General features: G+C 33.3%; 47 protein-coding genes. 36 read left to right on the top strand and 11 right to left on the bottom strand.

The window, feature by feature from the left end; all coding sequences use genetic code 11:
- Positions 1-144: 144 nt before the first annotated feature.
- Entirely contained in the window at positions 145-597 is a 453-nt protein-coding gene (locus GKG00_RS08460) for a small multi-drug export protein (RefSeq protein WP_002840630.1), read from the bottom strand.
- A gap of 8 nt (positions 598-605) precedes the next feature.
- Positions 606-1,256, bottom strand: a complete 651-nt coding sequence (locus GKG00_RS08455; protein WP_154255041.1) for an HAD family phosphatase — start codon at positions 1,254-1,256, stop codon at positions 606-608.
- A gap of 161 nt (positions 1,257-1,417) precedes the next feature.
- Here GKG00_RS08455 and GKG00_RS08450 point away from each other — a divergent pair, with 161 nt between their 5' ends.
- The 22 genes from GKG00_RS08450 to GKG00_RS08345 all read left to right on the top strand — a co-directional run bounded on the left by GKG00_RS08450 (position 1,418) and on the right by GKG00_RS08345 (position 21,088).
- On the top strand, positions 1,418-2,650 hold the full coding sequence (locus GKG00_RS08450; protein ID WP_154255040.1) for an aminopeptidase: 1,233 nt from the start codon (positions 1,418-1,420) through the stop codon (positions 2,648-2,650).
- The gene (pepF, locus tag GKG00_RS08445) at positions 2,650-4,446 is read left to right on the top strand and encodes an oligoendopeptidase F (protein WP_154255039.1); all 1,797 of its coding nucleotides are present in this window, start codon (positions 2,650-2,652) and stop codon (positions 4,444-4,446) included. Before GKG00_RS08450 ends, pepF begins: the two co-directional genes overlap by 1 nt.
- Positions 4,447-4,498: 52 nt before the next feature.
- Entirely contained in the window at positions 4,499-5,383 is an 885-nt protein-coding gene (locus GKG00_RS08440) for an ABC transporter ATP-binding protein (protein ID WP_154255038.1), read from the top strand.
- On the top strand, positions 5,376-6,128 hold the full coding sequence (locus GKG00_RS08435) for an antibiotic ABC transporter permease (RefSeq protein ID WP_154255037.1): 753 nt from the start codon (positions 5,376-5,378) through the stop codon (positions 6,126-6,128). The genes GKG00_RS08440 and GKG00_RS08435 overlap by 8 nt, the downstream gene beginning before the upstream one ends.
- A complete protein-coding gene (locus GKG00_RS08430; protein ID WP_154255036.1) occupies positions 6,118-6,789 on the top strand; it encodes an antibiotic ABC transporter permease in 672 nt (223 codons plus the stop codon). The genes GKG00_RS08435 and GKG00_RS08430 overlap by 11 nt, the downstream gene beginning before the upstream one ends.
- Entirely contained in the window at positions 6,789-8,090 is a 1,302-nt protein-coding gene (locus tag GKG00_RS08425) for an MFS transporter (RefSeq protein ID WP_154255035.1), read from the top strand. The genes GKG00_RS08430 and GKG00_RS08425 overlap by 1 nt, the downstream gene beginning before the upstream one ends.
- A gap of 10 nt (positions 8,091-8,100) precedes the next feature.
- A complete protein-coding gene (locus tag GKG00_RS08420; protein ID WP_227930593.1) occupies positions 8,101-8,553 on the top strand; it encodes a M3 family metallopeptidase in 453 nt (150 codons plus the stop codon).
- 45 nt (positions 8,554-8,598) lie between these two features.
- Complete coding sequence (locus GKG00_RS09010; RefSeq protein WP_094205012.1) at positions 8,599-8,988, top strand: hypothetical protein; 390 nt, start codon at positions 8,599-8,601, stop codon at positions 8,986-8,988.
- 89 nt (positions 8,989-9,077) lie between these two features.
- Positions 9,078-10,820, top strand: a complete 1,743-nt coding sequence (locus tag GKG00_RS08410; RefSeq protein ID WP_172976501.1) for an ABC transporter ATP-binding protein/permease — start codon at positions 9,078-9,080, stop codon at positions 10,818-10,820.
- Positions 10,807-12,465, top strand: coding sequence for a thiol reductant ABC exporter subunit CydC (gene cydC, locus GKG00_RS08405; RefSeq protein WP_094224104.1), 1,659 nt, complete (start codon positions 10,807-10,809; stop codon positions 12,463-12,465). The genes GKG00_RS08410 and cydC overlap by 14 nt, the downstream gene beginning before the upstream one ends.
- A 5-nt stretch (positions 12,466-12,470) precedes the next feature.
- Positions 12,471-12,788, top strand: coding sequence for a nitrous oxide-stimulated promoter family protein (locus tag GKG00_RS08400; protein ID WP_154255034.1), 318 nt, complete (start codon positions 12,471-12,473; stop codon positions 12,786-12,788).
- A gap of 8 nt (positions 12,789-12,796) precedes the next feature.
- Positions 12,797-13,180 carry a YbaN family protein gene (locus tag GKG00_RS08395; protein ID WP_154255033.1) on the top strand — a complete coding sequence of 128 codons (384 nt, stop codon included), beginning with the start codon at positions 12,797-12,799 and terminating at the stop codon, positions 13,178-13,180.
- A gap of 111 nt (positions 13,181-13,291) precedes the next feature.
- On the top strand, positions 13,292-13,651 hold the full coding sequence (locus tag GKG00_RS08390) for a desulfoferrodoxin family protein (RefSeq protein ID WP_154255032.1): 360 nt from the start codon (positions 13,292-13,294) through the stop codon (positions 13,649-13,651).
- Positions 13,652-13,803: 152 nt separating this feature from the next.
- A complete protein-coding gene (locus GKG00_RS08385; protein WP_154255031.1) occupies positions 13,804-15,516 on the top strand; it encodes a DUF2207 domain-containing protein in 1,713 nt (570 codons plus the stop codon).
- 17 nt (positions 15,517-15,533) lie between these two features.
- Complete coding sequence (locus tag GKG00_RS08380) at positions 15,534-16,082, top strand: LemA family protein (protein ID WP_154255030.1); 549 nt, start codon at positions 15,534-15,536, stop codon at positions 16,080-16,082.
- Between the two features lie 123 nt (positions 16,083-16,205).
- The gene (locus GKG00_RS08375) at positions 16,206-17,114 is read left to right on the top strand and encodes a radical SAM protein (protein WP_154255029.1); all 909 of its coding nucleotides are present in this window, start codon (positions 16,206-16,208) and stop codon (positions 17,112-17,114) included.
- Positions 17,114-17,842, top strand: a complete 729-nt coding sequence (locus tag GKG00_RS08370) for a biotin--[acetyl-CoA-carboxylase] ligase (RefSeq protein ID WP_154255028.1) — start codon at positions 17,114-17,116, stop codon at positions 17,840-17,842. The genes GKG00_RS08375 and GKG00_RS08370 overlap by 1 nt, the downstream gene beginning before the upstream one ends.
- 55 nt (positions 17,843-17,897) lie before the next feature.
- On the top strand, positions 17,898-18,299 hold the full coding sequence (locus tag GKG00_RS08365; RefSeq protein WP_154255027.1) for a metalloregulator ArsR/SmtB family transcription factor: 402 nt from the start codon (positions 17,898-17,900) through the stop codon (positions 18,297-18,299).
- Positions 18,300-18,343: 44 nt separating this feature from the next.
- A complete protein-coding gene (locus GKG00_RS08360; protein ID WP_035112013.1) occupies positions 18,344-18,559 on the top strand; it encodes a heavy-metal-associated domain-containing protein in 216 nt (71 codons plus the stop codon).
- Positions 18,559-20,370, top strand: coding sequence for a heavy metal translocating P-type ATPase (locus tag GKG00_RS08355; RefSeq protein ID WP_154255026.1), 1,812 nt, complete (start codon positions 18,559-18,561; stop codon positions 20,368-20,370). The genes GKG00_RS08360 and GKG00_RS08355 overlap by 1 nt, the downstream gene beginning before the upstream one ends.
- Before the next feature lie 46 nt (positions 20,371-20,416).
- Positions 20,417-20,728 (top strand): hypothetical protein, encoded by a 312-nt coding sequence (locus GKG00_RS08350; protein WP_060790944.1) that lies wholly within the window; start codon positions 20,417-20,419, stop codon positions 20,726-20,728.
- 81 nt (positions 20,729-20,809) lie between these two features.
- Positions 20,810-21,088, top strand: a complete 279-nt coding sequence (locus GKG00_RS08345) for a type II toxin-antitoxin system RelB/DinJ family antitoxin (RefSeq protein WP_102164665.1) — start codon at positions 20,810-20,812, stop codon at positions 21,086-21,088.
- Positions 21,089-21,163: 75 nt separating this feature from the next.
- Here the strand turns inward: GKG00_RS08345 and GKG00_RS08340 are convergent, their stop codons facing one another.
- The 3 genes from GKG00_RS08340 to GKG00_RS08330 all read right to left on the bottom strand — a co-directional run bounded on the left by GKG00_RS08340 (position 21,164) and on the right by GKG00_RS08330 (position 22,369).
- A complete protein-coding gene (locus GKG00_RS08340) occupies positions 21,164-21,430 on the bottom strand; it encodes a type II toxin-antitoxin system mRNA interferase toxin, RelE/StbE family (RefSeq protein WP_154255025.1) in 267 nt (88 codons plus the stop codon).
- Entirely contained in the window at positions 21,430-21,687 is a 258-nt protein-coding gene (locus tag GKG00_RS08335) for an AbrB/MazE/SpoVT family DNA-binding domain-containing protein (RefSeq protein WP_094203134.1), read from the bottom strand. Before GKG00_RS08335 ends, GKG00_RS08340 begins: the two co-directional genes overlap by 1 nt.
- Before the next feature lie 106 nt (positions 21,688-21,793).
- Positions 21,794-22,369 (bottom strand): ECF transporter S component, encoded by a 576-nt coding sequence (locus GKG00_RS08330; protein WP_094225289.1) that lies wholly within the window; start codon positions 22,367-22,369, stop codon positions 21,794-21,796.
- Positions 22,370-22,557: 188 nt separating this feature from the next.
- Between GKG00_RS08330 and GKG00_RS08325 the strand changes: the two genes are divergently transcribed.
- A complete protein-coding gene (locus GKG00_RS08325; RefSeq protein WP_154255024.1) occupies positions 22,558-26,310 on the top strand; it encodes a cell wall-binding repeat-containing protein in 3,753 nt (1,250 codons plus the stop codon).
- Positions 26,311-26,354: 44 nt separating this feature from the next.
- On the opposite strand, the gene GKG00_RS08320 is transcribed toward GKG00_RS08325, so the two are convergent.
- Complete coding sequence (locus tag GKG00_RS08320; RefSeq protein ID WP_227930590.1) at positions 26,355-26,531, bottom strand: hypothetical protein; 177 nt, start codon at positions 26,529-26,531, stop codon at positions 26,355-26,357.
- 201 nt (positions 26,532-26,732) lie between these two features.
- On the opposite strand from GKG00_RS08320, the gene GKG00_RS08315 reads away from it, so the two are divergent.
- Positions 26,733-27,764 (top strand): PDDEXK nuclease domain-containing protein, encoded by a 1,032-nt coding sequence (locus GKG00_RS08315; RefSeq protein WP_154255023.1) that lies wholly within the window; start codon positions 26,733-26,735, stop codon positions 27,762-27,764.
- Between the two features lie 131 nt (positions 27,765-27,895).
- On the opposite strand, the gene thiH is transcribed toward GKG00_RS08315, so the two are convergent.
- Genes thiH through thiS form a run of 4 tightly spaced genes read right to left on the bottom strand, consistent with a single transcriptional unit; the run spans position 27,896 to position 30,607 of the window.
- Positions 27,896-29,050: a 2-iminoacetate synthase ThiH gene (gene thiH / locus GKG00_RS08310; RefSeq protein WP_154255022.1), complete on the bottom strand. Its 1,155-nt coding sequence runs from the start codon at positions 29,048-29,050 to the stop codon at positions 27,896-27,898.
- Positions 29,051-29,057: 7 nt separating this feature from the next.
- Complete coding sequence (locus tag GKG00_RS08305) at positions 29,058-29,822, bottom strand: thiazole synthase (protein ID WP_002835870.1); 765 nt, start codon at positions 29,820-29,822, stop codon at positions 29,058-29,060.
- Positions 29,812-30,408: a sulfur carrier protein ThiS adenylyltransferase ThiF gene (gene thiF, locus GKG00_RS08300; protein WP_154255021.1), complete on the bottom strand. Its 597-nt coding sequence runs from the start codon at positions 30,406-30,408 to the stop codon at positions 29,812-29,814. The genes GKG00_RS08305 and thiF overlap by 11 nt, the downstream gene beginning before the upstream one ends.
- A 1-nt stretch (position 30,409) precedes the next feature.
- Complete coding sequence (gene thiS, locus GKG00_RS08295) at positions 30,410-30,607, bottom strand: sulfur carrier protein ThiS (RefSeq protein ID WP_002835868.1); 198 nt, start codon at positions 30,605-30,607, stop codon at positions 30,410-30,412.
- A 233-nt stretch (positions 30,608-30,840) separates the two neighbouring features.
- Between thiS and GKG00_RS08290 the strand changes: the two genes are divergently transcribed.
- The 8 genes from GKG00_RS08290 to GKG00_RS08255 all read left to right on the top strand — a co-directional run bounded on the left by GKG00_RS08290 (position 30,841) and on the right by GKG00_RS08255 (position 37,423).
- On the top strand, positions 30,841-31,452 hold the full coding sequence (locus GKG00_RS08290) for a glutathione S-transferase family protein (RefSeq protein ID WP_154255020.1): 612 nt from the start codon (positions 30,841-30,843) through the stop codon (positions 31,450-31,452).
- 96 nt (positions 31,453-31,548) lie between these two features.
- Positions 31,549-32,250 (top strand): DUF5714 domain-containing protein, encoded by a 702-nt coding sequence (locus tag GKG00_RS08285; protein WP_154255019.1) that lies wholly within the window; start codon positions 31,549-31,551, stop codon positions 32,248-32,250.
- Between the two features lie 16 nt (positions 32,251-32,266).
- Complete coding sequence (locus GKG00_RS08280) at positions 32,267-33,787, top strand: YifB family Mg chelatase-like AAA ATPase (protein ID WP_154255018.1); 1,521 nt, start codon at positions 32,267-32,269, stop codon at positions 33,785-33,787.
- 339 nt (positions 33,788-34,126) lie between these two features.
- Entirely contained in the window at positions 34,127-35,197 is a 1,071-nt protein-coding gene (locus GKG00_RS08275) for a hypothetical protein (RefSeq protein WP_154255017.1), read from the top strand.
- 240 nt (positions 35,198-35,437) lie between these two features.
- Complete coding sequence (locus GKG00_RS08270) at positions 35,438-35,581, top strand: hypothetical protein (RefSeq protein ID WP_154255016.1); 144 nt, start codon at positions 35,438-35,440, stop codon at positions 35,579-35,581.
- A gap of 300 nt (positions 35,582-35,881) precedes the next feature.
- Positions 35,882-36,253, top strand: coding sequence for a hypothetical protein (locus GKG00_RS08265; protein WP_241673675.1), 372 nt, complete (start codon positions 35,882-35,884; stop codon positions 36,251-36,253).
- Between the two features lie 156 nt (positions 36,254-36,409).
- A complete protein-coding gene (locus tag GKG00_RS08260) occupies positions 36,410-36,808 on the top strand; it encodes an HIRAN domain-containing protein (protein WP_154255015.1) in 399 nt (132 codons plus the stop codon).
- A 9-nt stretch (positions 36,809-36,817) separates the two neighbouring features.
- Positions 36,818-37,423 (top strand): hypothetical protein, encoded by a 606-nt coding sequence (locus GKG00_RS08255; protein WP_154255014.1) that lies wholly within the window; start codon positions 36,818-36,820, stop codon positions 37,421-37,423.
- A gap of 51 nt (positions 37,424-37,474) precedes the next feature.
- Here GKG00_RS08255 and GKG00_RS08250 read toward each other — a convergent pair whose 3' ends face one another.
- Complete coding sequence (locus tag GKG00_RS08250) at positions 37,475-38,440, bottom strand: 3-hydroxyacyl-CoA dehydrogenase family protein (RefSeq protein ID WP_154255013.1); 966 nt, start codon at positions 38,438-38,440, stop codon at positions 37,475-37,477.
- Between the two features lie 278 nt (positions 38,441-38,718).
- Here GKG00_RS08250 and GKG00_RS08245 point away from each other — a divergent pair, with 278 nt between their 5' ends.
- From GKG00_RS08245 to GKG00_RS08230, 4 genes are all read left to right on the top strand, one after another.
- Positions 38,719-40,626, top strand: a complete 1,908-nt coding sequence (locus GKG00_RS08245) for a site-specific DNA-methyltransferase (RefSeq protein ID WP_154255012.1) — start codon at positions 38,719-38,721, stop codon at positions 40,624-40,626.
- Complete coding sequence (locus GKG00_RS08240) at positions 40,626-43,241, top strand: DEAD/DEAH box helicase family protein (RefSeq protein ID WP_154255011.1); 2,616 nt, start codon at positions 40,626-40,628, stop codon at positions 43,239-43,241. Before GKG00_RS08245 ends, GKG00_RS08240 begins: the two co-directional genes overlap by 1 nt.
- Positions 43,242-43,310: 69 nt before the next feature.
- Positions 43,311-44,489, top strand: a complete 1,179-nt coding sequence (locus GKG00_RS08235) for an ATP-binding protein (protein ID WP_154255010.1) — start codon at positions 43,311-43,313, stop codon at positions 44,487-44,489.
- A 124-nt stretch (positions 44,490-44,613) separates the two neighbouring features.
- Positions 44,614-44,729, top strand: a 116-nt coding sequence (locus GKG00_RS08230; protein WP_154255009.1) for a GTP-binding protein, incomplete at its 3' end; no start/stop codon positions are given.

Below are 44,729 nucleotides of genomic sequence, written 5' to 3'. Positions count from 1 at the left end.
TTTGATTCCACCTGATTCACCTGATAAGTATTCTAGTACTAATTTTATTTTAAATTCTTTTGTATATTTTGGCATACAAAAACCCCTCCATCCGTATTCCGGATTTTGGGGTTCAGGTCAGCGAAGGTCTTTTTTGTTTGCCAATTATTTAATTACATTTAACACTCCCATTGTTGAAAGCATCACGATAGTTCCTGCTGTGATGACTCCAAGTGTTATGGGAAGCATACTTTTTTTAGGACTCAATCCCAAGAATGACGCCACTAATGCTCCAGTCCAAGCGCCTGTTCCTGGAAGCGGAATCGCCACCAAAATGTAGAGTCCCAGTCTTCCGTATTTGTCGATTGTCTTGCTTTTTTCTTGTGCTTTTTTGTTAATCCAATCCACAAATGGTTTGAAAGTGTCGATTGTATCCAACCATTGTAGGACTTTTTGTGTCAACAAAATCAAAAATGGTATCGGCAATATGTTGCCAATCACAGACAAGAAGAACGCTAATGCAGGATTGATGTTATTTGCAAGTGCGTAAATCATTGACCCTCTGATTTCCAAAACAGGAAGCATGGACAATATGAACATATAAATTATTTTATTCATACAATCTCCTATTTAAACAAATCGTAGTCCAAATCATCGTATGATTCGATGTATTGGTCCACTTTTTCATCAATTATATCATATTCATTAACAGTGGATTCGTCAGTTATTCCCACGATTTTAAATCCCATTTTGTCGACCGTATCGATGCAGTACAACGCATCTTCAAATACAATCGTGTCATCCACATTAGAGCCCAATTTTTCAAGAGCATTATTCCAATATTCGTCTTCGTATTTGTGGTAACCTACGGATTTACAAGTTTGCACGAATTCAAAATAATCAAGGATTCCTTGTTTTTCAAGAGCAGGAATTGCCAATTGGTCTTCTGTGGCTGTTGCAACACACATTTTAATTCCCATTGATTTTAGTTTTTCTAGCATATCCAAAACGCCCGGTTTCAAATCAAATTCATTCATATATCCGTTTCTAATTGTGTAATATATAAAGTTCAAACCGTCATCTGTGGTTTTTTTGATGTCAAAAGTTTCGTGAATGTAGTCTATGGATGTCAAAAGTGTTTTGGTTTTGATTGTCCTTATAAAATCATCGTCAGGTTTTATTCCCAAATTTTCAATGTAATCTAAAATAACTCTGTTCCATTTGTACATGGAGTTAATCAAAGTTCCATCCATATCAAAAATTGCGTATTTAATCATAAATTCATCCTTTCATTTATATTTAGATTTTAGTATATGGGGTATGTAAAGTCAATCAAAATCCAGTGTTTTTACGTATTTTACAAATATTTTATTTTTATAAAATTGAAAAATTATTGGGAAAACCATATAATATTATTAGTGATATGAGGAGGAATAATATGGAAAATTTTGACAAAAAACTAAACAATTACGCAAGACTAATTATCGAAAAAGGAATCAATGCAAACGATAGACCACTTGTGATTCGTTGTGCAGTTGAAAGAGCTGATTTTGCAAGACTTTTGGTAAAATACGCTTATGAAAAAGGCTGCAGCGAAGTTATTATGGAATGGAATGACGATGCAATCAATAGAATGTACTACGAAAACGCATCAGAAGAAGCTTTGAAGGACTTTCCAGATTTTATCGTTGAAAAATCCAAATACTATTTTGAGAAAAAGGCAGGGGTAATATCTGTATCTTGCCAAGATCCTGAAAATTTGAAGGGAGTGGACCCTGACAGAGTTCAAATGAGATCCAAGGTTTCTGCTGAAAAGATGAAGCCAATTCAAAAATACACAATGAATGACATCAACAGCTGGTGTGTTGTAGCAGCTCCAAGTGTTGGATGGGCGAAGAGAGTGTTCCCAGAACTTTCAGAAGAAGAAGCTGTAGAAAAATTATGGGATCAAATCTTCAAGGCAACTCGTTCTGATACAGAAGATCCAATCAAAGCGTGGGATGAACATTTGGACACAATGAACAAACACGCAGAGTTTATGAACAAGCACCAATTCGTGAAGCTTCACTACACAAACTCATTGGGAACTGATTTGACAATCGAACTTCCAAAAGGACACGTGTGGATAGCTGCACAATCCACAGATAATTACGGAAATGATTTCGTGCCAAACATTCCAACAGAAGAAGTGTTCACAGCTCCTCACAAAGACAAGGTAAACGGCGTTGTGTACAGCACTAAGCCTTTGAATTACGGTGGCAACACTATCGACAAGATGAGATTTGAATTTAAAGATGGAAAAGTTGTGGACTTCGATGCAGAAATTGGCAAGGAAACTTTGAAGAATATGTTCGATACTGACGAAAATGGAAAATACTTGGGAGAAGTTGCACTTGTTCCTTACGAATCACCAATTTCCAAATCAAACGTCACATTCATCAAAACATTGTTCGACGAAAACGCATCTTGTCACCTTGCATTCGGCCAAGCTTATCCAACTTGTGTAGAAGGCGGAGTTGACATGAATGAAGACGAATTGAAGGAAAATGGAATCAACGATTCATTGATTCACGTGGATTTCATGGTTGGTTCAGAAGATATGAGAATCGTTGGAACTACAGCTGATGGCAAAGAAGTAGAAGTATTTAAGGAAGGAAACTGGGCAATCTAATGGATATACTAAAATATTGCAAAAGAGAAGAAGCAGACCCACAATACATGTGGGATTTGTCTGCATTATATAAAACAGAAGAAGAATTCGAAAAAGCAGTGAAGACAATTGATTTGATGGCAGATGATTTCAAGAAAAATTACGAAAACAAACTCAAATCACAAGACTTAATCAAAAACGCAATGGACGATTACAGAGATATCGTGGCTAATATCGACCGCATCGCACACTACGCATCACTTGATGTGGAAGCAGACGGCCACAACGAAAAATCCCAAAAAAGAGCCATGGGGACATTCACAAAAATCGCAGACATCGAAAACAAAATGAGCTTTTTTGAAACAGAACTCGTACAGGTTGACGAACAAACACTTGAAGAAGTGAAAAACGACACCAATAACACAAGATACATCGACGATTTGTTGAAGAAAAAAGAACACATCTTGTCCAAAGAAGTGGAAAATGCTATAAGCAAATTCTCACAAACATTCAGCTCATTCTACGAAATCTACAACACAACTAAAATTCACGACATCACATTCCCTGATTTCGAAGTAAATGGCAAAAAATACGAAATGACTTACAATTTGTTCGAAGGAGTTTACGACAACGACCCCGACACAGATTTGAGAAGAAAATCATACGAAGTGTTCTACAACGAACTTGCAAAATACAAAAACACAACAGCGATGATTTATCTGTCACATTGCCAAGCAGAAAAGGCAGAAAGTGAACTAAGAGGATACGATTCAGTGATAGATTTCTTATTAGACAGACAAAACATTTCTCGTGAATTGTACGACAGACAACTAGATGTAATCATGCAAGAACTTCCTAAACACATGAGAAAATACGCCCAAATCATCAAGAAAGAATACAATTTGGACAAAGTTACATTCATGGACTTGAAGCTAGATGTGGAAAACTCATTCTCCAAAAACATTTCAGTAGAAGATGCAAGGAATTTGGTCAAAGACGGACTTTCAATCCTAGGTGAAGACTATTCCAAAATGCTAGATCGTGCATTTGACGAAAAATGGATTGATTTCGTAAACACATTCGGAAAATCAACAGGAGCATTCTGCGCATCACCATTCTTGGCACACCCTTATGTGTTGATATCTTGGACTGGCAAACTAACAGAAGCCATCGTATTGTCACACGAATTGGGACATGCAGGACAATCCTACATCTCACAAAAAACACAAAACGTGTTGGACAACGACCCATCAATGTACTTCGTGGAATCACCATCCACAACAAACGAACTCATCATGAGCAGATACTTGTTGGAAAAAGCAACAACTGACCAAGAAAGAAGATATTTGTCTGGACAAATAATCTCCAGAACCTACTTCCACAACTTCGTCACACACTTCATCGAAGGATACTACCAAAGAGAAGTGTACAAGCTAATCGATGCGAAAGAAGGATTCACAGCAGATGATTTGTCAAGAATCTTCAAAGAAACACTACAAAAATTCTGGGGAGAAGATGTCGAAATCAACGAAGGATCAGAATTAACATGGATGAGACAACCTCACTACTACATGGGATTGTATCCATACACTTATTCCGCAGGACTTACAATCGGAACACAAGTATCCAAAATGATTGTCGAAGAAGGAAAACCAGCAGCAGACAGATGGCTTAAAGCATTGGCGCTAGGCTCCACACAAGATTCCGTCGGAATCGCAAAAGCCGCAGGAGTAGACATCACAACAGATAAACCACTCAAAGACACCATCGAATACATCGGTAAAGTAATCGATGACATCGAAAAATACGACAAATAATATATAATTGGCATCGGTATCGGTGCCATTTTACATAGATAAGAGGCAACAAATGTATATACAATTTAATAATATTAAAAAATCGTTCGACGGAAATACTGTACTTGACGTTGAGAATTTACAAATAGAAAAGGGCGAAATAGTTTCAATTATCGGAAAAAATGGATCCGGTAAAAGCACACTAATTAAAATTTTGTGTGGATTATTGTACCAAGATCAAGGAGAATGTATGGTTGATAATATATCCAACAAAAACTCTAAAATCAGAGAACACACCAAACTTGTGCTCGAAAGTGGTGGAGGATATTACGATTATTTAACAGCCACTGAAAACATCATGTATTTTCTCGGACTAAACCACGTTAATTACAATGAAGATGAAGTGCATAATTTGATGGAAAAACTAGATTTTACAGAGTTCAAAGACAAAAAAGTATCAGAATTATCCCAAGGAAATCGTCAAAAACTTTCACTCATAGTTACACTTCTAACCAATCCCGACATAATTTGCTTGGATGAACCTACCAACGGATTGGACATCAATAGCATGAATATTCTGTTGAATTTTCTACACAAAATAGCAGTTGAAGACCAAAAGACAGTCATCTTCACAAGTCACGATCTATCATTTATGAAAAACATCAACTCCAGATTAATACTAATAAATGAAGGGAAAATCGTATTGGATAAACCATCAAAAGAGTTGTTTGATTCGAAAGACTTACAAAAAGACATCATTGAAATAGAAAACACCAACAGAAATCTACTAGATAATTTGAAGAAAACGAAATACGAATTTACCGACAATTCAATTATATTGTCGGTTTACGATGAAGATGAGAAGGAATTTCTACTGAAAAACTGTGACATCATAAGTATGAGAAAAGAATCTTTAAATGCAGAAGATGTGTACTTCAGGGTGATTTCAAATGTTTAGTAAATTGTTATTGGAATTTAACAGAGATTTCTCAGAAATCAAAAAATACAAATTCAACGTCATATTTGCAAACATCGCAGTGCTTTTGATGGCACTTTTCATCATAGATGGGCTGTTTGTAAAAGAAAAAGAAATCGTGTTTTTGATGATGATATTGTGGTATTATGCGACTTATGCGATTGAATCACCAACATTTTTGATACAAAACGAAATAACAGACAGAACACTGATATCAATTGTCCAATCAAAAACAGGGATACTATCTGTAGTTTTGTACAGAAATTTAGTGGAATGTTTGATGAATACGATAAAAGTAATAGTGATATTCACACTGATATTTGTATCAGTAGACTTTGATTATTCGAAATTCAACCACATTCCTATAATAATTTTAGTGATGGTTGTGTCTGTGTTCATACTTTATCAATTAGGCACTTTCTTATCAAGCTTCACATTATTATATAAAAGACTTGGAAGTTTTGTGGCATTGGCTGAAACATATATGTTGTTTTTCGGAGATATTACAGTAAAAGTCAACAACAAAGCACTTGTACTTATTAATAAAATGATATTCCCATTTAACAACGCTCGTGAAATCTTCACACAATTACAACTGAATAATGTGAGATATGATTTGATAATACAGCTTTTGATACAAGCTGTTGTATTGTCCGTTTTGGTCAAAATTTCATACGACAAAAACATTCAAACAAGCATGAAAAGAGGTAATTTGTATGGGATATAAATACGGAGAATTACGAAAATACATCGACGAAAACAAAAACTATAAGATAGAATTTTTCTCAAAGCTAATATCGGATATTATCATGCTTGCAGGCGTTTCATTTATGCTAAAATCGACAGACAATTGGAACAATGAATCGTTCACGTATTTTTTGATATGGTATTTGTTACAGACAGTGTTGTTTGAACTCGTTAAATCCATAGAATTTGAAATCAAAAGCAACGGTATGATTAATATGATTGCATCCAGAACAAGCATAACGATGATTTATTTCAAAAGAAGCATCGTTTGGTTAGTAAAAGCTGTGATTTTATTTTCGATTGTAATATTTTTATCGGGAAATGGATTGAATGGGATAATACAATTCAAACCAAATCTGATTGTAGCTATAATATTCTCTTTAATTTTCATGTATGGCGTGTTCTTCTTGTTCATGGCACTCACATTTATTTACGAACGTGTAGCATCATTTACAGGATTTATCACGACAGCTTTTTTGATATTTGGCTACAAACTCACAATAACACAAGAAATCAGAAAAATAATTGTGGGAAATCAAGCAGATATGAAGAAAATTGTGCTGAATTTGATCCTTTTATATGCAGTGTCCTATCATTTTATGAAAAAAGCAAGAACGAAATTACAGTATAGGGGATTCTAATGAACGAAAAATTTAAAAAGTTTATGGTAGTTTGGTTTGGACAATTTGTGTCGATGCTTGGGTCGGGGATATCATCATTTGGATTATCATTGTGGATTTTCATGATGACGAAAAGCGCTACGACTTTTGCGATGACATTTTTAGTTCAAATTTTACCGGGTATTATATTTGCGCCATTTGCAGGATCAATGGCAGACAGAAAACAACGAAAACATATTATAGTGTTAACCGATTCACTTGATGCAGTACTTAAAGTTATACTTATGATTTTACTTGCGACGGGAAGTATGAAAGTGTGGATGGTGTATCCATTGACTTTCTTGTCGCAAACTTTGGGTACATTTCAAAATCCAGCATTCAATGCGACGATTCCACTTTTGGTTGAGAAGAAGGACATTCCAAGAGCGAATGGTTTTATGCAACTTATCAGGGCTATTCAAAATATGCTTGCACCGTTGATTGCAGGTGCGTTATTTCCATTTATAGGATTGACGGGATTGTTTGCAATTGATTTTGTAACTTTCTTCGTCGCTATTTTGACGATTTTACCTCAAAAAATCGAGCAAGAAATCGAAGAAGTTAAGGAATCTAACTTCACTAAGACAATTGTTAGTGATTTGAAAATAGCTTTTGAAGTGTTAAAACAAAAGCAAGGATTTATACAAATAATAGTCGTGTTTTCAATATTGAATTTTGTGGCAAATATAGCTATGGTTTTGGTTGGTCCGTTGGTAATGAGTAATTATGACACAAAAATTTACGGGCTTGTGAATTCTGTGTCTGGAATTGCAATGGTGTTAGGTGGAGTAATTTCTGGCGCAATTCCAAGTGAGAAAAACAAAGTAAGATCGATTTTCCTAAGCTTAATAATTTGTTCAATTGGATTGATAGTAATGGGAATAAATTACAGCTGGATTGTTATTGCTGTGGGATTTTTCTTATTTATGATTCCTACTCCTTATGCTAATGGAACTTTCGGTTCACTGATGCAATTGAAAATAGAGACTAAAATGCTTGGAAGAGTGGGTTCACTGGTGGATTGCTTGATGAAAATCATCACACCTATAGCGATTATTTTGGCGGGATTTTTGGCAGATAATGTGTTCAATCCACTTTTAGTAAAGGGCGGAAAATTATCTGACACTTTTATCGGGAAAATCATTGGAGTTGGAAATGGCAGAGGAATTGGGCTGTTATTTGTAATTTGTGGAACAATTTTATTAATCATTTGTGTGTCTATACTTTTGAATAAAAACATTAACCGACTTGAAGAACTAAACCCAGATGTAATTAATGATTAGTTTAGTGTAATTGGGGTATAAATACACAGAAACAGTTCAATCTGGAGATTGGAAAGCTGAAAAACACGTTCCAGTTATTCATATCGATAAAAAAGAAGGATTCACAGCAGATGATTTGTCAAGAATTTTCAAAGAAACACTTCAAAAATTCTGGGGAGAAGACGTTGAAATCAACGAAGGATCAGAATTGACATGGATGAGACAACCTCACTACTACATGGGATTGTATCCATACACTTACTCCGCAGGACTTACAATCGGAACACAAGTATCCAAAATGATTGTAGAAGAAGGAAAACCAGCAGCGGACAGATGGCTTAAAGCATTGGCATTAGGCTCCACAGAAGATTCTGTCGGAATCGCAAAAGCTGCAGGAGTAGACATCACAACAGATAAACCACTCAAAGACACCATCGAATACATCGGTAAAGTAATCGACGACATCGAAAAATACGACAAATAATAAGAATGGCATCGGTATCGGTGCCATTTTACATAGGAGCATCTAATGTATATACAATTTAATAATATTAAAAAATCATTCAACGCTAAGACAGTGCTTGACGTTGAGAATTTGCAAATAGAAAAGGGCGAAATAGTTTCAATTATAGGAAAAAACGGATTTGGAGGAATTCAAATATTCAAATCAAACATACTACTGTCAATATTTTTATCGTTTGTATTTATGTATGGAATATTCCTGTTATTTATGGACTTAGCATTAATTTATGAAAGAATAAGTACATTTACTGGATTTATTACTACTGCTTTTTTGATATTTGGATATAAACTAACCATTGTACAAGAAGTTAAAAATATAATAGTAGAAGGACCTTTTGACTTGAAAAAAGTGGTATTTAATGCTATATTTGATAGTGTTAGTGATAATGGTTTTTAATATTATTTGTAATCGTGAATAAATTTATTAGTTTAAATGAAATTTTATTTTAAATGTAAATTTAAATTATATAGTGAGGAGAAATTTATATGATGATTGATAAAAGACTTATTAAAATAGTCGAGAAAAGCAAAAAATACGTTACATTAAATGTTTTGAGTCAATGGATATCATTGGTAGCAAATATTGTAATGATGTTTGCAATTACGAAAGTTTTAGGTAAACTTTACGATAAAACTTTAGATAAAAAAGATATTATTTATCTTTTAGTAGTGGTTCTATTTTGTTTGTTAACTAGAATGATTTGTTATTTTCTATCATCGAGAATGAGTTATTTATCTTCAAAAGAGGTTAAGATTACTTTTAGAAAAAAGATTTATAGGAAGTTACTTTCATTGGGAAGTTCTTATCGTGATGATGTTAATACTTCTGAGATAGTTCAGGTAGCGGTAGAGGGAGTTGATCAGTTAGAAACTTATTTTGGTTCGTATTTGCCACAATTTTTTTATTCTATGTTAGCACCTGTAACTCTTTTTTGTGTTTTGGCTCCGATAAATTTTTCTTCTGCGATAATATTGTTACTTTGTGTTCCGCTTATTCCAATTTCTATAGCAGTAGTAATGACTTGGGCTAAGAAGTTATTATCAAAATATTGGGGACAATATACTGCTTTAGGCGATACTTTTTTAGAAAATTTACAAGGATTGACTACTCTGAAAATTTATCAGTCAGATGAATTTAAGCACGAAAAGATGAATGAAGAGTCGGAAAAATTTCGTAAAATTACTATGAAAGTATTGGCTATGCAACTAAATTCCATAACGATAATGGATGTAATTGCTTATGGTGGAGCTGCTATTGGTTCTATCCTAGCTGTGTATAATTTTAAGACTGGAAATATTGATTTGTCGGGTTGTATACTTATTATTTTATTATCAGCAGAATTTTTCTTGCCTATGAGACTTTTAGGTTCGTTTTTTCATATTGCAATGAATGGAATGGCAGCAAGTGGCAAAATTTTTAAACTCTTAGATATTACTGAATCTGAAGATGGCGAGTATGAATTTAAAATGGGAGATATTGAAATCAGAGATGTTAATTTTTCTTATGAGGAAGATAAGGAAGTATTACATAGAGTAAATATGAAGTTGGAACACGGAAAATTCACAGCTATTGTAGGCGAGTCAGGTTGTGGGAAATCGACAACTGCAGCGATTTTAATGAAAAAAAACAAAAATTATTATGGATCTATAAAAATATCTGGAATCGAACTTTCTAAAATTACTGAAAAAAGTATTATGGAAAATATAACGTATATTGGACATAATAGCTATTTATTTAAAGGTACTGTAAGGGAAAATCTTTTAATAGCAAAGCCAAATTCCACAGATGATGAACTTTCAAGCGTTTTAAAAAGAGCTAAATTATTTGATTTTCTTCAAAATGAGAATGGTTTGGATACATTGGTTAGCGAAAAAGGAGGAAATTTATCAGGAGGTCAATGTCAAAGATTGGCATTAGCGAGAGCTTTACTTCATAATACTCCGGTGTATATATTTGACGAAGCTACATCAAATATCGATTTAGAGAGCGAAGAGGCTATTATGAATGAAATTCATAATTTAGCAAAGTATAAGACTGTAATTATGATTTCTCACAGGCTTGTCAATGTCAAAAATTCAGATGTTATTTACGTCATGGATAAAGGTCGTGTAATAGAAAGTGGCAGTCATGAATTATTGTTAGATAAGGGTTGTGTTTATGCTAGTTTGTGGGAAACTCAGCAAGAATTAGAATGTTATAACAAGGAGGAGAACCATGAAACAACGTAATGGATTTATTGTTATGAAAAAATTAATAGGATTGGTGAGACCGCTGACTGGATATATGATTTTGGCAATTATAATGGGATTATTGGGAAACTTATGTGCGACATTTATCACGGTGTTAGGAGGAGTTGCCCTATTAGATGTGCTAGGACAATCTGTGAAATTAACTTATATGACTGCTTTTGTTATGTTGGTGGTATTTGCGTTGATAAGAGGATTTTTAAGATATGCAGAGCAATCTTTTAATCACTACATTGCTTTTAAATTATTGGCTTTGATACGAAGTAAAATATTTTTTGCTTTGAGAAAGCTATGTCCCGCAAAATTAGAGGGAAAAGACAGGGGGAATTTAATTTCTTTAATTACTTCTGATGTAGAACTTTTGGAAGTTTTCTACGCACATACTATATCTCCTATTGCAATAGCAGTTTTATTTTCGGTAGTTATGGTGTTGTTTATAGGAAGTTTTCATCCAATATATGGATTTATTTCTGCAATTGCCTATATAACTGTGGGGATTATTTTACCAATACTAATGAACAGATTAGGTGGTGAAAATGCAGTTAATTTTCGTAATAAATCTGGAGAATTGTCGAGCTTTGTATTGGATAGCATGAGAGGTTTAGATGAAACTATTCAGTATGGAGATGGTGAAAATCGTTTAAATCAAATAGATAAAAAATCACAATTGCTATCTGACATAGAAAAAAATATGAAGAAAAATATGGGAATTAATGCAGCAGTTACAAATGGAGTAATCATTTTATTTGATATTTCCATTTTAATTTGTGCAATTTTATTGTATGAAAAAGGAGTTGTAAATTTTTCGGGAGTATTATTGCCGTTAATCGCGTTGATGAGTTCTTTTGGACCGGTTATATCATTGGCAAATTTGGGAAGCACATTACAAAACACGTTGGCAGCAGGAAATAGAGTTTTAGATATTTTAGAGGAGGAACCTCTTGTAAAAGATATTCAAGGAAAATCAGAAATAAAATTTCAAGGAGCTTATGCGAATAACGTTAGCTTTGCATACGAAAATGAAAAAATATTAAAGAACTTTTCAATGGATATACCTAAAAATAAAATTATAGGGATTGTAGGAAGAAGTGGTAGCGGGAAATCAACTATATTAAAATTATTTATGCGATTTTGGGACGTTCAAGAGGGAGAACTAAAGATTTCTGACAAAAAAATCTCTGAGATTAACACAAAAAATCTCAGAAATATGGAAAGTTTTGTAACTCAAGAGACCCACTTATTCCACGATAGTATAAAAAATAATTTAAAAATAGCAAAATTAGATGCAACCGATGAAGAGATAGAAAATGCTTGTAAAAAGGCGTCTATTCACGATTTTATTATGACGTTACCTAAAGGATATAATACATCGGTTGGAGAATTAGGAGATACACTTTCAGGAGGAGAACGTCAAAGGTTGGGACTTGCTAGGGCGTTTTTGCACGACGCACCTTTTATGTTACTAGATGAACCTACATCAAATTTAGATAGCCTTAATGAAGCTGTCATTTTAAAATCTCTTTATCAACAACAAGATGGTAAAACGGTAGTATTGGTCTCTCATCGTCTGTCTACAATGAGAATTGTGGATAAAGTATATTCAGTAGAAAATGGTAGAGTGAGTTAATCAAAATGGATATAGACAAAAAAAGAAAAAAAGAAATAAAAATGATAAGCAATATGATTGACTTATATTGTAAGAAGAACCAGAAATCAAAAGAGGACTTGAGTGATTATGAAGAATTAAAAAATTATGCTATTAAAAAGATAAATTCTTGTCCATTTATGGAAACAAAGACATTTTGCTCTAATTGTAATGTTCATTGTTATAAACCGGATATGCGTAAAAAAATCTGCGAAGTTATGAGGTTTTCTGGGCCACGAATGATTTTTTATCATCCAATTATGACTATTCATCATATAATTTTAAGCAAAAAAAGAAAGAAGTAGAGGTGAATATGAAATTTAAAAAGACAATTTTTATAATTTTAGGTTTAATTAGCTTGGGATTAGGGGCAATAGGAGCGATATTGCCGATGTTACCGACAGTTCCTTTTTTAATGTTATCTGCAATTTGTTTTAGTAAAAGTTCTGAAAAATTAGATAGATGGTTCAAAAGAACTAAACTCTACAAAAATAACTTGGAAACATTTGCGAATGGGGAAGGAATGACTTTGAAAGTTAAAATACGTATTATGCTAACGGTAACTATACTAATGGCGATTGGATTTTTCACAATGTTTCGCAAAAAACTATACATACCTTGTATAATATTAGCTTGTGTGTGGTTATTCCATATACTTTATTTTTGCTTCGGAGTTAAAAGATATTCTAAATCATAAGTTTTATACAAATACAATTAATATCACTTTATAAATGCCAAAGCTCCTTGATTAATAAAAAAATATTGGGGTATAAATAATCTGTAAGAAATTTTATAGGGGGTAATATTAATGGCTAAATTAACAGAAACAGTTCAATCTGGAGATTGGAAAGCTGAAAAACACGTTCCAGTTATTCATATTGATAAAAAAGACGACGGATTTAAAGTATGCGCAATCGTAGGTGAAGAAATCGAACACCCAAACACATTCGAACACCACATTGCATGGATTAAAGTATTCTTCCAACCAGAAGGAGAAAAATTCCCAGTAGAAGTAGCTTCTTACCAAGCAAGTGCTCACGGCGAAGGCGAAGTGTTCACTAAACCACACGTTGACGCTTATGTAAAATCTAGCAAACCAGGTAAAGTATTTGCATTAAGTTATTGCAATATCCATGGTTTATGGGAAAGTGCTGAAGAAGTAAAATAGATTGATATAATGAGGACTCTTTGATGAGTCCTTTTTTTCGTGTGGAATGTTGCTTGTGATATGATTTATTGATTATTAAATAAATTTTACATATTATTTTATACAACTTTTGAATATTTGGGTAATAATATAATAATAAGTGGAGGTGTTAGATGAAGAGATTAAGGTTAAGGGGAATTTTAATAATTGCGTTTCTTATAATGCTTGTGACTTCTAAAGTTTCTCTTGCTGATTCTATAGAATCTATCGATACTAATGCTGTTATAGAAAAGGATGGCTCCATTTCTATTACGCAGGTGTGGAAGGCTAATCCAGATTCTGGTACGGAATTTTTTATTCCTATGCAGAATCTAAATCATATGCAGATAGAGGATTTTACGGTTTCTGATGAAAAGGGGCCGTATGAACGTATGGATCCGTGGGATGTGGATTCTAATTTCAGCAAGAAAGCTAGAAAATACGGGATAAATCAGACGTCAGATGGTATTGAATTATGCTTTGGTAAGACTGAGTTTAAGGATAAGACTTATACGATTCGTTATAAATTTAAAAATGCTGTGACATATTTTAATGATTATGATGGCTTTAATATAAGATTTGTAAATGATCAGATGGATCCTACGCCTGATAAGGTTACTTTACAGATTAGCCTATTTGATGGAAAACTAAACAAGGATAATGCTAGGGTGTGGGGATTTGGTTATGATGGCAATGTCAATTTAGAAAATGGCAAGATTGTTGCCAAAGCAAAAAAATTTGATTCATCTAACTATATGAACATTATGTTATCCTTGAATAAGGGAATTATTAGCCCAAATCATACTTCGAACAAGAGCATTGATACTATGGTTAATAAGGCTTTTGAAGGGTCTGATTATTCGTATGATGATTACAAGAACGGTGGAGTTTACGATAAAGGTGGAACGCCTACAAGCACTATTGATAAAATTTTTGGTGTATTTACTGCTGTAATGGGCGTAATTGGTGCATCTTTAGGAATATTTGCGATAGTTAATCCAAATAGGAACAAGAATATCAAAAATGTCGGCAAAGTTGACAGAAAAAACCCACAATATCACAGGGAGATTCCTTTTGAAAAGAATTTAATGGCAAATTTTTTTGCATATAATGGAAAAGAAAATATGGTTCAAAATATATTGTCCACAACGCTTTTGGTGTGGTTAAGAGATGGCAATATTGATTTTACAACTTCACATGAAAAGTCAGCCATATTACGCAGAGATATCGAAAAATATAATATAGAGATTCTCAAAGAACCTGAGTTCAATAGCGATTACGAACAATTGTTATTTTCAAGTTTACAAGAAGCATCAGGAGATGATGTGACTCTGACTGAAAAAGAATATAAGGATTTTCTGAAGGATGACGATGATTTCTTAGAGAGAATTATTAAATCTATTGAAAAAGATGGAAAGAAGTTTTTATTAGATAATGAATATATTGAGAATTCACGCGGTATGTTCAGAAAATATTCATACACTCAAAAAGGGCTTCAAGAGGCAGCGTTAATTCCTGCTTTTGAGAGATTTTTAAAAGATTTTACTCTGATTAATGAGCGTGAACCTATAGAAGTAGCGTTATGGGATGAGGTTTTAATAGGAGCGACGTTGTTTGGAAAAGGCGAAGAGACTTTGAGACAGTTCAAAAAGTTTTATCCAGATTACACGTTCGGAAGTTTCGATAGAGATATTTACACAAGTTATTGGTATCTAAACCACTTTTCAAATAACACTTACAGTAGTGCAATTGCAAACTCACAATCAAGTGCTGGATATGGTGGTGGAGCATCAATTGGCGGCGGTGGCGGATTCTCAGGCGGCGGATCTGGCGGCGGCGGAAGATAAATTTTAAGGAGGAAATTATGGGAATACCTGTAGTAGGAATATTGATTGCATTAGTCGTTATAATTGCTGTATATTTTATTGCAACTCAAAGAAGTCTTGTAATGGCTAAGGAAAATATCGCTAATGCTTTTTCACAAATCAAAGTAAGCCAACAATCAAGATTTGACGCTTTGACAGAACTTGCAAAGGCGACAAAAAGTTATTCTGAATACGAATATAAAACTTTGATGGAAGTTATATCTAAGAGACAATCATCAAACGATGTAAAAGGAATTGAAAATAATGAAGAAATCCTAAGAAATCTGTCTGGAAGAATTAATGCATTAGCAGAAAACTATCCTGATTTAAAGGCTTCAGAAACTTACAAGGAAACAATGCAAAGTATAAATAAATACGAAAACACAGTAAGAACATCAAGAATGGTATTTAATGACACTGTTACTATTTATAACAGAAAAGTTAAACAATTCCCAAGTTCTTTGGTGGCTTCAGTGTTAGGATATAAAGCTGAGGATTATCTGGAAATGGACGATTCCAAATCAGATATGCCTAACTTGGAGTATTAGTTGAAAATTTGCCGGGCACTTAGTGTCCGGTTTTTTATTTGGTAAAATTAGATACACACAAATTCATATTGCAAACACATCTTGTGTTATAATACTTGTAAAATATCAAACAAAGGTGATTAAATGATTGACGGATTTTACGATAGATATATGTACACTCCGATGCCTGAAATGCATAACGAGATGATTCCCGTAACGGTGGGTTGTTCTTATGGAAAATGCATCTACTGTGATTTGAATGTTGGAAAAAGGTTCAAGGTTTTCGACATTGAAGATGTGAAAAAATATATACAAGATAGGAAAATTTTTTACGAGGACAAGAGGTTTACTCCGAAAAAGTTCACGCTTTTGGAGGGCAATGCCTTGTGTTTGAATAATGATTATTTGACGGAGATTTTGAAAGAAATCAGAAAGAATTTTCCAAATATGAAATACGTGTCGTGTTTTTCCAGAAGTGATGATATTCTCAGAAAAACTGATGAAGAATTGTTGGAGCTTAATAATCTGGGGATTGATCGTATTTGTGTGGGAATTGAGTCGGGGTCTGATTGGGTGCTTTCTTATCATAAAAAAGGTGTCACATCACAAGAACAATTGACGGCTCTTCATAGGCTCGATAATTTGGGAATAAAATATTCTGTCTACATTATGCTTGGTCTTGGCGGAAAAGCACATTCACGTGAACATATAATGAAGACTGCAGAGTTTTTGAACAAGGTGAACCCGTTTGAAATTGTGGTTGTGAATTTGGTTTTGTTCAAGAATGCAAAGCTTGTAGAAAACGTGAGAAATCACGATTTCAAAAGGGTATCCATCAGACAGCAAATCATTGAGGAGATAATGCTTGTGGAAAATTTGAACATAAGATGCGTCTACAATGGAACTCACAAGACTAAGGCAGTGGCTGTGACATCTGTAATTCCCGACAAGAAGGATGAAATTATCGCTGTTTTGAAACAAAGACTAGAAGATGATGACAAGGAAATGAATAAAAAAGAACGTAAAAAATGGGATAGATGGGATGAAGGTTAATGGATACGGAAAAAATTAAGAGACAAACTGGAATAAATAAGGTGATTTTCAAAAGGGAAGTTACTTCGACTAACGACGAAATTCTGAATGAAAAGCAAGACGATACGTTGATGATTGCATTTTTTCAATCGAAAGGTAAGGGAAGATATGGAAGAAAGTTTTTCTCGCCAGAAAATGGGTTGTATTTCTCGTATTTATTGAATGAAGAAATGACATTCCAACAATCGCAATTCATCACACCAATTATGGGAATTGCTGTAAGCTATGCAATTGACGAAATTTTCGGCGTGAATACGTCGATTAAATGGGTCAATGATATTCTGCTTGAGAAAAAGAAAATCTGCGGAATACTCACAGAATGTAAAGTTGAGAAAAATGTCTGCCTTGATATCGTGGTTGGTGTCGGAATTAACGTCTACCAAACGGATTTTCCAGAAGACATCAAAAATACGGCTGGATTTATCACAGAAAAAAACGACTCAGATAAAAGAGAAGAATTGGTCATAAAAATAATGCAGAATTTCCTAGAATTTTGGAGCGAGGATAGGGATAGTTTGGTTGAAAAATATCGAAACAAAGCCACATTCATCGGTAATGAAATCAAAGTACACAAAAACGGAGATTATATTCCAGCTACTGCAATGAATATCAATGATGATTTTAGCTTGAAAGTAAAATACAACGACGGAACAATTGAAGATTTAAATATAGGAGAGATTTTTTTGTAAAATCTCTTTTTTTTATTGACAAACTAAAAATAAAATGATATTATCAAATTAACAAATGAACAAGTATTCATATGTTCATATAAAGGATGTGATAGATATAGATAAATTCAACGATGAGAAATGTGAAGTAACGCTAATTCACGAGGATAATGTAAAAAAAACTATCAATGAGCTTCCAGATGACGAATTGATCGCAGATTTGTCCGATATGTTCAAAATTTTTGGAGATCAAACAAGGGTGAAGATTTTGATGGCGTTGGAAAGCGGAGAGTTGTGCGTGTGCGACATTGCAGCTGTGATGAATATGAGTCAGTCTGCTATCAGTCACCAATTGAGGGTGTTGAAGCAAAGCAACATTGTGAAGACTAGACGTCAAGGAAAAGTTGTGTATTATTCGATTTCGGATGATCATGTGAAAGAAATCTTCGACATTGCGATAGTACACGTGCAAGAATAACGAGAAATAATTTAGAAAAATAAAAAAATAAAAAGGAGAAAGTTATGAAAAGAAGATACACATTAGAAAATTTGGGATGTGCAAATTGTGCAGCAAAAATGGAAGAGAAAATCAAGGAATTGGACGGAGTAAATTCTGTTACTGTGAATTTTATCACTACAAAAATGGTGTTGGATGTAGAAGATGACAAGTTTGATACTGTTTTGGCGCAAGCAAAAGACATTATCAAATCAATTGAGCCTTACGTTGAAGTAAAATAATGAATAAGGAAATAAAATTAACGATAGCTTCGGCGGTATTTTTTGCAATCGGATTTTTTATCAAAGAACCTCACGCAAGACTTGCGGCTTTCGCTGTTAGTTATCTGATTGTGGGAATTCCAGTAATAAAGTTAGCGTTTTTGAATTTGAAAAACGGTCAGTTATTTGACGAACATTTCTTGATGATGATTGCAACTTTGGGTGCGTTTTTCGTTGGAGAATACGCCGAAGGTGTTGCTGTTATGCTTTTTTATCAAATCGGGGAGATTTTCCAAGACAAGGCCGTTGGGAAATCTCGTGATTCTATCAAGGAATTGATGGACATTGCACCGACTTTTGCGAATTTGAAAACAGAAGATGGTTACGATAAGGTGGATCCTTACGATGTGAATGTGGGAGATATTATCGTAGTCAAACCGGGCGAGAAAGTTCCGTTGGACTGCGTGGTAGTAGATGGAAGCTCTATGGTTGACACGAAGGCGTTGACTGGAGAAAGTGTTCCAATTACTGTCGCAAAAGGCGAGGAACTATTGTCGGGATACATCGTGATGGACAAGGTTTTGAATGCGAAAGTTACGAAGGATTTTGAAAATTCTGCAGTGACGAAGATTTTGGATTTGGTTGAAAATGCATCCAGCCAAAAAAGTAAACAAGAAAAATTCATCACGAAATTTGCAAGAGTCTACACTCCTGTTGTAGTATTGGTCGCAGCAGCACTTGCGATATTGATGCCTTTGATATTGAAACAACCTTTCCAAACATGGTTGTATCGTTCGTTGACATTCCTTGTAATTTCGTGTCCTTGCGCACTTGTAATCAGTATTCCGTTGAGCTTTTTCTCAGGAATCGGTGCGAGCAGCAAGGCAGGGATTTTGGTTAAGGGAAGTAACTACATCGAAAAGCTCGCAGAAACAGATACTGTTGTGATGGATAAAACTGGAACATTGACACAAGGCGTGTTCAAAGTTGTAGAAGCAAAATCAGTTGGATTTTCAGATGAAGAAATGCTCCAATACGTTGCGAGCGCTGAAAAATCATCCAACCATCCAATCGCACAATCGATTATTGATTATTATGGGGACAAAGAATATTTGAACTTGGACTCTGCAGAAAACATCGCAGGACAAGGAATAAATGCCGTGATAAATGGCAAACAAATCCTAGCAGGAAATGCTAAGCTTTTAAAAGATGTTGAATTTGAACCGATTGACACTACAGACACTGTTGTCTACGTTGCAATTGATGGAAAATTTGCGGGATATATCAGAATCGCCGACGAAATCAAACAAGACAGCGCACAAGCAATTGTTGATATGAAAAATGTCGGCATCAAAAAAACTTACATGCTAACTGGTGATAATGATTCTGTCGCAAAGTCAGTAGCAGAAAATCTCAAAATTGACGAATACAAATCCAAGCTACTTCCACAAGATAAGGTTGAAATTGTAAAGAAATTGATAGAAAAAGGAAGAAAAGTGGCATTCGTAGGCGACGGAATCAACGATGCGCCAGTGCTTGCACTCAGTGATGTCGGAATTTCCATGGGACAAATCGGAAGCGATGCGGCAATCGAAGCGAGTGATGTCGTAATCATGACAGACGAGCTAACGAAAATCGCCCAAGCAATCAAAATCTCCAAGAAAACACTCAAAATCGCAAAACAAAATGCGTATTTTGCAATCGGTGTGAAAATAATTGTGCTAATATTATCGGCACTTGGACTTACAAACATGTGGGCTGCAATCTTCGCAGACGTCGGAGTTACAGTGCTTGCTATTTTGAATTCATTCAGAGCTATGCGAGTTAGTTGAGTAAAATCGAAATCTCATTTATACTAATCATAAAGGAGATGATAGAATGAAAATAGTAGGCTATGTGTTTTTAGGAATATTTGCGATAGCACTTATTTATGGAATTTATTCAATATCGAAAATATTGGCAATCGCCAAGATTAGAAAAAACGTCAACTCAGAAAAAGTGTGGCAAACTATCTCACAAAATAACCGCCAACCAGTAGCGTTGGATAGGATTTTGATGAGAAAAAACAACAGAAAATTTACCAAAAAAGAACAAGAAATGATATTGAAAAGAATATCTACTTGTAGAAAATGCATCCTTATAGGACTATTAGCATTGATACTAGCAATCGTGTTTATAGCGATAGGGTAATGACAACGTAATGAAATTACACGAATAAATGTTGATGTTTTATCGTAAATGGATTAGAATATATTTATAAGGAGGTCTATTATGTCAACTGTTAATTTAAATATTAGAACTGATAAAGAAATTAAAGAAAAAGCAGAAAATATTTTTCAAGAGTTGGGGCTTAATATGACAACGGCAATAAATATGTTTTTGAGAACATCAATAAGGGAAAATGGAATCCCATTCGATTTAAAAATCGATTCTGTAAACGATGAGACAAAACTTGCGATTGAAGAAGGAAGAAAAATCGCAGACGACAAAACAATCGAAGGATACGTAAGTATCGAAGAATTGAAAAAAGCTCTTGAAAATTTGAGATAATAGATCACATTCTTATATTTAAACTGTCAATAAAAACATGCGTCAGAGTAAAATCTGACGCATTTTTTAATTTAATCAAAAATCAAATAAAATATCGTGATGACCAATATCCAACAAAATAATCATCTCATTGTCTTCGTAATACCAAATAATTCGAATATCCATGTTCACGGAAGATTCCCACAAGCCATTACTACCTTGAATTTTCTTCGTTCTTAAGGATGGGTGTGTTGGATTATCAAGAAAAAATGAAAGTTTTTTCTTGGTTTGCTTTTTTTCGATATCAGATAATTTTTTGTAGTGTTTTTTAAATGATTTCGTGTAAGTTATTTTGTAGCTCATTACTTGTCCAACTCTTCAAAAAGAGAATCAATATTGTCAAAAACAGGTTGGTCGCCATTTTCAATCGAAACTTTTAGTTCTTTGACGGATTTTTTTAAATTTTCAATCACACGTTCTGGATATACAGCTACAGGAACGAAAATAATCTTTCCATCTTCTTCCATAACTTCGAATTGGTCACCTTGGTTCAAATCAAGAGAATTCACAATATCTTTTGGAATTGTCACTTGCGACTTTGCTTTAAGTTCAACTAACATATTATCACCTCTCAAGTTAGAATTTCCTACTTTCTAACTTGATTGTAATATCTTTTATTTAAACTGTCAACAAAAATATGCGTCAGATTTTACTCTGACGCATATTTTAATCCAATAAATGTGAGCGTTTCAACACTGGACGTACTGCCATGTACAAAATATTTGCAACTATAACAGTCACAACAGCATTGAAGAAAGTTACACCGGCGCTGATTTTCGCCAACGCAGATGCTATTTGTTGTGGTTGACCCAAGACATATAATTTATAAAAATAACCTACAAATGGATCAGCGAACACATTGAACAACATTCCTGCACATGAAGCGATAACAGCCCACTTCAAAATGTATTTGTTGTCGTTTGATTCGTTGATTTTCTTAGATTTGTGAGCGATTGCTCCCACAATCAAACCAATACATAATTTCAACACGAAAGTCTTCGGAGCAACCAAAATATACACAGGATCCATAATGTCTGCGATAGTCATTCCGATAGCACCAGCAAGTCCACCGTAAAGCCCGCCAAGTAAAAGCGCCGCCAAAACCAAGAACACGTTACCAAAATGGATTGATGTGAAATCTCCACCCGGAACAGGAACCTTGATTTGCAAATAAGTGAACGTGATGAAACATAATGCAGCAAGCACTGCACATTGAACAAGCTTGTGAGTTTTTATCTTCAAATAAACCCCTCCTCAAAATATTTATAATTAAAGTGTATTGAATAAGTTGTAAATTGTCAATTAACTTATGATATAAAGAAACAATCGATTTTTCGCATTAATTGTTATTGACAAGAAAATAATTTAAATGTAAAATAATAATCGTTATCTATGATAACGATTATTATTTTTACTCGAAGGGAGATATTATGCAATTAGATAAGAAAAAAATAATGGCGCTATTTCTTGCGGGAGTTATGACGACAAGTATGATTCCTTTTGAAAGTTTAGCAAATAACGAAAATGACTTTAGTAAGAGCAAGTTTGAGCAGAATTTGAATGAGAAAACAACTAATAACAAACCAGATGCTGTTTCAAACTCTACTAACAAGGATGAAAAGCCGCAGGATGGCAATGAAAATCCATCTACACATGAAGACAATCATACAGAAAAGGTTAATGAAAAAACAATAACTGTAGATGAATTATTTAAAGGACAAAAAGGAACAAAAGAAGATCCTTATAAAATTAATGATGTAGATCAGCTTATAAAATTTGCCCATAGTTTATCAAAAACACAAGATTACAAAGATAAGTATGTTGAGCTTTCTAGTGACATTGAATTAAATAATGATTGGGTTCCTGTAGGATTGGGAGAATACGCTTTTAATGGTCATTTTGATGGTAAAAATCATAAAATAAGTGGATTAAAAATTGGAAGCAAAGATAATTTACACAAAGATCCATCAGAAAAAGATAAAAAAATTGCTTTTTATGGGCTATTTGGAGTGCTAGGAGCTAATAGCTACATAGAAAATTTAAAAATAGATGTTGATTTTAATTTAATATCAGACAGTGCGCTTTATGTTGGTGCATTAGCAGGATATGCTAATGGTTCAACTATTAATAACATAGAAGTTACTGGTAAATTAATTGGGAAAACTACTCATGCAAAATCAAATATTTTTGTAGGGGGAGTTGTTTCAAATGGAATTAGACAAAAAATAGTAAATTCAAAAAGCGATATTGATATAAGAGTAGAATCTGATGGAGGGCTTGCTGAAGGTGGAGGAATCATGGCTCTTTCTAACAGAGGTCTTATTTTCAATTGCTATTCTAAAGGTAATATATCAGCAAATGCAAATAGAGTTACAAAAGAAGGAAGTACTGCTTTAGGTGGAATTTGTGGAGTAAATGCAGGAACTATTTCAAACTGCTATTCTACAAATGATATTATTAGCGATTGTTACACTGGTTTTATCGGAGCGATAACAGGATGGGTAACTGGAATTGGATCAACTTTCCAAAGCTATTATGATAAGGATTCTGTCCTAATTACTGATAATGCTACTAAGAATAAAAACATTATAAAACCTTCTGTTCCTATTGGATGGATGGTTAAAGGTAGTGGTGTTAGCGACGAAGGAATGGCATATGAAGGTTGTATTAGTATGGATTTAAAGGGAATGACAAAGTCAGAAATATCGAGTAGTCTGGCTAATGTACTAAATTCCAATCTTAAGAAATCTAGAATCAATTTAAAAAAAGGAAGCCGTTCAAATGATCACTGGAAAAAAGATGAAAATCTAGCTGAAAATATTTTCGAATGGACAAACTCATCAGGTTTTCCTGTTTTTTCTGACAAAAAGACATCGGTAGTTTATGATATAAATACAGAAAACCTTATAAAACAACTTCAAATGAATTCCAAAGAAGGAATAAATGAAGGTGATTTTTACGGAAGAAGTAAAGATAAATCATTAGTTGTAAAAGTTAAATTCGATAAAAAAGGTGATATCATAGACATTAAGACTCTTGAAGGAAGAGTTACAAAAGAAGAAATTGATAAAATAATTAATAAAAAAGAAAAAATATCTGATATCAAAAACAATAAATTAAAAGAGGCTTTATTAAAAGCGGTAGAAAAATCAAAGATAAATGATATAACAGACTATTCAAAGCTAAATTATAATATATTTGAAAAAGGTAAAGGAACTAAAGATGATCCATTTATAATAGATAATGAAAATCAATTTCTAGATTTTGCTAGGTCAGTTAATGAAGAGGAAAACTATGCTGATAAATACGTAAAATTAAATAGAGATATTAAACTTACAAAAGAATGGATAGTAGTAGGATCTCAAGGTAAACACCCATTTAAAGGGGATTTTAACGGGAACAATCATACTATTTCAAATATGAAGATTGGTTCAGAAAAAACACCTCGCCAATACAGATTTGCGGCTCTTTTTGCAGTAATAGATGGAGGAAAGGTTTATAATTTAAACATTAAAGATTTTGAAATATATAATACAATTTTATCTGAAGATAGAGTATTTGTAGGAGCTGTTGCAGGTGGAATACAAAATGGCGCTTTTATTGATAATGTAAATGTTAACGGAAAAATACATTCAAAATCTATGAGAACGCAACAATATATAGGAGCAATTGCAGGGCAATCATTGAAGTCTAGTATAATAAACTCATCTGCAGAAATTCAAATTGATGCAAAAGGAGAATCGAAAGATATTTATGCTGGGGGACTTGTTGGAATTAATGCATTTGGAGCGCTATTTAACAGTTATTCAAAAGGCAATATAACAGCAGATAGTTTATTAAATAAAGTATCTATAGGTGGGTTGTGCGGATACCAATCAGGCGTTATTTTTAACAATTACTCTAGTGTAAACCTAAATTCAACTTCTCCTACAACTGATGTTGGGGAACTAGCAGGAAGGTCTACAGGAACAGGAAAAAATTTCGATAATTTTTACAGCAAGAATTCCTTAGTAAAAATAACAGGAAAATCTAAAAAAACAAAAAATGGATTTGGAGTTGTAGTGAAGAACTCTATAGTTGAAAGTTCAGTGGCTATCGACGATTTGAATGATTCAGATTATTTCAAAAAATTAAACGAGAATTTATCATCCAAAAACTATAGAAAAGCTCTTGATTTTGTTAAAGCCGATAATAAAAACAATATAAAATTAAGAAAATGGAAATTAAAAGAAAACTCTAAAAATTTAGAAAATCCAAATGTCGGCCAAAGTAATAGTTCAAAAACGACTAAAAATATCAACAGAATATCTGGAGAAAACAGAGAACTAACAGCTATTGAAGTATCAAAAGAAACTTATCCTAATGGTACAGATACAGTTATTATAGCTAATAGAGAAACTTTTTCTGATACAATTTCAGCATCTCCTTTAGCCAAAAATGAAAGAGCAGCTATATTATACACATCCAAAGATGAAATTTCAAAAGATACATTAAATGAAATTAAAAGGTTAAAGGCTAAGAATGTTATTATAATAGGCGGAGAAAATTCTATTAAAGTAGAAGTATTAGACAAGTTAAAGAATAATAAATATTCTGTAACTAGAATAGCTGGTAAAGACAGATATAAAACAAGCTTGAAAATTGCAGAAAAAGTTATCCATAAGTCAAACTCTAATAAATTGCAAATAGCAAGTGGAGAAAACTTTGCAGATGCATTGGCAATAACCAATTTATCTAACCGAGATAATACACCAATATTACTTGTAGCAAAAGATACGATTGATTCTGAAGTTATAAAACTATTAAGTAAATTAAAATTGGAAAAAATAAACGTAGCTGGAGGAGAAAAATCAATCTCAAATAAAACTTTTAATGATATAAAAACTATTACTAAATCAAAAGTTGAAAGAATTGCGGGAGATAATCGCTACGAAACAAGTTTTAAAATTGCAAAATTGATGAACAAATCAGATAAATTTATAATAGCAAGTGGAGAAAACTTTGCAGATAGTTTAGTGTCAGCTCCATACGCAGATAAAGAAAATGCGGTATTAGTATTAAGTGCAAAAGACGAACTATCATCAGAAATTAAAGAATATCTGACAAAAAATGAATCAATGATAACTATAATAGGTGGAGAAAAATCAGTATCAAAACAGGTTGAAGAACAACTTAATAAATAAATCAAAAAAACCAGCGTTATTTTATAAAACGCTGGTTTTAAATTCTACACATCAATGTAGTCGCCATACACAGGATACAAGTTGTACTTCGTCAAATAACGTTCTACTTGGTCGACTATTCGTGTGTCGTTGATTAAGAATTGTTCGTCGACTTTATCTTTTTCATCATTACGTCTTCCAATTCCTGTGTCTACACTTGCAGAGATTTTGGTAGCTCCCATTAAGGTGACAAGTTACGAAATTCGTTGGATTATCTGGTTGAGATTATGGTTTGCCAACAACATCATTAGATGATAAAAGGAGAAAAGAAAGAACTTATAGGCTAATAACAAGAGACGCAATCTTAGAAGTTGATATAAAAAATCATTTAACAATATTTATGATATAATTATAGCGATTAAGAGGGCAAAGAGGTGCTTTGTATGAATAACGAAAACAATATAGATAGAGTTCATGATGATGTTTTTAATAGCATAAAAATATTGATGGAGAAGGCAAGAAATGAAGTTTTTCGTGAAGTCAATAATATTTTGGTACAAACTTACTGGGAGATTGGACGTATCATTGTAGAAGATGAGCAAGGTCATTCAGAAAGAGCAGAGTATGGGAGAGAGCTACTTAAAGATTTATCTAAGAGATTAACTAAAGAGTTTGGGCGAGGATTTTCAGTATCAAACTTGCAATTTATGAGGAGATTTTTTCATGAATATGAAATTCAACAGACAGTGTCTGTTAAATTGACCTGGTCCCATTATTGTGAGCTTTTATCCATTAGCGATGAGAAAAAAAGAAGTTTTTATGAAAAAGAAAGTATCAACGCAAATTGGTCGGTAAGAGAACTTAAAAGACAAATTAAAACATCGCTTTTTGAAAGATTGCTCTTATCATCAGGAGAAGAGAACAAAGAAAAAGTCCTAGACCTAGCCTTAAAGGGCAATGAAATAAATAAGGCATCTGACCTCGTAAAAGACCCTTATGTTTTTGAATTTTTAGGATTGCCAGAAGAAAAACCAATGATGGAAAGTGATTTGGAAAAAGCACTTATAGATCATATTGAAAAGTTTTTGCTAGAACTTGGCAAGGGTTTTATGTATGTAGGCAGTCAGCAAAGGGTAACCCTAGGCAACACTCATTATTATGTGGACATGGTATTTTACAATAAAATATTGAGGTCTTATGTCTTAATCGAACTAAAAACAAGCAAGCTAATGCCGGAAGCAGTAGGTCAAATCAATATGTATCTCAATTATTATAAATCAGAAGTTAATGATGAGATGGACAATGAACCGATAGGAATAATATTGTGTACAGATAAGGACGGGGTGCAAGCAGAATACGCATTAGGAAACTTATCAAATAAAATATTCGCATCAAAATACACCTTGTATATCCCAAACAGAAAAGAGCTTGAAGAACAAGTTGAAAAAGTAATAGAAAAATACAAGGAAAAATAAAATATAAATTGGAGAAGTAGAGAAAAAATCTACTTCTTTTTTTATTGCAAGGAGAATTAGAATGGAAATAAAGAAAAGATATTAATATAAAAAAAGCCCATCAATGTGGGCTTATGATAAGATATAAAATTCTACACATCAATATAGTCGCTATACACAGGATATAAGTTGTACTTCGCCAAGTCGCGTTCTACTTGGTCGACTGTTCTTGTGTCGTTGATCAAGAATTGTTCGTCGCCTTTATCTTTTTCATCATTGCGTCTTCCGATTCCTGTGTCGACGCTTGCGGAGATTTTGGTAGCTCCCATTAATAGTGACAAGTTACGGAACTCGTTGGATTCTCGAGTTGAGATTGTGATTTGCGCGAATGGCAAGAAGATTCTGGTTGCGATTATAAATTGCATCAATTTTGTTTCAGGAACTTCTTTTATGTTCAAATCTTCTTCGTTTTTCGTTGGCCTGATTCGAGGAAATGATATGCTGATTTCTGCGTGTGGGTATTTTTTTTGCAATAAATTTGCGTGCATTCCCAAACAAAAACAGTCATCAATTCCATCGGAAAGTCCGAACAACGCCCCAAACCCTACGCCACGAATTCCTCCCATGATTGCACGTTCTTGCGTGTCCAATCGATAAGGAAAGCAAGATTTATGTCCTGTTGGGTGGTAGAATTTGTAATTTGTAGGGTTGTATGTTTCTTGGAAAGCTGTGACGAAATCACAACCTGCTTCGTGAAGTTTCTTGTAATCTTCAACATTTGTAGGGTACACTTCAACGCCAACTACACGGAAATATTTCTTCGCCAATTTTACGGCATCACATATATAATCCACCGAGGAGTATTTTTGCGATTCACCTGTTAGAATCAAAACGTCTTCGATTTTTTCGCGTCTCATTTGTTTCATTTCAGATTCTATTTCATCCATGGTAAGTTTCGCACGGACGATATCTGATTTCGCTCTAAATCCGCAGTATTTGCAGCTGTTTTCGCAATAATTTGCGATGTAAAGTGGGCTGAACAAGTACACGTTGTTTCCGAAATATTGTAGTCTTAGTTTTTGTGAGATTTCTCCCAATTCTTCTATAAAATCAATGGCACAATCGCTTAGCATGTTGTAATAATCGAAATAATCCAAGGCTTCGTTGTTTTTGATTTTTCCCAAAGTTCTTCTAACATCATCAGCCGTTACATTTACAGATTTTACCTCAGATAATTTTTCGGATAATTTATCGTAAATGTCCGAATGAATGTCTTGCATATTATTAAAATATTTGAATTCTTCCATTTGTCGCCTACTTAAAGAAATCTCTGAGTGGAGATGAAGGGTCAGCGCCCGTTTCCAAAACTCTGCCCGGTTTTGCGATGTGAGCTAGTCTTCCCGCTTTGATTGCTAGTGCGAAAGCTTCAGCCATTTTGTTGATGTCGCCGCTTGTAGCGATGGCAGTGTTCGCCATGATTGCACTTGCGCCCATTTCCATAGCTTCACACGCTTGTGATGGTTTGCCGATTCCTGCATCCACAATCACTGGCAAATCAATTTCGTTGATGATGATTTGGATGAAATCTTTGGTTGCAAGTCCCTTGTTGGATCCAATCGGAGAGCCCAATGGCATGATGCAACTTGCACCAGCTTCTTTCAAATCCCTCGCGAAATTCAAATCTGGATACATATAAGGCATAACGACGAATCCTTCGTCAGCCAAAACTTTCGTAGCTTTTAACGTTTCTACGTTGTCTGGAAGTAAGTACTTGCTGTCACGCATGATTTCTATTTTCACGAAATTGCCGCAGCCCATTTCACGAGCAAGCCTTGCAATTCTAATCGCTTCGTCTGCATTTCTCGCTCCTGAAGTGTTCGGAATTATCGTCACATTTTCTGGGATAAAGTTCAAAATATTTTTCGTATCGTCTGTATTTGCACGTCTAAGTGCCACAGTAATCATCTCGCAGCCTGCAGATTCCACGCAAGCTTTGATAAGGTTGGGATCGTACTTTCCAGATCCAAGAATAAATCGCGAATCGAAAGATTTGCCACCCAAAATCAATTTATCTTCCATTATTTTCCTCCAATAACCAATTAAGTGCGATTATAGCTTGTGTGCTTGCCGCCATCATCACGTTTGGATAGTACAAACCGATGTCGGTCTTCGTTTCAAAATCGCCACAAACTACAATGTTGTTCATTTTTTTAATTTTCATATCTAATTTTTTCACGCCGCCAATTCCAGACACCGATATTAGTTTTTTGTCAGTTCCGATAAAATGCTCCAATACCAATGACTTTGCGTATTCGTCGTCGAACGCTTCGATTACGATATCGTAGCCGTCAGTCAATTCGTCGATGTTACTTTCAGTAACTTTGATGTTTTCAACAGAAATATTTGCAAATGGCAAAAACTCACCGCAAATTTCCTTGAATGCGTCGACCTTGTACTTGCCGACATCAGTTGGCCTGTAGATTTGTCTGTTCAAATTGGAATATTCAACTGTGTCGTAGTCCACAATTTTGATGGTGCCGATGCCTGATTTTGCAAGCAAAAAGCATGAATTGGTTCCCAAACCACCACAGCCAAGGATCAGAATTTTGGATTTTCTGAAAATATCTGTGTGTTCGGGGATTTGTCTTTTAAAAATCTCTTGCATTTTAACCTCCTCCAACAAATGAAAACACCTCTATTTCGTCGTTATCAGTGACGATAAAATTATCGTAGTCGATTTTTTTGACGAGGTTTTTGTTCACTTCGCAAACTGTCAACTCCACATTGAAGTTCAAATCTTCAAGAACTTTTCTCAAAGAAGAATTTTCTTCGAATGGATATTTGACAGAATTTACAGTAATCATATTTCACCCCCCTAAAAAAAATAACACGAAGGAAACCTACACCCGCGGTGGTGTACCCCTTCGTGTTAAACACTCTGTGATTATTATAGCACATTAATTTGAATTTTCAAAAAATTATCCGAGAAATTTGTCATACAAATTTTCAAATTCGCCATTTGATTCGCCTAATCAATTTGATTATTAAAAAAGAATAAAGGGTATACAATTTACAGCGAAACAAAAGGAGGAATGTTATGAAATTATATTACGCACCAGGCACATGCGCTGTTGCTTGTTGGATTGCTTTGGAATGGGCAGGCGCAGATTACGAGGTAGAAAAGGTACAACTTGGAACAGATGAATACAGAAAAATCAATCCGTTGGGAGCAGTTCCAGCATTGGATATTGGAGAAGGCATAGTCAGAAGCGAATTAGCTGCAATTCTTCGCTACATTTTGAACAAATACCCTGAAAAAGATTTGGGAGCTGACGAAAGCGCCGAAGATAAGTTCCAATTCGATGAAATCATGGCTTTTATGACTGGAGATTTCCATCCAGCATTTGAAGCGTTGTTCGTACCGGCTGGCTTGACAACATCAACTGACGAAGCAGAGATTGATAAAATCAAACAAAAATCATTTGAAACTATCGACAAAATGATGACTCATTTGGACCGTTTGATTGGTGATGGCGATCACGTTTACAAAAATAAGAAAACAGTATTAGATGCTTACGTTTATATTCTTACTCGTTGGAGTGAAATGACTCCAAAATCTTGGAAAGAATATCCAAATATCAAGAGAGTTTCGGAAGCTTTCGAAAAGGACGATGTTGTAAAAGAAATCGTGAAAAAATCTCAAGAATAAAAATATTGTATCGGTGTAGATTTGTCTGCACCGTTTTTTTATTTAAACATATTATAGTGATATAATATAGATAATAAATTATAAGGGGTTGTAAATATGAATGATGAATGCCTGTTGTGCGGGAAACCGTTAGAATATTTGGACGAATCGGTGGAAATGGAGTGTGCAATCTGTCACAAAAAAGAACTCAGCAATACGAGATGTGTCGATGGTCACTTCGTGTGTAACGATTGTCACACAGATGGAATGGATGTGATTTGGGGGATTTGTAAGAATTCTACATCGAAAAATCCAATCGAAATTATGGATCAAATGATGGACGAATCTTTTTGTCATATGCACGGCCCAGAACATCACATTATGGTCGGCGCGGCGCTTTTGACAGCGTTCAAAAATGCTGGCGGAGATATTAATTTGAACAAAAGTTTGAAGGAAATGAGAACTCGTGGCAAACAAGTTCCTGGTGGGACTTGTGGTTTTTGGGGAGCTTGTGGTGCTGGAATTAGCGCAGGGATTTTTATGTCAATTGTCACGGGCTCATCTCCACTTGCAAAGAATACTTGGGGAATGGCGAACAAAATGACTTCCAAAGCGTTGGAATCTATAGGAGAAGTCGGCGGGCCTCGTTGTTGCAAGAGAGATTCCTACATATCAATATTAGATGCAATACAATTTGCCAATGAAAACTTGGGAGTTGAGATGGAATCCAGTGATATTGTGTGCAAATGGTCCAATCACAACAACCAATGCATAGGACTGCGTTGTCCATTTTTCGATAGAAATCACATTAATAATTAGATAACAAGGAGAAATTATGTATTCGAAAGTTAACACGTGTTGTTTGGAGGGGTTGAACGGATATGTCGTGGAATGCGAGTGCGACCTTGCGAATGGTCTAAGATCGTTTAACATTGTTGGTCTTCCCGACACTTCTATAAAAGAATCCAAGGAAAGAGTGCGCTCTGCGATTGAAAACACTGGAATCAGATTTCCAGTGAAACGTATCACGATTAATTTGGCACCGGCAAATTTGAGAAAAGAAGGATCGCAATTAGACCTTGCGATTGCGATGGCGATTTTGCAATCAATGGGAGTGGTGGAAGATTTTTCAGAAAAATGGGCGTTCATAGGCGAACTATCATTGGACGGACGATTGAACCCAGTCAACGGATCGTTGTGCATGGTTTTGTCACTGAAAGATTTGGGATACGAAAGAGTTTACATACCGAAACAAAACGCACAAGAATGCAGCATGGTCAAAGGCATAGAAAAAGTTTCAGTGGAAAGCTTGGATGAAATCATCAGGATTTTGAATGGCGAACAAGAATTGAAAATCTTAGATGACATTGACATCATGCAACAAGAAATACAATACGACGTCGATTTTTCGGATATAAAAGGACAGAAATTCCTCAAAAGAGCCATGGAAATATCTGCGGCGGGATTTCACAATTTGTTGATGATTGGGCCACCAGGAAGCGGCAAAACAATGTCAGCAATGAGACTCAGCACGATTTTGCCCGACATGAGCTTCGATGAAATAATGGAAACCACGAAAATTTACTCCGTCGCAGGACTTCTTGGAGAGAAAAACATCGTAACCACAAGACCATTTCGCTCGCCTCACCACACTGCAAGCCAAGTCAGCCTAATAGGTGGAGGCAGAGTTCCAAAACCTGGGGAAATCAGCCTTGCTCACAATGGCGCATTGTTCCTTGACGAACTTCCAGAATTTTCCAAATCGACAATAGAAGTGTTGCGCCAACCACTAGAAACGAAAAACATAACCATAACAAGAGTCAACGCATCATTGTCCTATCCTGCAAATTTCCTATTTGTAGCAGGAATGAATCCATGTCCGTGTGGATACTTCGGTGATCCTAACCACGAATGCACTTGTTCACAAAATCAAATCGCAAACTATCTGAACAAAGTCAGCCGACCAATACTCGATAGAATCGACATTCATGTCGAAGTTTCGCCAGTAAAATTGGACGAACTCACAACAGATGAAAAGTGCGACACATCAGAACAAATCAAAAAACGAGTCGAAGCTGCACGAGAAATCCAAAAACAACGCTTCAAAAACGAAAAAATCACGACCAATTCACAAATGAACACCCGACAAATTAGAAAATACTGCAAATTAAACGATGAGTTAAACTCCATCATACAGTTGGCATTCGACAAATACAAATTCTCCGCCAGATCATTCGACAAAATCCTCAAAATATCACGCACAATCGCTGATTTGGATGGAAAAGAAAACATCGAAGCGAAACATTTGATGGAAGCAATCAGATATAGAACAGTGGATCAGAAATACTGGGGGTAGTGGGGCAACGTGTTGCACATGCACAAGATGATACCTAAAAATGATACCCAAAAAGACAAAAATGATATCCAAAAACTATGACCTATTGGATAGTTGGCTATTAAGATAAGCATATAAATATAAAAAAGACCCTAGCTTTTAAATCGTTAGGATCTTAATTTATGTTTACACATTTGATTTAATCGTTAATTCTTCCCTCTTCTCTTTTATAAAAATAGGATCAACAATATTTTAATAGTATTTAAGCTAGTAAAACATTAAAATATATTTCGTAATATTATATAATAAAGCTATAATGAAAATAACAATTGAACTTACAAAAAAATAAGGAGAAAAAATATGATGGAAGTTGAATCTACAGTTGAATTGAATGAAGATGTCAAAGAAAAGTTAATTGAATTAGATAAATCTCATTTAGACAAATTAAATCCTTATGGCTTAGAAAAGATTGGTGATGAAGAGACATATCCTGAATTAGATAAAATTATCAAGCAATTTCTTGAATATCATAAAGGAAATGCTGATGGTGTTTTTTCATGGGTTAAGGAGCTGAATAAATTAGCTGAAGAAAAAAAAGGGAAAAAAATTCTATACGTTGGTGATTCTGCTAATCAACACTATGGCTTACCAACACATGTAAATGGTGATTATAAAAATGGATTAATATATCATTGTCTTTTCAATGCTGGTACAAATGGTGTTGAGGATAGTTTAAAAATTAGCGAAAATAGTTTGTATGATTACTATAAAATTCCTGAAAAAGAGCCTGGAAAGGGTCCGAAAGATATTAACGATATTATTTTTGAATCCGAAGAAGGAAAAATAGTAGAAAATTTAAGACATAATATTATAGGACCAGATTCTTTATTAACAAAAGAGTTGATAAACGAAAGAAAAGGTGCTGAAAGAGGTTATTACTGTAAAACATACTATAAAGAAATTTTAGAGAAAAACGAAGATTTCTACTTTGACCTTGATGAGAAAATTTCTGAAAAAACTAATAATTTGGTAAATATAGAGTTGTATCCTCTAAGGTCTAAAAATAAAAAAGGGGCTGGATATAAAATTAATAAATTTTCTTTATTTGGTGCTTATATTATACTTTACAGAATCGGAAAGTATTTAAATGAAGTTGATTCAATGCATGATATTCAAAAACCTAGATTTATATTTAGAAGTTTCACAGAATGGGAAGAATGTATTAAAGCTGCTATAAGAAATTATTTTAACTTTGATGATGATAACGACAAAACAGATGAATTATTTGAGTATCTTTATGATAACTTCTTCTTAGAATTCTCAAGCCCTAATGCTGGTAGTGTTAGTAGTGTTAATGTAGTGAAAAAAGTAAGAATTGGTAATGAAAGATTTGATAAAATGATAGATTGTCTATCAGATCCAGAAAAGTGAAAATAGTGTTAAATAATCAGTTAAATATATGACTTTTTATTAGAAACCAAGTTAAGATTCTAGCAAATATAGCTAGAATCTTTTTGTTATTTTATTAATTATAAGTACATCTTTGAAAAATCAACTAAACTTGGTTGATTTACTGGTATAATGTAGTTAGATATGGATTCAAAGTGATAAAAAATGAATTCTTAATTATTTAGACAGATTTTAAAAATAAAAAATGAAAATTAGGTGTTAATGGATACAAATAATAATAATATTGACAATCAAAAAGGAAATTTACTAGAAAAATTTGATGTAGACACTTATATGTTTAACATTGAAAAATATTTACCAGATTTAAACGATGATAATTTTTATGCTTTGGGTCTTCTATATTGAAAGGTTCAAAAATTAATCTTGATACAAATATTAAAATTAGACTCCACATAGAAGATGTTAGTAAGAATCTATAACAACAAAAATAGATTTAAAACAATTTAATAAATATTTTAATGACAACCAACTATTTTTAAATGATTCAGCTTTTGTATTACATGATGTTAGAAAAATTAAAGCATCAGATATTAGAATAAGACCTAATTTCAAAAATATTGATTTATCTTCTAATGCTAAGCTATCTTTTATTTAATAAATCATGAAAAAATAAAACCATATATTGAAAAATCTATTAAGGCAACATTGAGGTCAAATGAAACAAGAATTTCCGAATACACAAAAGATTTATCAAATTCACTTGTAACATCAGAACAAATCAAAAAACGTGTACAAGCTGCACGAGAAATCCAAAACCAACGCTTCGAAAAAGAAAACATCACAACCAACGCACAAATGAACACCCGACAAATTAGAAAATACCGCAAATTAAACGATGAGCTAAACTTCATCATACAGTTGGCATTAGACAAATACAAATTCTCCGCACGATCATTCGATAAAATCCTCAAAATATCACGCACAATTGCAGATTTGGACGGAAAAGAAAACATCGAAGCCAAGCATCTAATGGAAGCCATCAGATATAGAACAGTGGATCAGAAATACTGGGGGTAGTGGGGGCAACGTGTTGCACATGTGCACGCACAAAATGATACTCCAAAATGATACCTAAAATGATACCCAAAAACGACTTATTGACAATGTATCAAAAGTATTTTGTAACATTACGATATTTTAGCAACAATTAATTTAGCATACGTGGAGAAAAACATGGCTGATTTGACAAAAAAAGATGATGAATCTCTTAAAAACATATTAATTCGAAACAACAGAATAGAAAATATCCCAAAATCTCAAGGTGATATCTACTTATGTGAATGTACTTTGGCACATACAACAAAAATAGAAAAAGTTGAGGAGGTAGAAGCTTCCTTGAAAATGGGAGACAAAATGATTTTTTATCGCGAATTGGAAGATTCATCAGACCATTTTGCGATTCGAGTCGAAACAGTTAATAAAATAAAGCTTGGATATATTCCGCGACAAAACAATATTGTTATTGCGAGACTCATGGATGCGGGCAAAATGATTTATGGAGAATTATCTGCCAAAAAATTAAGGGGAAGATGGATGAGGATGAATGTTAAAATATTTCTTCACGAAATTTAGGAGTAAATTATGTACTATAATAACGAAATAATTCAAGGAAATATTCACGTTTTTGACAGTTATGATATGGATATTTCACCGACTAAAGGAGACAATTGCTTTTTAATAGTTCATCATTTTACAGACAAATCAATAATCGACAAATTAGCAAAAAACTTATTACAAAATGGATATAAATATTTCAATATTTTTGGAGAACAGGCTATTGTTTGGGAAAATACTATAAACAATCTGTCTAATGACGATTCGATTAGAATTGAATCTAGCAAAGTTGCAAGAATTGAAATGGCGTATAATCTTTGTATGATGTCAAAGCTACATCCAAATCGCACCAATCTTATCATTTCGAATGACGAGTATTTTACAGAATATCTCGTAGAAGATGTGAATGATATATCAAGCGGCAACTCTCAATTTACAGTCGACGATTGGGCAAAATTCAGAGCGGGTTTTGAATTTATTTACAATGGAAAAGATGCTATCGTAAGTGTCTGTGAAGGTGTGATTCTGGGATACCTTGGAGAAGAAGTCGAATACGATACAATTATGGAAGCTTTTATGGATAAGATTTTCGATGGAAAAAGCTTCAATCAAATATACAAAATAGAAATTTAATAACCAACCAAAAATCTCCCGAAACACTCGGGAGATTTCGCTTTTATATCATTAAATTTTAAAATCTTTGTGAAGTCTTAGTATTTCGACAAGCATACCGTCACGATATTTTGCGAGCGACTCGTGAGTGTTGCCAATCTCAGCGGGTCTGTTTTTGATTGCTTCGTGAACTCCGTCGACTGTTTTCTTCTTGATGTCGTCTGTGAATTTCGTCCATGTAGCAGCATCTTCTAGCCAAGTTTCCATCGAAGGGCCGATATGATTTAGCAAACCTTCAAGTCCGTGTTCACCGCCACCTAGTTCAAATATTTGTCCAGGTCCCATGATTGCCCATCTAATCGCAGGGCCAAATGTCAACGCAGTTTCACAATCTTCCATGCTAACCACACCTTTGTCCACCAAATCCATCATTTCACGCATAACCACAGCTTGAAGCCTGTTTGCTATAAAACCTGGAACTTCATTTCTGATGATAATAGGTTTCTTCCCCAATCTAGTGAATAATTCACGAAGATCGTTCGCAGTTTCTGGGTCTGATTTTTCTCCTTGTGAAATCTCAATCAGTGGAATTAAATGAGGTGGGTTGTAAGGATGCGCTCCGAAAATTCTTTCGGGATGCTCAGCATCTTCTGCGATTTTCGTCACTAAAAGTCCCGATGTTGCTGAACACAAAACAGCGTCAGGCTTTGCGTATTTTTCAAAAACCTTCACGAATTCCTTCTTCACGTCGTAATTTTCTGGAATACACTCTTCCACAATATCTGCAAATTCAATCGCTTCTTGTTCGTTCGTAGTGTAGCTGATTCTTGATAAAATCGTTTCCTTATCCTCCGCAACGACCTTCTTCTCAATTAATTCGTCCACGTATTTTTCGATAATCTTCTTAGTCTTTGCTTCACTTTCCAAACTTCTGTTGTAACTTTTAACATCCATCTTGCCCATAGCAAAAAGCAAAGTAAACGATGAACCAATCACGCCACCGCCAATTACACAGGCTTTTTCAAAATTCTTCGCCATAAAATCCTCCTTTTGTTAAATCAGATATTCGCAATAACTTTCAATACATATATACCCAAACAAAGTCCACAAAACACAAAAAAAGTAGCTCGCATAAGCTACTCCCATAATTACTCTGCTATTTTCAAATTATATTGGTTGTCATTAGTCAAGAAAAATTGGAAAGTAAATCAGGGTTATCATTCAGCAAAATCGATTTTCATGCTATAATGAAAATATTAGCTAAAATACAATTTTTTAAAGAAAAACCAAAATAAATTTATAAAAAGGTGATTTAAATGAAAGAAAATATCTTTGATAAAATATCTAATTTACTAAGGACAAACAAGAGATATGTGTCTGAAGAAGGAGAATTACTTAAAGCCACAGTTTATTCGGATATAATGACAATGAACAAGGAATTATTGTCTCTTCTTTTATCTGATGGAAAAATAAAAGAAAAATTTTTCGTAAACATAGATGGTACTTTAGTATTTGATAAACAAAAATTTGCTTGGGTCATAGACTCAAAGGAGTTTCTTCCAGACTCCTATACTTCCTACACTAATAAAATAGGTCTTACAAGTGATGGGGACTTTATATCTAATAAAAGAGATGTTGTTTTAGATTTTCCTTACAAGGACTGCGTGCTTGAGGGTGGTCAAACAAAGGACGATCAAAAAAGAAAAGAGATATTTTATAATGAAACGTTAGCAGGGGATGAGATTAGTAGAATGCTTGACCCCAAGATACTGACAAATGCCAGAAGATATTCGAAAGATGGGGTTCAAGAAAATATTACATTAAATGATGAAGATAACCTCATTATAAAGGGCAATAATTTAATAGTACTATCATGTTTACTTAAACGATATGAGGGAGATATCAAGTGTATTTATATTGATCCACCATACAATACAAAGAATGATAGTTTTAATTACAATGATTCATTCAATCATTCAACCTGGTTAACTTTTATGAAAAATAGACTTGAATTAGCACTTAAAATATTAGACGAAAAAGGCGTTATATTCGTGCAATGTGATGACAATGAACAAGCATACCTAAAAGTTATAATGGATGATTTATTTGGAAGGGACAATTATGTCAGCACAATAGTCAGGAAAACAAGAAGTTCCGCTACCACTAAGTCAGATGCGGAAATTGAAAAACTAGAAGATTATATTTTAGTTTATTTTAAAAACAAAAGTATTTCAAAATTTAATAAATTTATAGTAGGTAGTAAAGAATATCCATATAAAGATACAAGAGGCAAATACTATACAGTATTATTACAAGACAATGGTCCTAACGGAACAAGAAAAGCTAGACCTAATTTATACTATCCTATTTATATGAACAAACAAGATGGAACTTTTTCATTAGAAAATAAGCATGATAGCATAGAAATCTTACCGAAAAAGCATAAAAACGATGATGGTACCTGGATGTGGAGTAAAGACAAATTTCTTAAAGATTATAAGGACTTGGAGTACCGAAACGGGAAAATTTATATAAAACATTACTATGATAAAAAAGAAGACCAAAACAAATATAGGAGACTAAGAAATTGGATTGATGATTGTCTTAATTTAAAGGGAACAAAAACATTAAACTCTATATTTGAAAAAAAGGGAGTATTTAGCAATCCGAAACCAGAGGAATTATTAGAAAAATTAGTTTATATCTCTACCGAAAAAAATGATCTAATACTTGACTTTCATCTAGGGTCAGGTACAACAGCTGCGGTTGCCCATAAAATGGGAAGACGATATATAGGTGTTGAACAAATGGACTATATTGAAAATGTGACGGTTGAAAGGATGAAAAAAGTTATTGAAGGAGAGCAAGGCGGTATATCAAAAAAAGTTAATTGGCAAGGTGGAGGTTCATTTGTCTATTGTGAACTTTTAGAAAATGGAAATTCTTTAATTAAAATGATACAATCGGCTACTGAAAGTACGATATCAAAAATAAAAGGTCAAGTATATAAAGACGAGAGAATTGTTCCATATATTACAGAAGAAGAATTGAAGAAAGTAGATGATGAATTTAATAAATTGAATTTAGAAGAAAAGAAAAGAGCACTTATCAGAATTATTGATAAAAACAAATTATATGTAAATTATTCCGATATTGATAATGAAGAATTTAATATTTCCGAATATGATAAGAAATTTACTAGGTCTTTTTATGAGGTGGATTAATGGGAAAGTTCTTATATGAGGATATGCAAAGTTTAAGTAGATTTAATTCGTTAGAAGAAATGCCAGAAATTATTGAGAATGGTCTATCGAAAAATATAGTGCTAAGAGATTATCAGAAGGAAGCTTTTAAATATTTTATAACTTATATGGAAAAAGAGAGCCTATCTAAGAATAAGCAAATACACACACTTTTCCATATGGCAACTGGATCTGGAAAAACGGTTATAATGGCAGGGCTTATTCTCTATCTTTATACAAAAGGATACAGAAACTTTCTTTTCTTTGTAAATCAAACAAATATTCTTGAAAAAACTAAAGAAAATTTTCTTAATAACTTATCCAACAAATACCTTTTTAGTGATGAAATAGATTATTTAGGAGAAAAGATCAAGATAAATAAAGTCGAAAATTTTATAGGAGCATCAAAAAACTACAACGACATTAACATATGTTTTTCTACTACTCAGAAACTACACATGGACTTATTTTCTCCAAAGGAAAATTCAATAACTTATAATGACTTTGAAAATGAAAAGATAGTATTTATCTCTGACGAATCACATCATGTAAATACAATGACAAAGAAGCTGAATAAGGAAGAAAAAGAAAATAAAAAATCCTGGGAATACTCAGTAATGAAAGCATTTTCGATGAATAAAGATCATATTATGCTCGAATTTACAGCAACTGCCGATTTGAAGGACAAGAATGTTAAAGAAAAGTATATGGATAAATTAATATTTAATTATCCATTAATAGAATTTCGAAAATCAGGATATACAAAAGATTTTCAAAATTTTGCTTCAAATTCATCGTTATGGGATAGGGCGTTAATGGCCATTATTATGAGTGAGTATAGAAAGTATTTATTTGCCGATGCTGGTATTAACATAAAGCCAGTTGTTCTGTTTAAATCTCAAAAAATAAAAGAGTCAGAAAGTTTCTATAATGAATTTTTTGATAAAGTAAAGGAACTATCTGAAGATGATATAAATAAGCTTAACAAATCAGGAATCAACGAATTAGCAAATGCTATAAACTACTTCAAAAGGAAAGATCCCTCTATGATGCTAATAATAAATTCATTAAAGGATAGCTTTTCAAAAGAAAATGCGATTATTATGAACGGATCTTCAGATAATACAAAAGAGCAACAATTACAGGTTAATTCATTAGAAGATAAAGATAACCCGATTAGATTTATATTTGCAGTAGATATGCTGAATGAAGGATGGGATGTGCTTAACCTTTTTGATATTGTAAGGCTATACGACACAAGACAAAGCGGTAAAAAAATATCTAATTACACAATTAGAGAAGCACAGCTTATTGGACGTGGAGCAAGGTACTGTCCGTTTAAAATACATGAATATCAGGAAAAATTTAAACGAAAATATGATCATGATTTAGGAAACGAAAACCGTATATTAGAAACAATGTATTTCCATTCTAAGGATGACTCAAAGTATATATCTGAATTAAAACGAGCTCTTATTGATACAGGGATGGAAGATGAGCATCCGATAAAGTTAACATATGAACTTAAAGATTCATTTAAGGAATCTTTAATATATAAAAAAGGCATTGTATTTTCTAACAAAAGGGTTAAGAAGGATAGATTAAATATTAAGGAAATTGAAGAAAGCAAAAAAAATACGGTTTATCACTATACAGTTAGTGACTCTAGAGGTAAGATAAATTCGTTATTTGATGAATCAAATTTAAATAAAGATTCAGAATATAAAATGAAGACTAAATCATTAAAATTTAAGGAGATAAGCTATAATATTCTAAGCGGAGCCTCAGAAAATTATCGAGAACTTAGATTTTCTGTACTGAAGGAAAAATATCCTTCATTAAAATCTACCAGAGAATTTTTAACAGGTGATAAATATCTAGGCAATAATATACTAGAAATTCATTATAGTGTAGATGAAGTAAAAGGAAAAGATATCTATGTTGGATTGGTAAACGCATTCGATAAAATATCCTCTCATATATTCAGCTTAAAACTAGAATATGAAGGTTCCCGAGAGTTTTCAGCAATAAGATTATCAGATGTAATAAAAAATAAAACTATTTATGTATCAAGTGTAGATGTTAGCGGTGGCATAGGAGAGTCACAAAACAACAATAAAAACTCAAATTATCAATTAGAGCTATTTAGCATGGACTGGTATGTTTATAATGACAATTATGGAACTAGTGAAGAAAAGTTATTTATTAAACATTTTAACAGAGAAATAAAACCGTTATTGGAAGAAAAAGGTTTAAAATTTTTCTTAATTAGAAATGAAAGAATTCCTGAGTTAGCAATATATTCATTTTCTGATGGTGAAAGGTTTGAACCAGATTTCTTGCTATTTGTTCAGAAGGAAAATATTGATAATGAATCGAACTACCAGGCATATATAGAACCTAAGGGCTCTCATTTATTGTTGAAGGATGCATGGAAAGAAAAATTTTTGTTAGAGATTGAAGAAAATCACAAGATAGAACAGAATGTTATTACAATGAGTAATGACTATGTTGTACTGGGGCTACCTTTCTTTAATTCGAATGAAAGAAGAAACGAATTCGACAATGCTGTAAATGAATGGATAAAAAAGATATAAAAGTTAATTAAAATGTAAAGAGTTAGAATTTAGAAAATTTAATTAAATAATAGTGAAAGGGAATTTGTTTTGAATAAAAGAAAGGAATTAATTGAAATATTAGAAAATTGTCTACGTTATGGCAGAGAAAATGAATATTTTGACGTAAAGGGTAAGTGGCATTCAAATATCAAGGATTTGATAAAAGATATAATATGTCTTTCAAACACATCGCATGACGAAAAGACATATATAATCTTTGGAGTGGATGATAAATTTAACATAGTAGGAATTAACCCAGACGAATCGCGTAAAATGGCCGACATTACAGATGCTTTTTCAAAACTTTCTTTTGCGACGCCAACTAGACCACAATTTCATTTAGAAAGATTGGATTATAAGGGTAAAATCATAGATATACTAGTTATTGAAAATATTAAAGAAACACCAATCTATTTAAACCGCCATTATGGAGATATGAGGCCAGGCTGTATTTATTCCAGAAAAAATGACAGAAATACTGCAAACAATGGAAATTCTTCGATTGACGAGATTGAATTATTGTGGAAAAAAAGATTCGGATTGTTAAAAGATAAAAAACAGATACTACTGGAGCGTTTAATTAATAAGAGAGATTGGTGTAAAGTTGAATCTGAGTATTATATTAAATTTGAACCTGAATATAGAATGAAAATGATTAATCAGAATTCAGACAATAATTATTATGACGAACAAAATGATGCATTCTACTCATATGCAATGATGAATACATCTACCTATTTTTATACTTTAGAAATTTATTATAATGCTAGTAAACTTGGAGAGTATGAATTTGTTTCACTAGATAGTGGGAATTTAATGGTACCAACTCCTATATGGGATAATAATTTAAGCGATTTAGGAAATGGCTACCCAAATTGCATGTATAAATATTATATGAGAGATACAGAAGAGGGTAGATTATTAAGTTTCTTTTATGATTCCCAAAATTCCGATCAAAGATTTGCATTTAATGATTTACAAGAAGTTGTATTAATTTATAATGATGAAGAAGAAAAGAAGAATTTTGAAAAATATGTGAAGAAAAACAAAGAATTATTTAAACAAACTTATGATAACAACGATAAATATAACATTATATCATCAATGGAAAAACAAAAAAACTATACTAAATTAGAAACCTATAAGTCTCAGCTAAAGTATTGTAATACATTGAGGATAATCTTTGATAAATGGAAACTTGGAAACAAACTTGATGAAATATTTTAAATTTACGCCTCACCGAAAAATATCGGTGAGGTTTTCATATCTACAATTTCCCCCCCCCCAAAAATGTAATTTGTTAACGTTTGTGATATAATAAAAATAACTAAAAATTTCCAGGAGGGAAGCAATGAGTAAAGCTAAATTTGAAAGAAATAAACCACACGTAAACATTGGTACAATAGGTCACGTTGACCACGGTAAAACAACATTAACTGCAGCCGTAACACTTGTATTAAACAAGAG

Source organism: Finegoldia sp. BIOML-A1, assembly GCF_009678325.1.
GTDB classification, from domain to species: Bacteria; Bacillota; Clostridia; order Tissierellales; family Peptoniphilaceae; genus Finegoldia; species Finegoldia magna.
The sequence above is the reverse complement of the archived record's forward strand: the minus strand, read 5'-3'. Positions and strand labels throughout refer to the sequence as shown.

Bases quoted from the DNA above. Each gene is read 5' to 3' on its own strand.
- GKG00_RS08290 (WP_154255020.1), top strand. From the start codon at position 30,841: ATGAAATTATATTACGCACCAGGCACATGCGCTGTTGCTTGTTGGATT.
- GKG00_RS08425 (WP_154255035.1), top strand. From the start codon at position 6,789: ATGAACGAAAAATTTAAAAAGTTTATGGTAGTTTGGTTTGGACAATTT.
- GKG00_RS08260 (WP_154255015.1), top strand. From the start codon at position 36,410: ATGGCTGATTTGACAAAAAAAGATGATGAATCTCTTAAAAACATATTA.
- GKG00_RS08280 (WP_154255018.1), top strand. From the start codon at position 32,267: ATGTATTCGAAAGTTAACACGTGTTGTTTGGAGGGGTTGAACGGATAT.
- thiF (WP_154255021.1), bottom strand. From the start codon at position 30,408: ATGCAAGAGATTTTTAAAAGACAAATCCCCGAACACACAGATATTTTC.
- GKG00_RS08270 (WP_154255016.1), top strand. From the start codon at position 35,438: ATGGATACAAATAATAATAATATTGACAATCAAAAAGGAAATTTACTA.
- GKG00_RS08315 (WP_154255023.1), top strand. From the start codon at position 26,733: ATGAATAACGAAAACAATATAGATAGAGTTCATGATGATGTTTTTAAT.
- GKG00_RS08285 (WP_154255019.1), top strand. From the start codon at position 31,549: ATGAATGATGAATGCCTGTTGTGCGGGAAACCGTTAGAATATTTGGAC.
- GKG00_RS08275 (WP_154255017.1), top strand. From the start codon at position 34,127: ATGATGGAAGTTGAATCTACAGTTGAATTGAATGAAGATGTCAAAGAA.
- GKG00_RS08250 (WP_154255013.1), bottom strand. From the start codon at position 38,440: ATGGCGAAGAATTTTGAAAAAGCCTGTGTAATTGGCGGTGGCGTGATT.
- GKG00_RS08435 (WP_154255037.1), top strand. From the start codon at position 5,376: ATGTTTAGTAAATTGTTATTGGAATTTAACAGAGATTTCTCAGAAATC.
- GKG00_RS08390 (WP_154255032.1), top strand. From the start codon at position 13,292: ATGGCTAAATTAACAGAAACAGTTCAATCTGGAGATTGGAAAGCTGAA.
- cydC (WP_094224104.1), top strand. From the start codon at position 10,807: ATGAAACAACGTAATGGATTTATTGTTATGAAAAAATTAATAGGATTG.
- GKG00_RS08255 (WP_154255014.1), top strand. From the start codon at position 36,818: ATGTACTATAATAACGAAATAATTCAAGGAAATATTCACGTTTTTGAC.
- GKG00_RS08245 (WP_154255012.1), top strand. From the start codon at position 38,719: ATGAAAGAAAATATCTTTGATAAAATATCTAATTTACTAAGGACAAAC.
- GKG00_RS08400 (WP_154255034.1), top strand. From the start codon at position 12,471: ATGGATATAGACAAAAAAAGAAAAAAAGAAATAAAAATGATAAGCAAT.
- GKG00_RS08385 (WP_154255031.1), top strand. From the start codon at position 13,804: ATGAAGAGATTAAGGTTAAGGGGAATTTTAATAATTGCGTTTCTTATA.
- GKG00_RS08345 (WP_102164665.1), top strand. From the start codon at position 20,810: ATGTCAACTGTTAATTTAAATATTAGAACTGATAAAGAAATTAAAGAA.
- GKG00_RS08450 (WP_154255040.1), top strand. From the start codon at position 1,418: ATGGAAAATTTTGACAAAAAACTAAACAATTACGCAAGACTAATTATC.
- GKG00_RS08240 (WP_154255011.1), top strand. From the start codon at position 40,626: ATGGGAAAGTTCTTATATGAGGATATGCAAAGTTTAAGTAGATTTAAT.
- GKG00_RS08355 (WP_154255026.1), top strand. From the start codon at position 18,559: ATGAATAAGGAAATAAAATTAACGATAGCTTCGGCGGTATTTTTTGCA.
- GKG00_RS08350 (WP_060790944.1), top strand. From the start codon at position 20,417: ATGAAAATAGTAGGCTATGTGTTTTTAGGAATATTTGCGATAGCACTT.
- GKG00_RS08325 (WP_154255024.1), top strand. From the start codon at position 22,558: ATGCAATTAGATAAGAAAAAAATAATGGCGCTATTTCTTGCGGGAGTT.
- GKG00_RS08440 (WP_154255038.1), top strand. From the start codon at position 4,499: ATGTATATACAATTTAATAATATTAAAAAATCGTTCGACGGAAATACT.
- GKG00_RS08380 (WP_154255030.1), top strand. From the start codon at position 15,534: ATGGGAATACCTGTAGTAGGAATATTGATTGCATTAGTCGTTATAATT.
- thiS (WP_002835868.1), bottom strand. From the start codon at position 30,607: ATGATTACTGTAAATTCTGTCAAATATCCATTCGAAGAAAATTCTTCT.
- GKG00_RS08455 (WP_154255041.1), bottom strand. From the start codon at position 1,256: ATGATTAAATACGCAATTTTTGATATGGATGGAACTTTGATTAACTCC.
- pepF (WP_154255039.1), top strand. From the start codon at position 2,650: ATGGATATACTAAAATATTGCAAAAGAGAAGAAGCAGACCCACAATAC.
- thiH (WP_154255022.1), bottom strand. From the start codon at position 29,050: ATGGAAGAATTCAAATATTTTAATAATATGCAAGACATTCATTCGGAC.
- GKG00_RS08305 (WP_002835870.1), bottom strand. From the start codon at position 29,822: ATGGAAGATAAATTGATTTTGGGTGGCAAATCTTTCGATTCGCGATTT.
- GKG00_RS08365 (WP_154255027.1), top strand. From the start codon at position 17,898: ATGAACAAGTATTCATATGTTCATATAAAGGATGTGATAGATATAGAT.
- GKG00_RS08335 (WP_094203134.1), bottom strand. From the start codon at position 21,687: ATGTTAGTTGAACTTAAAGCAAAGTCGCAAGTGACAATTCCAAAAGAT.
- GKG00_RS08360 (WP_035112013.1), top strand. From the start codon at position 18,344: ATGAAAAGAAGATACACATTAGAAAATTTGGGATGTGCAAATTGTGCA.
- GKG00_RS09010 (WP_094205012.1), top strand. From the start codon at position 8,599: ATGTATATACAATTTAATAATATTAAAAAATCATTCAACGCTAAGACA.
- GKG00_RS08375 (WP_154255029.1), top strand. From the start codon at position 16,206: ATGATTGACGGATTTTACGATAGATATATGTACACTCCGATGCCTGAA.
- GKG00_RS08320 (WP_227930590.1), bottom strand. From the start codon at position 26,531: ATGGGAGCTACCAAAATCTCTGCAAGTGTAGACACAGGAATTGGAAGA.
- GKG00_RS08410 (WP_172976501.1), top strand. From the start codon at position 9,078: ATGATGATTGATAAAAGACTTATTAAAATAGTCGAGAAAAGCAAAAAA.
- GKG00_RS08395 (WP_154255033.1), top strand. From the start codon at position 12,797: ATGAAATTTAAAAAGACAATTTTTATAATTTTAGGTTTAATTAGCTTG.
- GKG00_RS08430 (WP_154255036.1), top strand. From the start codon at position 6,118: ATGGGATATAAATACGGAGAATTACGAAAATACATCGACGAAAACAAA.
- GKG00_RS08370 (WP_154255028.1), top strand. From the start codon at position 17,114: ATGGATACGGAAAAAATTAAGAGACAAACTGGAATAAATAAGGTGATT.
- GKG00_RS08340 (WP_154255025.1), bottom strand. From the start codon at position 21,430: ATGAGCTACAAAATAACTTACACGAAATCATTTAAAAAACACTACAAA.
- GKG00_RS08460 (WP_002840630.1), bottom strand. From the start codon at position 597: ATGAATAAAATAATTTATATGTTCATATTGTCCATGCTTCCTGTTTTG.